The organism is Limnohabitans sp. G3-2, assembly GCF_002778275.1.
Taxonomy (GTDB): Bacteria; Pseudomonadota; Gammaproteobacteria; order Burkholderiales; family Burkholderiaceae_C; genus Limnohabitans_A.
In genome coordinates, this window is the sequence record NZ_NESG01000003.1 from 1 (window position 1) to 54,812 (window position 54,812).

Here is a 54,812-nt window from a genome sequence, read left to right on the forward strand (position 1 = left end):
AAGAGCTACAGGCTCAAGGAGGCGGCTGCTCGCTTGGTCGTCAATCCGGAAACGTCATAATCTGACGGCGCTGCCTGGGGGAATTTGGGGTGGCCACGGGTGGGGGAATTTGGACTGGCCATCAGGGAACTGGCTATTCAACTTGACATGCGCAATCTCGGTTCCGCGGGTGGCATCTACGCTGACCTGTCGATTCCAATCACTCAGCGTGCAACCAGACTACTTGTAGATGTGCTTGCAGTCATTCATAGCAGGCTTTTCGAACAAGCTGTTGAACATGATGGTCTTGTGAATTTGGGTGTAACTGGAAATGCTTTGGACGAGTTGTTTGATGCACACAGTTCTGTAAGGGTGATCGGTACAACGGTCCTTGAGACAGTGAATTCTGCTGAAAACGCAAGCTCCGCGGGGGCAAGTCTTGGTTGCTCTACTTCTTTTAAAAAAACATCACTTTCAGGAGAGATGAAGCATGAGGAATCTGCCCGCGAGGCAGTATCAGCAAAAAAAACTATGTCTGGACCTGAAGTGCATAGAGTTAACTTCGGTAGTGTTGGGAGCGCTTTGAACAAGGTTGTTCAAACGTTGCCCAATCAACGCCTCTGGCTGTTAATAGATGAATGGAGCGAAGTTCCTATTGATCTTCAACCATTACTTGCTGATCTGCTAAGGCGAGCGGTATTCCCAATTAAGGGCGTGACAGTCAAGATCGCTGCCATTGAGCAACGCAGCCGTCTTTTTACCCCGGATAGTTCAGTTGGCAATATTGGGCTTGAGCTTGGTGCCGATCTCTCAACAGCACTGAATCTCGACGACTTCATGGTCTTTGACAACGACGAGGAAAAGGCCGTCTCCTTTTTTAGGACCTTGGTGTTGAAACATGTACAAGTTGCGCTTGAAGCAGAAAGTATGTCTGCGCCAATGAGTGAGATTTCATTTATCTCGCAAGGGTTCACGCAAACGAACGCATTTGATGAAGCTGTAAGAGCATGCGAGGGGGTGCCAAGAGACGTGATTCACATACTGAGCCACGCAGCTCAAAAGGCGAATGATGAATTGATTTCCGTAGGTGATGTGCGCACCGCAGCACAGCAGTGGTACCAAGCGTCGAAAGATACCGCTGTAAGTTCGCATGTGAAAGCAAAATCCTTATTGACTTGGATCGTCGATAAAGTAATTAAAGAACGGCAAACCAAAGCGTTTTTGCTTGAAGTAGGCACAAGAGACGATCTCATAGATTTTTTGTATGACGCAAGGGTGCTTCACGTTCTACGAAAAAGTATGTCCGCTCAAGATGAACCAGGTAAGAGATTTCATGTGTATGGAATTGACTATGGTTGCTACGTCGATTTGATTAAAACAAATCGCGCTCCTCGTGGCTTTTTAGATCTCGGAATTAACACACCGTCTATCTCGATCATTGTTCCCAGAACTGATTTCAGATCAATTAGGCGTTGTGTACTGAATCTGCGTGACTTCTATGGTCAAGTTGAAGTCACGTCAGGCTCGGGTACTAACTGATAAAAAGCCGATCTCGCCTTGGGGGTTACTGCGCGTCAAGGTGATGGCAGAGATGCCTCGCTCTTGGGCCTGAAACGAATCGACGGTGCCCACGCTGAGCCTGCGTTGCAGCAGCGGGTCATGCAGTCGTCAAAGGCTCCATGCGCACCACGGCACGCGCACCCACGGCGCTGGCAAAGCGTTGGACGGTTCGCATGGATGGCGTGCCCCGGCCACTTTCGATGCGTGACACCACGCTTGGGGTTGTGCCCATGCGTGCGGCCACATCGCCTTGCGTCAGGCCCGCTTTCATTCGTGCTGCAATCAGTTCACGGGCCAGCTCCAACTCGGGCGTTTGTGCGTCATAGGCTTGGCGAACGGCGGGGTTGGCCAGCAGTTGGGCTTTCACGTCTTTCAAGCTTTTCACGTCGTTCCTCCTTTGTCTGGCGAATCAATCGCATGGTGCTTCCGCTCATAGGCCTCAATCAAGGTCGAGAGCACCTCCAGGCGTTCGCCATCAGGCGTGTCAGGCAATGGGTCTTGCTCTACCAGCGCTGACACCACGCGCAATGCTGTGCGGTGATCTTTTTCTGTGCGGATGGGTGTAATTTCCATGATGGGCCTACCGGTAAATCTCACGCCGATTGCCAACCTGCACCACAAGGACGCGCAAAGCGCCGTCCTGAATGTCACAAATCACCCGGCAATCGCCCACCCGGTAGCGCCAGAAACCTCCGTGCGGCCCGACCAAAGCCTTACCCGTGTTGCGTGGGTTTTCCAGTCCGGCGATGCGCTCGTCCATGAAGTCAACAATACGCCGCGCCAACTGTTTGTCGAGCTTGCGAAGCTGACCTTTGGCCGTGTCGGCGTATTCAATTGTCCAGGCCAAGGTCTCGTCTCACATCGGCAGCGGAATGGACCTGTTCTTTCCCTTGACGGACACGCGCAAGCACATCGGCTGCGAGGTAGTAGTCTTCCATTTCTTGGATGCCGTTTTCGATGATTTCGCGCAGGTAGAAAGCCTTGGTGCGCCCAGTTTGAGATGCGAGGTAGTCAAGCCTTTGCTCGGTCTCTGGGGCAAGACGAATTGAAGTTGCCATATCAAATCCTCCATTGAATACATGTATTCAATGTATCACAGGGGAGCATATCTTCGCTATCTCATGCGCCGTGCGCGGGTCATGCCCACGTTCATTCGGCGGATGTCGGACAGGAAGCCGATCTCGCCTTGGGGGTTGCTGCGCGTCAAGGTAATGGCAGAGATGCCGCGCTCTTGGCCCTGAAACGAATCGTCGGCGAGTGTGAAAAATCTCGCATGACGACGCATATCTCTTACATTCAATGTAAACATGATCAAGTTTGAATGGCACCCAAGCAAGGCAACCAAGCGTGAAAGCGCTTTTTATCGAGGTATCTGACATGAAAGCCGAATACGATCTCTCCAAGCTCAAAGCTCGCAAAAATCCCTATGCATCCAAGCTTAAGAAGCCAGTGACGATGCGTCTGTCAGAAGACGTTGTTGTCTATTTCAAAAGCATGGCAGATGATGCAGGAGTTCCCTATCAAAGCCTCATCAACTTGTATTTACGCGACTGCTTGGCCAACAACCGCAAAGTACAAATCAACTGGCCTAAGCTGGCTTAAACAGCCAAAGCCGTGCGGTAGCCCCCCACCCCCTTCACATAAGCCAGCAACTCCGCAAAAAACGGATGCCGGCACAGCGTGGACGAATCGCCCACCAGCAGCAGCTTGCGCCGTGCGCGGGTCATGCCCACGTTCATGCGGCGGATGTCAGACAAAAAGCCGATCTCGCCTTGGGGGTTGCTGCGCGTCAAGGTGATGGCAATGATGTCGCGCTCTTGGCCCTGAAACGAGTCGACCGTGCCCACGCTGAGCCTGCGTTGCAGCAGCAAACCATTCAGCACTTCGCTGTCTTCGATGGCGTCTTTCAAATAGTTGATTTGAGCGCGGTAAGGTGCAATCACGCCAATGGTCAGGGGGCGCCGGTCTGGGTCGGTGGGTTCACCTAACGCAAGCAACTGCTCCAGGCGCTCCAGCAGCAAGTGGGCTTCTTCGGGGTTGGCGGTGGAACGGCTTTCGGGAATGGCCAGTTCTTGAAAACCGCAACCCGCCGTGTCGATGAATTCCACGGGCAGGTCGGGCGCAAAACGTGGGTCATCAAAGCGCGGGGAATTAAAGCGCGGATCATAAGCGGCCAAGTCGGCATGGCGCACGCTGGGGTGCGCCACCAATTGGCCGCCATAAAACTTCTCAGAGCTGAAGCCCATGATGTGCGCGTGCATGCGGTATTGCACCTTCAGCATGCGGGCCGTGCCCGGTTGGCGCTGGATGCACTTTTCAAACAGGGTTTCGCGCAGGCCTTCGCGGCCGGCTTTTTCGCTTTTCACGGTGGGTGGCAGCTGGTGGTGGTCGCCCGCCAACACCAGGCGCTGGCCCTTGGCAATGGGAATCCAGCAACCCGGCTCCAAGGCCTGGGCGGCTTCGTCAATGAACACGGTCTCAAAGCCCAGGTGGCGAATGGCGCGGTGGCTGGCGCCCACCAGCGTGCAGGTGATGACCTGCACCGATTCGAGCACGTCCTCGGTCATGAAGCGCTCCAAATCGTCGGCGGCTTGGCGCAGCGTGCGGGCTTCTTCGCGCAGCCATTGGCGGCGCTGGCGCTCCTCAAAGCCAAAGTTGCGCACGCGTTCGCTGGCAGCCTCTCGGTGCTGCTGGGCGGTTTGGCGCATGGCGTGCATCTTGGCGTAGCTGGCGTGGGCCATCACCCCGGCGTCCAGCGTGTGCTGGAGCAGCAGCTCCGACACGCGGCTGGGGTTGCCCAGGCGAATCACATTCACACCGCGCTCGGCCAATTTTTCGGTCAGCAGGTCCACGGCGGTGTTCGAGGGGGCGCACACCAGCACGCGCCGCTCGCGCCGAATGGTTTCCAAAATGGCTTGCACCAGCGTGGTGGTTTTGCCTGTGCCGGGCGGGCCGTGGATGATGGCCACGTCTTGCGCCGTGACCACATGGCGCACCGCCGCCAGCTGCGAGTCGTTGAGGGCACTGGGGTAAAACAGGTCATCGGCTTGGGGCGCGCGAAAGCGGGCTGCCTGAGCGCCCAGCAGCACATCGCGCAGTTCGGCCAAGCGGTTGCCGTGGGCGGCCATGACCGCGCTCAGGGCCTGGTTCATCTCGCGGTAGCTGACCTCGTCAAAGGTCAGGTCAACACCTAATGTGCTTCCGTTGAGGCTGCTGCCGTCCAGCACCCAGTCGGGCAGCGCTTCTTTGGTGGTGGACAGCAGCAGTTTGTTGCGCCGCACGCGGGTCACCACGCCGCTCACCACGGGCCGATCTGATGCCGAATGTGTGCCCGAATAGCCGGGCGCACTGCTGAACAGCGCCGCCGCCCCCCCCACTTGGAACAAATGCAGATCTTGCCGGTGCGCTGGGCGCTCCAACTCCAGCACCACCTTGCCGCCAAAACCAATGTCTTCTTGGGTGATGGTGACGGGGTACCAAGTCAAGCCACGCCGACGGCGCTCCTTGATGCTGGCACTGGCGTTTTTGAGCTTGAACTGCGCCTGGTCTTCCTGTTGCTCCAGCTGCATGAGCGCACGCACATGGCGCAACTCGTGTTCAACAGAAAGATGTGCAGTGAAGGTGGGGTCTTGGTCGGCCAAAAGAGATGGGGAAGGGAAAAAGGAGTGGACGCGACTCTAACCCAATGGGATGGGCCTTAACTCTGAACCTTGTGCGTGACGAATTTCACGAGGCCTTCGCTGGCTTCTTCGATCAAATCCAGCACATGCTCAAAGCCCTGGTCTCCACCGTAGTATGGGTCGGGGATGACCGGGGCCTGCGTGGTGAGCAAAAACTCCGCCAAGCCCCGGATCTTGTGTTGGTGCTGCGCGGGGCATCTTTCTTCCAAGAGGGCGCGGTTGTCCCAATCCATGGTCAAGAGCAAATCAAAGGTTTCAAAGTCACTGTCCACCACTGGCCTGGCCCTCAAGTGCGCAAGCTCGTAGCCTCTTTTGAGCGCATGCTTTTGGCTGCGTTCATCGGGCGGCGCATCGGGGTGAAAGTTGTGTGTGCCTGCCGAGTCCACTTGGACTTTGTGCAAGAGCTTTTGCTCCGTCAGCCGTTTGAAGAAAACAGCTTCGGCTGTAGGGCTTCGGCAGATGTTGCCCATGCAGACAAACAGGATTTTGTAAGCGTTTTCGTTCATGTCTTGCGGGGTGCTGGGTGTGTGGGGTCAAAAAACTTGACCCAAGCCATCGCTAAAAACTCGGCTCATCCACTCTGTTTGACATCGCCCGCCTGCGCAGAAGCAGGCAAGCCCAAAACCCGGTCAAAGCACCAGGTGAACGCGATGGCATAAAAGAAAAAGAAGGCCAGCAGGCCCAAGTTGGCCAGCAAGGCAGCAGTGAGCGAAATGTCCAGCCACAGCGACATGACGGGCAAAAGAATGATGACCAAGCCGCCTTCAAAACCGGCCCCGTGGGCCAGCCGCCGGGCAAAGGAGCGGCCACGCACCGTTTGGCGCGACTCCCAGCGCTCAAAGAGCCAGTTGAAGGCGTAGTTCCAAGTCAGCGCAATGCTCGACAACACAAGCGCCAGGCCCAAAGTGGAGGTGGGCGACTTGTCAAAAGCCAGGCTCAACACAGGCCCGACCACGGCAATCGCAATGGCCTCGTACAACAGGGCTTGCACAACGCGGCGGGTGGTAGGGGTCATATGGGGGAACGCGGTGAATGCGTTCACTGCCGCGCCGTGCGCACATTGGGCGGCACAGCGCCCGGTGCGCTGGTTCGCCAGGGGTTGATGTCCAGCCCGCCGCGCCGGGTGTAGCGGGCGTACACCGTGAGCTTGGTGGGCTTGCAGCGTGTCCAGATGTCCATGAAGATGCGCTCGACGCATTGCTCATGGAACTCGTTGTGGTTCCTGAAGCTCACGATGTATTGCAGCAGACCCGCTTGCTCGATCTGCGGGCCGCTGTAGGTGATTTGCACGCTGCCCCAGTCGGGCTGGCCTGTGACCAGGCAATTGCTTTTGAGCAAGTGGCTGACCAGCGTTTCGGTGACCGGCTGCTCATCTAGGTTGGCCGTGAGCAAGTCGGGCGCGGGCTGGTAGCGGCTGCACTCGATGTCCATACGGTCCAGGTTCAGACCGTCAAGCTCGTGCACGGGCTCGGCGTCAAAGTGTTCCTGCAGCAGCAGCTTCACGCCCACGCTGGCTTGCATGTTGCCGCCATGCCAGATGGCTGCGCTGATGTCGCGGCGAATCATGTCGCGAACCACTTCAGGGCTTTCCAGACGCGTGTTGTTGAAGCTGTTCAGGTACAGCTTGAAGGACTTGCTCTCCACAATGTGCGTGCTCTCGGCAGGCACGGTGATGTGGGCCAGTGCCACTTGCGGCTTGCCCTTGGTGTTGAGCCAGGACAGCTCGAACGCGGTCCACAAATCCGCCCCCAAAAACACGGGCTGCCCGGTGACACCGATCTCGGCGCGTTTGGTGGCACGGGGAATGGGGAACAGCAGGCGGGCGTCGTATTGGTCCACATAGGCGCTGGACTTGCCCAGCTGGGATTGTTCAGGGAAGTTCATGCTCATGCTTGCACCTTGCGACGGAACACCCAACGGTCAGGCTCGGACACTTGCGCGTCGTAGGCGTAGCCTTCGAGGTCAAAGCCCAGCAAACCTTCAGGATGGGTGATCTTGTTTTGGATGGCGAACCGCGCCATCAAGCCCCGCGCCCGCTTGGCGTTGAAGCTGATGATCTTGTATTTGCCGCCCTTGAAGTCTTCGAACACGCACTCGATGACGCGGGCCTTGAGGGTTTTGCGGTCCACCGACTTGAAATACTCTTGCGAGGCCAGGTTGACGATGACCGGGGTTTTGTCTTTGGCCAGCTGGGCGTTCAGGTGCTCGGCAATTTGCGGCCCCCAAAACTTGTACAGGTTGCTGCCCTTGTCGGTGTGCAGCGTGGTGCCCATTTCCAGGCGGTAGGGTTGCATCCAGTCCAGCGGGCGCAGCACGCCATACAGGCCGCTCAAAATGCCCACATGCTTTTGCGCCCAGTCCAGCTCTTTGGCGCTCAGGGTCTTGGCGTCCAGGCCTTCGTACACATCGCCATTGAAGGCCAGCACGGCTTGCTTGGCATTCTTGGCGGTGAATTTGGGGCGCCAGGCTTCGTAGCGGGCCACGTTCAGGGCCGACAGCGCGTCCGACAGGTCCATCAATTCGGCGATTTGCTGGGGTGACTTTTGGCGCAGCACCTCAATGAGGGCCTGCGACTGCGGCACGAACTGGGGCAGCGTGTGCGGCAAATCTGCGTGCGTAGCGCCCACCGGAGTTTCGTAATCCAGCGACTTGGCGGGAGACAATAAGAACAACATGCTCGACATCCTTTACCTGGACGATTATCTCGCCATCGTGCACAAGCCCGCTGGCTGGCTGGTGCATCGCACCCCGCTCGACAAGGGTGAAACCCGCTTTGTGCTGCAAACTCTGCGCGACCAGATCGGCCAACACGTCTGGCCCGTGCACCGGCTGGACAAAGGCACCAGCGGCGTGCTGGTGTTTGCCCTGAGCGCCGAGGTGGCCCGCACGCTGGGGCAGGCCTTTGAAACGGGTGAGGGGCTGCACAAGACTTACCGGGCCATTGTGCGGGGTTGGCCCCTGCCAGAGGGTTGGATCGACCACCCCTTGAAACGCATGCCCGACGACATGCGCACCGAGCGCGAAGAGAGTCAAGCCGCCCAGACGCGCTACGCCACCCTGCGCCGGGGCGAGCTGCCCATTGCCCAAGGCGAATTTGCCAGCCTGCGCTGGGCCGAGGTGCAGCTGCAACCCCTGACGGGGCGGCGTCACCAGCTGCGCCGCCACATGAAGCACATGGCCCACCCGATCATGGGCGACGCCACGCACGGAAAAGGACCGCTCAACCGGGCGGTGGCCGCGCATTGGGGGCTGCAGCGGCTGTGGCTGCACGCCCTGCGCCTGGACATGCGCCACCCGGTGAGTGGCCAGGCGCTGAGCATCGACGCCCCCTGCGGGCCAGAATGGCAGCTGTGGGCTGAACCCATTTCTGACTGAAAAACAAGGGTCTTGTCACAGAGCGGATAGCTTGGCGCCGGCTCTTGCCTAAGATCGCGGCATGAGCCTGCTTTTTACCCCCTACACCTTCAACGCCCCCAGTGGGCCCCTCACCTTGCCCAACCGCATCGTGGTCGCGCCCATGTGCCAGTACTCGGCCGACCATGGCCAGGCCACCGACTGGCACCTGACGCACTGGACCAACATGCTCAACAGCGGCGCGGGCCTGTTCACCATCGAGGCCACGGCCGTGTCGGCCGTGGGCCGCATCAGCCCCGGCTGCTTGGGCCTGTGGGACGACGCCACGCAAGCAGCGCTGGGTGACAAACTGCACCGCGCCCGCCGCCTGGCCCCGCACATGCCGGTGTGCATCCAGATCAGCCACGCAGGCCGCAAGGCTTCGAGCGCCGCGCCTTGGCATGGCGGCATGCTGATCGCCCCCGAAGACGGCGGCTGGCCCACCGTGGCGCCCAGCGCCCTGCCCCACTTGCCCCAAGAAGCCGCCCCCACCGAACTGAGCCTGGCCGACATCGCGCAGATCAAGGCCGACTTTGTGAACACCGCTCGGCGCAGCCACGCGCTGGGCATCGAGGCGGTGGAGTTGCACGCCGCGCACGGCTATTTGCTGCACCAGTTTTTGTCACCCATTTCCAACCAGCGCACCGACGCCTATGGCGGCAGTTTTGAAAACCGCATCCGCTTTCCGCTGGAAGTGTTCCAAGCCGTGCGCGAAGCCTTTGGCGGCACCTTGGGCATGCGCATCTCGGGCACCGACTGGGTGGACGGCGGCTGGACCGTCGAAGAAACTGCCGCCTTGTCGGTGCAGCTCAAACAAGCCGGGGCGCAGTTTGTGCACATCTCTTCGGGCGGCGTCTCGCCCCTGCAAAAAATTGCCTTGGGCCCCGAGTACCAAGTGCACCTGGCCAAAGCGGTCAAAGACGCATCGGCCCTGACCACCATTGCCGTGGGCCTGATCACCGAGCCCGCCCAAGCCGAAGCCGTGTTGCAGCGTGGCGACGCCGACCTGGTGGCACTGGCCCGCAGCTTTTTGTACAAGCCGCGCTGGGGCTGGGAAGCGGCCGTGGCTTTGGGCGGCACGGTCGACTCACAACACCAGTACTGGCGCAGCCTGCCGCGCGAAGCCAAAAACATTTTCAACGACGCCAAAATCGGCATGCGCTGATTTCCAACTTCAAAAGAGAGAGATAGACACATGAACACTCGCCGTCAAATTTCTAAACTGCTGGCCCTGGCCAGCCTGTGCACCCCCATGGCCCTGATGGCGCAAGCCTTCCCCAGCAAGCCCATCACCCTGGTGGTGCCCGTGCCACCCGGCGGCTTGGTCGACACTTCGGCCCGCCTGATTTCTGAGCCTTTGGGCCGCCTGATCGGCCAGTCCATCGTGGTGGAAAACAAGGGCGGCGCCAGCGGCAACCTGGCCTACCAGCAAGTGGCGCGCGCACCCAAAGACGGCCACACACTGCTGGTGTCGTACTCGGGTTACCACGTCGCCAACCCGATCTTGATGAGCAAGCTGCCTTGGGAGTTGAAAGACCTGACGCCCGTGGGCCTGATCACCGTGGCCACCAACGTGGTGGCGGTGCACCCCTCGGTGCCGGTGAACAACATGAAGGAGTTCATCACCTACGCCAAGCAAAACCCGGGCAAGCTGAACTACGCCTCGCAGGGCAACGGTTCGGTGTCACACATCGGCACGGAAATCTTCAAACAGCAAACCGGGGTGAGCCTGGTGCATGTGCCCTACAAGGGTTCGGGCCAAGCCATTGCCGACGTGCTGGCAGGCCAGGTGCAGGTGTTCATGACCACACCGCCTTCGGTGATGCAACACATCCAGGGCGGCAAGCTCAAGGCCTTGGCCGTTACGGGTAAAAAACGCCATGCCGGCATGCCCCAGGTGCCCACCATGGCCGAAGCCGGTTACCCCAACTTTGACCTCGAGTCGTGGGTGGCTTTGTACGCCCCAGCAGGCACGCCAGCTGCCGCGGTCACCCAACTGGCCGATGCCGTCAAGCGCAGCCTGGACTTGCCCGAGAGCAAACAACGCGCCGATGCCGCAGGCATTGAAGTGCGCTTTGTCGCCCCCACCGAGATGACCAAAATTTTGGACCGCGACATCGCCGACTGGACGCAGGCCATCAAGGCCGCCAACATCAAGCTGGACTGAGCGCCAGACGTTCAAAAGCCGGAGTGGGCCTTGCGGCCTGCTCCGGCTTTTTGGCGGGCCAGTGGCCGCAGTGATTTACTTGAGATCGCCCGCCAAACTGGCCAAGGTGTCCGCGGCGATGTCGAGGTGCGAGGGGTAGTGGGTGTGGTCGCAACCCATTTTGACGCCAGCGCCCGCCTTGACCGCCGCAGACATGACGGGCGTGAGTTCAAAGCGCACAAAGTGCACCGCTGAGGTTTTTTCTTCGGTCTCGCGGTCCAGGTCTTCGTCCGCAATCGCGTACACGCGGGCATGGCCTTCGACCTCCACAAACATGCGGTCTTCCACGCCGATCAGTTTGGCCAACTCGCGCTTGCGCTCGTGGATGTCGACGTACTCGATCATCATGGTGGCTTTCCAGTTGCTGCCATCCGGCACCAGCGGGGCATAGGCCTCGATCTCTTGCAGGATCCCCTCTTCTTCGAAGACTTTTTCGATGCGCAGCATCTCCTGAATTTGGTAGCGGATGGTGGTTTCGCTCTCGAACTGCACGTTGATGTGCTCACCCAGTTGCACGCTGCGCAGCTTGCGGTGAGCGATCACCTCGGGCTTGTGGACCTTGCGCCACTTGGTGTAAGCCTCGAGAGACATCAGGGTCTCGGGCGTGATTTTTCCGGTCAGTTGCATGGCGGTTTTCCTTATTTGAGACCGTAGGCTTTGCGCACCAAGGTCAAGGGGTGGTTCAGTTCGGGGGCGCCCAAACCGTTGACCTCAAAGCCTTGGGCAATGTGGTGGCCGCCCAGCGGGCAATCGGAGCTGATGAAGTCGGGCTTGGAGCCGTCCTTCATGGTGGCCATGGCCTTGAACACGGGTTTGCCGATTTTCATCGCCATCTCGTGCGACCCTTTTTTGACACCGTAAGTGCCCGCGTGGCCCGAGCAGCGCTCGATGGTGTTGATCTCGGTGTCCGGGATCATCTTGAGCATTTCTTCGGTTTTTTTGCCGATGTTTTGCACCCGGCCGTGGCAAGGAATTTGGTAGCTCACATTGCCCAAGGCTTGAGGAAATTCGGTCTTGAGCAAGCCGTCGCGCTTGCGGGCCATGAAGTACTCAAACGGGTCCCACATGGCTTCTTTGACCAACTGGGTGTCGGTGCAATCGGGGAACATGAGGGGGATTTCCTGCTTGAACATCAGGGCGCAGCTGGGCACGGCCGCCATGATGGCGTAGCCGTCTTTGGCGTACTTCGCCAACACCGGGATGTTGGCTTCTTTGGACGCCTTCACCGAGTCCAAGTCGCCCAGTTCGAGCTTGGGCATGCCGCAGCACTTTTCTTTCTCGACCAGCACGTAGGGAATGGCGTTGTGGTCCAGGATTTTGAGCAAGTCGTGGCCGATGCCGGGCTCGTTGTAATTGATGTAGCAGGTCGAATAAATGGCCACTTTGCCGGGCGTTTTCTCGCCGTCCACCACGTTGACCGACTGGGCATCTGGGGCGCTCGAACGGAACTTTTGGGTGGCCAAGGAAGGCAACCAAGCGTTTTTGTCGACGCCCGCCACGCTTTCCATGATGCTGCGTGCCGCTTCGGTCTTGTTGAGCGCGTTGACCGCCTGCACCACGATCGGGATGCCGGCAAACGAGCCGTGCGTGTCGGTCGAGGCCAAAAACTTTTCGGCCGCGCCCACTTCGCCTTTTTTGAACTTGATGGCTTTGGCCCGCAGCATGGTGTGCGGGAAGTCCAGGTTCCAGGCGTGCGGCGGGGTGTAGGGGCACTTGGTCATGTAGCACAGGTCACACATGAAGCACTGGTCCACCACTTTCCAGTAATCCTTCTTGTCCACCCCATCCACTTCCATGGTGCTGGACTCGTCCACCAGGTCGAACAAGGTGGGGAACGAGTTGCACAGGCTCACGCAGCGGCGGCAGCCGTGGCAGATGTCGAAAATGCGCTCCAACTCGTCAAAGCATTTTTCTTCGTTGTAGAACTCGGGACTCTCCCAACCGAGGGCGTGCCGCGTGGGGGCCTCAAGGTTGCCTTCTTTGGCCATGTTGTGCTCCTGTCTTTTTTGTTTTGGGTTTGCCTGAGAACTCTGCTTGCAAAGCCCTGAGAAAAACCCGCTGCACGGGGCCGTGCAGCAGGCCGGATCACCGGGGATCAGTCCACCAGTTCGTTCAGGGCTTTCTGGTAACGGTTGGCATGTGAACGCTCAGCCTTGGCCAGGGTCTCGAACCAGTCGGCGATTTCGTCAAAACCTTCTTCGCGAGCGGTCTTGGCCATGCCGGGGTACATGTCGGTGTACTCGTGGGTCTCGCCAGCCACAGCCGAAGCCAGGTTGTCGCGGGTCGAGCCGATGGGCATGCCGGTCGCTGGGTCACCGGATTGCTCCAGGAACTCCAGGTGGCCGTGGGCGTGGCCAGTTTCACCTTCGGCGGTGGAACGGAACAGGGCTGCCACGTCGTTCTGACCTTCAACGTCAGCTTTGTTCGCGAAGTACAAATAGCGACGGTTGGCCTGGGATTCGCCTGCGAAGGCGTCTTTCAGGCATTGTTCCGTGCGCGAGCCTTTGAGTGCTGCCATGGGTATCTCCTAGTGAGTTTTACGTTGATTGCCCTGACGACATCGCCAGAGAACCATCAGGTTAGTCTTTTACCGACCGGTCGCCTAATTAATTGATGCAATACCCTCAATTAATTGAAGCTATCAGCCAAGCCCTCGGGCTTGGGCCCAGGAGAGCCAAGGTGGGCTAGGTAAAATCACCTATTTCGGACACCGATCGTCCTGCACGGCCTGCGCAGAGCTGCCGTCATTTATTTTTGAGAAGCCCCCGCCATGAGCAACGCCCCCGCCACTGTGGCCCTCCAGCCCGGCCTTGAGAGCCTGTCCAAATCCTTCGAGCCTGCTGCGCTGGAAGCCCATTGGGGCCCCGAGTGGGAAAAACGCGGATACGGCGTGGCTGGTTTTCGGGGCACGCAAGCGCCCAAAGACGGCGCACCCGCGTTCGCCATCCAGCTGCCCCCGCCCAACGTGACCGGCACGCTGCACATGGGCCACGCGTTCAACCAGACCATCATGGACTCGTTGACCCGCTACCACCGCATGCTGGGCCACAACACCGCCTGGATTCCGGGCACCGACCACGCGGGCATTGCCACCCAAATCGTGGTGGAACGCCAGCTGCAGGCCAAGGGCATCAGCCGCCACGACATGGGCCCCACCCCGGCCGAAGCTCGCAAAAACTTTGTGAGCAAGGTGTGGGAGTGGAAAGAAGAGTCCGGCAGCACCATCACCAGCCAGATGCGCCGCATGGGCGACAGCGTGGACTGGAGCCGCGAATACTTCACGATGGACCCCAAACTGTCCCAAACCGTGACCGAGACTTTTGTGCAGCTGTATGAGCAAGGCCTGATCTACCGCGGCAAACGCCTGGTGAACTGGGACCCGGTGCTGCAAAGCGCGGTGTCCGACCTGGAAGTGGAAAGCGCTGAAGAAGACGGCTCGATGTGGCACATCCGCTATGACTTGGCCGATGGTTCAGGCAGCCTGACCGTGGCGACCACCCGACCCGAAACCCTGCTGGGCGACGTGGCCGTGATGGTGCACCCTGAAGACGAGCGCTACAAACACCTGATCGGCCAGCAGGTCAACCTGCCCTTGTGCGGCCGCACCATCCCCGTGATTGCCGACGACTACGTGGACAAGGACTTCGGCACGGGTGTGGTGAAGGTCACACCCGCGCACGACACCAACGACTACCAAGTCGGCCAGCGCCACAAGCTGGACATGATTTGCGTGCTGAACCTCGACGCCACGATCAACACCAACGCCCCCGAAAAATACCGTGGCCTGGACCGCTTTGTGGCCCGCAAGGCCGTGGTGGCCGACCTCGAAGCCGCAGGCGCTTTGGTGGAAGTCAAGAAGCACAAACTCATGGTGCCCCGCTGCGCCCGCACGGGCCAAGTGATTGAGCCCATGCTGACCGACCAGTGGTTCGTGGCCATGAACCAAGTGGGCCAAGGCGACGCCACCGGCAAGAGCATTGCCCAAAAAGCCATTGACGCGGTGCAGTCGGGCGAAGTGAGCTTTGTGCCCGAGAACTGGGTGAACACCTACAACCAATGGATGAACAACATCACCGACTGGTGCATCTCTCGCCAACTGTGGTGGGGCCACCAGATTCCGGCTTGGTACGACGAAGACGGCCAGGTGTACGTGGCGCGCAACGAGGCCGAGGCCCAAGCCAAAGCCCCTGGCAAAACCCTCAAGCGCGACGAAGACGTGCTGGACACTTGGTACTCGTCGGCCCTCGTGCCGTTCAGCACCATGGGATGGCCCGAGAAGACGCCCGACTACGACCTGTACTTGCCCAGCAGCGTGTTGGTGACCGGCTACGACATCATCTTTTTCTGGGTCGCCCGGATGATCATGATGACCACGCACTTCACCGGCAAAGTGCCTTTCAAACACGTTTACATCCACGGCCTGGTGCTCGATGCCCAAGGCAAGAAGATGAGTAAATCCGAAGGCAACGTGCTCGACCCGGTCGATCTGATCGACGGCATCACCCTCGAGCCCTTGCTTGAAAAACGGACCCAAGGCCTGCGCAAGCCCGAGACCGCGCCCAAGGTGCGCAAGCAAACCGAAAAAGAATTCCCAGAAGGCATCCCGGCCTATGGCGCGGACGCCCTGCGCTTCACCTTTGCGGCGCTCGCGTCACTGGGCCGCAGCATCAACTTTGACTCCAAGCGCTGCGAGGGCTACCGCAACTTCTGCAACAAGCTGTGGAACGCCACCCGCTTTGTGCTGATGAATTGCGAGGGCCAAGACTGCGGCCTGAAAGAGCACACCAAGGACGAATGTGCAGTGGGCGGACCGGCCCATGGCTACATGTCTTTCAGCCAGGCCGACCGCTGGATCAGCTCACAGCTGCAACGCGTCGAGGCCGATGTGGCCAAAGGCTTTGCCGAGTACCGCCTGGACAACGTGGCCAACACGATCTATGACTTTGTCTGGAACGAGTTCTGCGACTGGTACCTCGAAATCGCCAAAGTGCAGATCAACACCGGCACCGACGCGCAAAAACGCGCGACACGCCGCACGCTGATCCGCACACTCGAGACCATCATGCGCTTGGCGCACCCGATCATCCCCTTCATCACCGAAGAGCTCTGGCAAAAAGTGTCGGTGGTCGCAGGCCGTCCGGGCGAGTCGGTCAGCATCGCCGCCTACCCCGTGAGCCAGCCCGAACGCATCGACTTGGATGCCGAAGCCCATGTGGCCAAACTCAAGACCTTGGTGGACGCTTGCCGCAACCTGCGCGGCGAAATGAATGTCTCGCCCGCCACGCGCATGCCCATGTATGTGCTGGGCGACACCTCCTTCATGCAAAGCGTGGCACCGGTTCTGCAGTCATTGGCCAAGCTGAGCGAAGTCAAGGTGTTTGACACCGAAGCCGAATGGATCGCCGCCGCACAAGCGGCCCCCGTGGCCGTGGTGGGCGAAGCGCGTTTGTGCCTGTTCATCGAAGTGGACGCGGCCGCAGAAAAAGTCCGTCTGACCAAAGAAGCCGCTCGCCTGGAAGGTGAAATCACCAAGGCCAACGCCAAACTCGGCAACGAGGCCTTTGTGTCCAAGGCGCCGCCAGCGGTGCTCGACGAAACCAAAAAGCGCGTGGCCGACTTCGGCGCCACACTCGACAAAATTCGCCAGCAACTGCAACGCTTGGGCTGATGCAGCCCTGCAACCGGAGACAGCATGAGCCACAACGTCATTCGCAAAGCCGTATTCCCTGTGGCCGGTTTGGGCACGCGCTTTTTGCCCGCGACCAAAGCGGCGCCCAAAGAGATGCTGCCCGTGGTGGACAAGCCGCTGATCCAGTACGCGGTGGAAGAAGCCTACGCGGCGGGTGTGCGGCACATGATCTTTGTGACGGGCCGCAGCAAACGCGCCATCGAGGACCACTTTGACACCGCCTACGAACTCGAAAACGAGCTCGAGGCGGCGCACAAGGACGAATTGCTCGCGCTGGTGCGCTCGGTGCAGCCCGACGACATGGTGTGCGCCTATGTGCGCCAAAACCGCATGCTGGGCCTGGGCCACGCGGTGCTGTGCGCCGAGCCGCTGGTGGGCAACGAGCCGTTTGCGGTGCTGCTGGCCGATGACCTGATGGTCAATTCGGGCCCCTCCATCTTGACCCAAATGGTCGAGGCCTACACCAAGCAAGGCCGCTCGGTGCTGGCGGTGCAAGAGGTGCCGCTCGACCAGGTCAAGCGCTACGGCATTGTGGCCGGTGAACCTGCCGGCAAACAGCTCATTCGGGTGGAGCAAATCGTGGAAAAACCCAGCCCCGACAAAGCCCCCTCACGCATGGGTGTGGCGGGTCGCTACATCCTCACGCCCGGTATTTTTGACGAGATCCGCAACCAACCCACAGGCGTGGGCGGCGAAATCCAACTCACCGATGCGATTGCCCGCCTGATGCAGCGCGAGGCGGTGTACGCATTCCAGTACCAAGGCAAGCGCTACGATTGCGGCAGCAAGGAAGGCTTCTTGGAGGCCACCGTGGAGCTGGCTTTGCAGCACCCCCAAGTGGGTGCATCGTTCCGCGACTACCTTAAGGGCCTGAGCCTCTGACCAGCCCTCTGTAGGAGCGAGCCTTCCCCTGTGGGAGCGAGCCCCTGCTCGCGAATGGCGCTTAAGCCATGGCAATCATTCGGCCGCAGGGGCGGCCTCCCACAAAAGATGTGAGAGTGTCGGTTCTTCAACGCCGTTTCAGTGCAAACACAAAAGCCGTGTCGGTCTTTTCCTGCATCAGCAGATCGTTGCCGGTTTGCCGGGCAAAGGCTTCGAAATCACGCCAAGCCCCAGGGTCGGTCGCCGTCACTTTGAGCACCTGCCCGCTGCTCATCTCGTTCAAGGCCTTTTTGGCCTTCAAAATGGGCAAGGGGCAGTTCAGCCCGCTGGTGTCTATTTCCTTGTCGATGTGCATCATGTGTCCTGATTCGGTTCTTGGCTTTGCGCTGCGCGTTCTTCCCACGACATGAACTTGGGCTCGATGCCGATGGTGCGCAACCAGTCGCCCAAGGCATAGCCGGTGCCCGCAGGCCAGCAAATCAAGTCTTTGAAATCGAACATCTTGTACTCGGCCAACTCGGGTGACAAACGCACCTCGCCTTCGGCCACAGCGTGATAGGCAATGATCACTTGGTTCATGCGCTGGAAGTCATAGACGCCAATCAACTTGAGAGCAGACACTTTCAGATTGGTTTCTTCGGCAATCTCGCGTGTGATGCCCTCTTCAGGCGTTTCGCCCGCCTCCATGAAGCCGGTGATCAACGCAAAACGCCGGCCCGGCCATGCGGCATTGCGGGCCAGCAAAATTTGATCACCCACCTGCACAATGCCCGCCAGCACCGGCGTGGGGTTGTTCCAATGGGTGAAGTCGCAAGCCGTGCAGCGCAGACGCATGACCTCGCCACCGTCTTCCAACTGGGTCTGCCAAGCCAAGGGCGTGGCGCATTGCGGACAAAAACGAAATTCAGCCATGGGGCATCCTGGGTTCAGGCGGGGAACACGCCTGTGGACAAGTAGCGATCACCGCGATCGCACACAATGAACACGATGGTCGCGTTTTGCACGGTTTTCGCAATCTCCTGCGCGACCCAACAAGCGCCTGCGGCCGAAATGCCCGCAAAAATGCCCTCGCTGCGGGCCATTTGGCGACAGGTTTCCTCGGCATCGCTTTGGCTCACATACACCAGCTCATCAACCCGGCTCGCGTCGTAAATTTTGGGCAGGTACTCTTGCGGCCATTTGCGAATGCCCGGAATCCGCGATCCTTCGCTGGGCTGTGCGCCAATGATGCGGATGGCCGGGTTTTTTTCTTTCAAATAACGCGACACGCCTGTGATGGTGCCCGTGGTGCCCATGGCGCTGACAAAGTGGGTGACCTGCCCTCCCGTCTGCTCCCAGATTTCAGGGCCGGTGGTTTCGTAATGGATGCGCGGGTTGTCGGCGTTGGCAAATTGGTCCAGGATGCGGCCCTTGCCTTGCGCGGCCATGCTGTCGGCCAAATCGCGGGCGTATTCCATGCCGCCGCTCTTGGGCGTGAGGATCAACTCGGCACCAAAAGCCTTCATGGTTTGGGCGCGCTCGATGGACAGGTCCTCGGGCATGATCAGCACCATGCGGTAGCCCTTGATGGCGGCCGCCATGGCCAGCGCAATCCCGGTGTTGCCGGATGTCGCCTCGATCAGGGTGTCGCCGGGCTTGATCTCGCCCCGCTCCTCGGCCCGGCGAATCATCGACAAAGCCGGCCTGTCCTTGACAGAACCCGCAGGGTTGTTGCCCTCGAGCTTGCCCAAAATCACATTGCCACGCGCCGCAGCATCGGCCGCCCCCAAACGTTGCAAAGCCACCAAGGGTGTTTTGCCGATCGCATCTTCAATGGTTGGATAAATCATCCCAATAATGTGCCATAATTCAGGTCTTCACGAATTCCTGCCCGGGTGGTGAAATTGGTAGACTCAGGGGACTCAAAATCCCCCGCCGCAAGGCGTGCCGGTTCGAGTCCGGCCCCGGGCACCAAACAAAAAGCCGCAAGTGTCAGTCACTTGCGGCTTTTTCTTTTGTTTTTCAGATCAATCGATCCCCGCACTCCAGCGGTTATCCCATGTTTTTTCGATTTGCCTGCGGTCGCGTTTGGTGGGGCGGCCTTGCTCAATGCTGAGCGCAGGCTCGCGGGCCAGGCGGTGCTGCTCGGCGGCTTTTTCGCGGGATGCGATGCTTTCCGGGGTTTCTGTGTACAGCAGCTGGGCCACAGGTGCCGGGCCGCGCACACCGCTCAAGCCCTGCACCACCACGGTGCGCTGCACGGCGCCTTGGCGCAGGCACACCGTGTCGCCGGGTTTGACTTCTTTGCTGGGCTTGGCATCTTGCCCGTTGACCTGCACACGGCTCTTGCCGATCTCTTCGCTGGCCAGGCTGCGGGTTTTGTAAAAACGGGCCGCCCACAGCCACTTGTCAATACGCTGGGAGGTCATCGCGCCACCGAAAACAAGGCGCCTTGAGGGCTCAAGCCGTCGCGCACATGCGGGTAATGCAAGCGGATTTTCAATTCTTTTTTCATGCGCGTGTTGTCCAGCCGCCGAGACTCGCTCATGAAGCTCAGCAGCATCAAGGGCAAAGCGGTGTTGGCATCATGGCGGGAAATGCGCGGTGGTTTGGGCAAGCCATACAGACTGGCGGCCAGGTCAAAGTAGTCGCCCATTTTCAAATCGGTGTCGTCGGTCACATTGACCACGCGCTGGGGCTTGCCGCGCCACAGGGCCGCAGCGCAGGCCCTTGCCAGATCATTGGCATGGATGTGGTTGGTGTACACGTCCTCTTTGGCGACCAGCACGGGCGTGCCCTTGAGCAAGCGCTCGCGGGGCGTTCCACCTTCGCGGTCGGGGGCGTAAATGCCGGGGATGCGCAACACGCTCACCCGCACGCCGCTGCGACCCAAAAACCGCATGTGGGCTTCGGCATCGACACGGCGCTGTGCACGGGGGGTGTGCGGCTTGGCGGGCCGGGTTTCATCCACCCGCTGGCCACCACAGTCGCCATAAACACCCGTGGTGGAGCCGTACACCAGCACTTGGGGCAAGGCGCGCAAACGCAAAGCACGCACCAAGGCCAGGCTGCGCGGATCGCGCTCAGAGGCGCCGCGTCGGTCGGTCGGCGGTGGCGCCAGGTGGATCACGCGGTGTGCGATGCCGGCCAAACGCTTCAAACTGGCCGCATCGTCCAAGTTGCCCTGCAAGGGCGTGATGCCGCAAGCCCGCAGCAAACGCACGCGTTCAGGCGATGACGTCAAGGCCATCAAGCGCACGCGCTGGCTTTGTGGGGCGCCCAACTGACCTGCTGTGCGCAAGCCCACATCACCGCAACCCACGATCAAAACACGCTGGCGGCGGAAACGGGCGGGCAGTGCACCCAAGGGGGTTTGGTTTGAAGGCAAAATCAGGGGTTCCGGGTCATATTCACGCCCTCTAGGATACCCAAAAGATGAGCTTTCAAATTTCTGTGCAGCCCAGTGGCCGCAGCTTCACCGCCGACGACAACGAAACCCTGCTGGCCGCGGGCATCCGCCAAGGCATTGGCCTGCCCTACGGCTGCAAAGACGGTGCTTGCGGTTCCTGCAAATGCAAAAAAATCTCGGGCACCGTGGTGCATGGCCCGCACCAGGACAAAGCCCTGTCTGCAGACGAAGAAGCCCAAGGCCTGGTGCTGACCTGCTGCGCCACCGCCCAAAGCGATGTGGTGCTCGAATCCAAACAGGTCACGGCCGAAGGCGGCTTGCCCGTCAAAAAGATGCCGGTGCGCGTGATCAGTCTGGAGAAGAAATCACACGACGTGATCGTGCTCAAACTGCAACTGCCCGCCAACGACGTGATGAAGTTCCACGCGGGCCAGTACATCGAGTTTTTGTTGCGTGACGGCTCACGCCGCAGCTACAGCATGGCCAATGCCCCGCACACCCTCGAGGTCGCGCCACCCACGGTGGAGCTGCACATCCGGCACATGCCCGGCGGCAAGTTCACCGACCCGGTGTTCACCACCATGAAGGAAAAAGACATCCTGCGCGCCGAAGGCCCGTACGGCAGTTTCTACCTGCGCGAAGACAACGACAAGCCCATCGTGCTGCTGGCCTCGGGCACGGGCTTTGCCCCCATCAAGGCGCTGATCGAGCACATGCAGCACCGCGGCATCACCCGCCCAGCGACGCTGTACTGGGGCGGCCGCCGCCCGGCCGATCTGTACATGGCCGATTGGGTGCAAGCCCGCTTGGCCGAGATGCCCAACCTGCACTATGTGCCCGTGATCTCGAACGCCGAGGCCGAAGACCACTGGACAGGCCGCACGGGCTTTGTGCACCAAGCGGTACTGCAAGACTTCCCCGATCTGTCGGGTCACCAGGTCTATGCCTGCGGGGCCCCCATCGTGGTGGACTCGGCCAAGCGCGACTACGTGGCGCTTGGCGGTTTGCCGGAAGAAGAGTTTTATGCCGATTCGTTCACGTCCGAGGCGGACAAGGCGAAGGCTGACTAGACCCGCGTCTGGGTGGGAGGCTGCCCCTGCGGCCGAATGACTGCCACATGCAGAACACGCATTCGCGAGCAGGGGCTCGCTCCCACAAGATGCTCTTGCACTGACTTTGTTTCGGAGACTCCTCATGACTTTGATCACGCGCCGCCTGTTCACCGCTGCCTCCCTTGCCCTCTCGGCACCCGCCTGGGCGCAGGGCAAGCCCATCCGCATCATCGTGCCCTATGCGCCGGGTGGCCCCATTGACGTCACGGCGCGGGCATTGGCCGAGCGGGTGAAGGACAGCCTGGGCACCGTCATCATTGAAAACCGACCCGGGGCAGGCGGCAACTTGGGCGCTGACCTGGTCGCCAAAGCCGCGCCCGATGGTTTGACGATCGGCATCGCGGCCACAGCCACGCACGCCATCAACCCCTGGCTGTTCGCCAAGATGCCGTACGACGCCAGCCGCGACTTTGCCCCCATCACGCAAATGCTGCGCGTGCCCAATGTGTTGGTGATGAACGCCGAGACCGCGCAGCGCCTGAAAATCAACACCCTGGCCGATTTGGTGGCCTACGCCAAAGCCAACCCCGCCAAGCTGAACTTTGGCTCGGGCGGCAACGGCAGTGCGGGCCACCTGGCCGGAGAAATGTTCAAGCGGGCTGCCGGCATTTTTGCGGTGCACATTCCCTACAACGGCGGCAACCCTGCCCAGTTGGCTTTGCTGTCTGGCCAAGTCGACTTCAACTTCGACAACCTGGCCACGGCGTCGGCCAACATCAAGGCGGGCCGGCTCAAGGCCTTGGCCGTCACCACGGCCCAGCGCAGCAACGCACTGCCCGAAATCCCGAGCATGGGCGAGACCTTGAAAGATTTCTCGATCGACACCTGGTGGGGTTTGGTGGCCCCAGCCGCCACCCCGCGCGATGTGGTGGCGCGGCTGAACAAAGCCTTTGCCGCCGCACTGCAAACACCCGAAACGAAAACCCGTTTCGCCCAACTGCTGGCCGAACCCGTGGGCAACACGCCCGAGCAATTTGGCGCCTTCATGAAGCAAGAGCTGACGCGCTACGAAAGCGTGGTCAAGGCCAGTGGGGCAAGGGTGGATTGAGCGCGGCCTGCCCCTGAATGCAAAAAGCCCGGCATGCCGGGCTTTTTGCTGACCAGAGGGCGTCTCATTCGCCCAGGTAGGCTGCACGCACCTTGGGGTCTTGCAGCATGTCCTTGCCCACACCACTCATGGTGATGAGGCCCGAGTCCATGACATAACCCCGGTCGGCAATGGCCAGCGCACGGCTGGCGTTTTGCTCCACCAGCAGCACGGTGACGCCTTGGGCGTACACATCGCGCACCACCTCGAAGATCTTGTCGACCATGATGGGCGACAAACCCATGGACGGCTCGTCCAGCAGCAAGACCTTGGGGCGGCTCATCAAAGCACGGCCCATGGCCAACATTTGCTGCTCCCCCCCGGACATGGTGCCGGCCAGCTGGTCCTTGCGCTCACGCAAACGCGGGAAGATGGTGAACATTTTCTCGATGTCGTCCGCGATGGCCGCAGCATCCGAGCGGATGTAGGCGCCCATTTGCAGGTTCTCGGTGATGGTCATGCGGGTGAACACACCACGGCCTTCCGGCACCATGGCCAGGCCTTGCTTGACCAAATCCCAAGGGCCTTGGCCTTGGATGCTCTTGCCCAGGTACTCGATGTCACCCGATTGCAAAGGCAAGGTGCCGGTGATCGCTTTCATGGTGGTGGTTTTGCCCGCACCGTTGGAGCCGATCAGCGAGACCAACTCGCCCTCGCGCACTTCGAGGCTCACACCCTTGACGGCCTGAATGCCGCCGTAGCCCACTTGCAGGTCTTTGACTTTCAATAGGATGTCGGCCATCTCAGTGTCCTCCCGTGCCCAGATAGGCTTCAATCACTTTTTCATTCTTCTGCACATCGGCAGGCGTGCCTTCGGCAATTTGCTTGCCGTAGTCGAGCACCGTGACGCGGTCACACAAGCCCATGACCAGCTTCACATCGTGTTCGATCAACAAGATGGTGCGGTTGTCCTTGCGGATTTGGTCGATCAGCTCGCGCAGTTGCACTTTTTCAGTGGCGTTCATGCCCGCCGCTGGCTCATCCAGCGCGATGAGCTGCGGGTCGGTCGCCAAAGCACGGGCGATTTCCAGGCGGCGTTGATCGCCATAGGACAAGGTGCGGGCTTTGTAGTCGGCAAACTTGCCAATGCCCACGTAGTCGAGCAGTTCTTGCGCGCGTTGGGCAATGGCCGCTTCTTCGGCTTTGAAACGGGGGGTGCGAAAAATCGCCCCCAGCAAACCCGAGTGGGTGCGCACATGGCGGCCCACCATCACGTTTTCGAGCGCCGTCATCTCGGCAAACAAGCGGATGTTTTGGAATGTGCGGGCAATGCCCGCCTTGGCCACTTCGTGCACGGCGGTGGGCTGGTAGGGCTTGCCTGCCAGCTCAAACGTGCCACTGTCCGGAGTGTACAAACCGGTGATGACGTTGAAAAACGTGGTTTTGCCTGCCCCGTTGGGGCCGATCAGGCCGTAGACCTGTCCACGCTGAATGGTGATGCCCACATCCGAGAGGGCCTGCAGACCGCCAAATCGCTTGGAAATGCCTGAAACGTTGAGAACGGTGTCTTGGTTGGCTGTTGGGTTCATGTTCTGCTCCTTCATTTCGACTTGAGCGATTGGCCATGCTCAGGCGAGGGCCACAGCCCACGAGGGCGCATCAACATGATCACGATCATGGCCAAAGCCACGAGCAATTGGCGCAAGATGGAGGCGTCCAAACGACCGCCTGTCATCTCTTGCAGAGGGCCGGCCACATAGCGCAGCACCTCGGGCAGGGCGGACAACAAAATGGCCCCCAAAATCACACCGGGCAAATAGCCCAGACCGCCCAGCACCACCATGGCGACGATCATCACCGACTCCATCAGGCTGAAGGACTCGGGCGAGATGAAACCCTGAAAGCCTGCGAACATGGCCCCCGACACACCCCCGAAAGTAGCGCCCATGCCAAAGGCCAACAATTTGAGGTTGCGGGTGTTCAAGCCCATGGCCTTGGCTGCGATTTCGTCTTCGCGGATCGCCATCCAAGCGCGGCCGATGCGGGAAACTTCCAAGCGGTGCGAGATCAAAATCGTGACCAGCACCAAGCTCAGGAACAGGTAGTAATAAAGCGAGACCGACGCAATTTCGAAATCACCAATCATCAGCTTCTTGCCGAGGTTCAATCCAAAAATCGAAATCGGATCGATCTGGTCCAAGCCTTTGGGGCCGTTGGTGATGTTGACCGGGTGGTCCAGGTTGTTCATGAACACACGGATGATTTCACCAAAGCCCAAGGTCACGATGGCCAGGTAGTCACCGCGCAGCTTGAGCGTGGGCGCACCCAGCAACATGCCAAACAGGCCCGCCAGCGCTGCCCCCACTGGCACGATCAGCCAAATCGGCATGTGCATGCCGTTGGGATAAGCCGCGGCGATCCATGCAAAGGTGTTGGTCAGGTGTGGCGACGACAGCAAGCCGTACATGTAAGCCCCCACCGCGAAGAAAGCCACGTAGCCCAAATCGAGCAAACCGGCATAACCCACCACGATGTTCAGGCCAATGGCCAACAAGATGTAGAGCAGCGCCATGTCGGCGATGCGCACCCAGGCGTTGCCAAACATTTGCAAAATCAAAGGCAAAGCAATCAGGGCAACGCCGATCAACAGGAATTGAAGTGTTTTGTTGTTTTTCATGCTCACCTCCATCAAGCGCGATCGGCCACACGCTCACCCATGAGGCCCGAGGGACGCAGGGTCAACACGATGATCAACACAATGAACGCAAAAATGTCGGTGTAGTGGCTGCCCAAAACACCGCCGGTCAGGTAACCGATGTAACCCGAACCGATGGCTTCGATCAGGCCCAGCAAAATGCCGCCAATCACCGCCCCGGACAGATTGCCAATGCCGCCGAACACCGCTGCGGTGAAGGCTTTGAGGCCCGGCAAGAACCCCATGGCGTGCTGGGCCGTGCCGTAGTTGGACGCGTACATCACCCCAGCGATGGCCGCCAAGATGGCACCAATCACGAAGGTGGCAGAAATCACCATGTCGGGCTTGACACCCATCAAAGCCGCCACGCGCGGGTTCTCGGAGGTCGCACGCATGGCGCGGCCCAAACGCGTGTAGTTGACCAACCACATCAGCACCGCCAAGGACACTGCGGTGACGCCCAAAATCATGATTTGCGTGGGCGTGATGACCACCCCGCCCATGTTGATGGGCGTGCTGGACAGCAAAGTGGGGTAGGCCTTGTAGTTGGGCTTCCAGATGATCATGGCCAGCGTCTGCAGCAAGATGCTCATGCCGATCGCGGTGATCAGGGGGGCCAACTTGGGGCTGTTGCGCAAAGGTCGGTAGGCAATTTTCTCGATCGAGAAGTTCAAAACGACGGCCACCACGCAAGCGATCAAGGTGGCCAAAATCAAAATGACCCACCCTGGCGCGCCAGGCATGGCGCCCTGCATCATGCCGATGGCCGACCAGCTGGTCAAAGCGCCCACCATCAGCACTTCTCCGTGCGCAAAGTTGATCAGGTTGATGATGCCGTACACCATGGTGTAGCCCAAGGCCACCAAGGCGTACATGCTGCCCATGACGAGGCCATTGATGACCTGCTGGAGGAAGACGTCCATAAATTTCTCCGTGTGTGGCCCGCGCTTAGCAGGCCTTCGCTTCGGTTGTTGTTCTCAAGTCAAGCCTACCTTTTGAGCAGACTCTGACCACTAGCAAAAAACCCGCCAGATCGTTACAACACCGGGCGGGGTGGCGGGATTGTAGTGAAAGAAAGTCTCCCGTCCGCATTCAGTGGCGTGAGGAATTACCCTGTGGCTGCATTTTTCTTTCGCAGTTCTTCCAATTTGTCGGCAATTTTTATTTCCAGACCCCGGCGGACCGGTTTGTAAAAGCCGGGCTCGGGCATGCCCTCTGGCAAATAGCGCTCGCCTGCAGCAAAGCCATCCTCTTCATCGTGGGCGTACCGGTAGCCTTTGCCGTAATCCAATTGCTTCATGAGTTGGGTGGGGGCATTGCGCAAATGCACGGGTACGGGGCGCGTGCCATCTTGCTTGACCCACGCTTTGGCGGCTTTGAACGCCTTGTAGGCCGCATTCGATTTGGGGGCGACGGCCAGATAAATCACGCACTGCGCCAGCGTCAATTCGCCTTCAGGGCTGCCCAGGCGCTCGTACACATCGGCGGCATCGAGCGCCATGCGCAGGGCGCGGGGATCGGCCAAACCAATGTCTTCGCTGGCCATGCGGATCAAGCGCCGCGCCATGTAGCGTGGGTCTGCCCCACCGTCGAGCATGCGCACAAACCAATACAGGGCCGCGTCGGGGTCGGAGCCGCGCACCGACTTGTGCAAGGCGCTGATGGTGTCGTAAAACTGCTCACCCCCTTTGTCGTAGCGCCGCATGCGCTCACCCAACACCCGCATCAGCCAGTGGTCGGTCACCGGGTCGATGGTTTCTTGCTTGGCCGCCATGGCCAAGGTTTCCAGGGTGTTGAGCAAGCGTCGGGCATCGCCGTCGGCATAGGCCAGCAAACGGTTCAGCGCCGCGGGCTCGACCGAAGGAATGGCTTGAATGGCCTGCGCCCGCTCCACAATGTGCGCCAAATCGTCTTCTGCCAACGGTTGCAGCACGTACACAGCGGCGCGTGAGAGCAAAGCCGAATTGACCTCGAAAGACGGGTTCTCGGTGGTGGCACCGATGAAGGTGAACAAGCCACTTTCCACATGCGGCAAAAACGCGTCTTGCTGGCTCTTGTTGAAGCGGTGCACCTCGTCCACAAACATGATGGTGCGCTGTGGATGCAATCCTGCTCGGGCGGCTTCGGCCTTTTCCACCGCTTCGCGGATGTCTTTGATGCCGCCCAGAACAGCGCTGATGCTCAAAAACTGGGCGTCAAACGCGTCGGCCATCAAGCGGGCAATGGTGGTTTTGCCCACGCCGGGCGGCCCCCACAAAATGCAGCTGTGGGGCTGACCCGACTCGAAAGCCAAGCGCAGCGCCATGCCCTCGCCGAGCAAATGCTGCTGTCCAATCACCTCACCCAAGTGGCGTGGGCGCAGGCGTTCGGCCAAAGGTGCATGGGGGGACAAAGGAACGGCGGTCATGGCCAGACGGTTTGCATCAAGGGCGAATGACGTCGGCACCCGCTGGGGCTTTGAAGACAAAGGTGCTGGCAGGCAACACAGGGTTGGTGGCGAAAGCCGAGAAGGTGAGCAAAGACCGCTGCCCCAAACTGTCTTGCACGTCGAGCACCACCAGCTCTGGCCCATTGGCTGCCGCACGCAAACCGACCATCACGGAGCGGACAGGCCCATCGGGCGCTTGAGGGGTGGCCCGCACCCACTGCAAACCATCACGATCGGGCTCGGGTGTGAACTGAAAGTCTTTTTTCAAGGCCTGCAAATCAGACGCAGAGGTCAGCAAAGCGGCGGGGGTGGCACCCAGCACTTGCGACTGAGGGCGGGCAGTGACCTGGTTCAGGTCTTGATCGTGCAACCAAAGCGTCTGGCCATCGGCCACCAAGGTTTGCACAAAAGGCTTGCGGTAATCGAAGCGAAATTTGCCGGGTCGCTGGAACTCGAAACTGCCACTGGAGGTTTTGGCACGCGCCACCTGTCCGGACCGGCTGGGCGATGTCACCACTTGGGTGAACTGGGCTTGGCCACTGCGGGCTTGCTTCATGAACTGGGCCAACAGATCCAGACCATCGGCGCGGGCCCAAGGGCCGCCGAGCAAGGCCAGCACAAGACAAGACGCCTTGAGCGCCACAGCCAGCGCTGCACGGCGAGGCCCCAAATTGTTTTTCATCGCTGTCACTCTGCCCGCGCGGGGACCAAAATTTCACGCTGCCCGCTGCCGCTCATGCTGCTGACCAAGCCGGCCTTTTCCATGTCTTCCACCAAGCGAGCGGCACGGTTGTAGCCAATCTTGAGGTGGCGTTGCACCAAAGAGATGCTGGCCTTGCGGTTTTTCAGGACCACCTCAACAGCCTGGTCGTACATCGGGTCTTTCTCGCCGTTGTCCCCTTCGCCCAGCATGCCGCCGTCGTCATCGGTCGTGCCGCCTTCGAGCACACCCTCGATGTAATCGGGCTCGCCTTGGCTTTTCAGGTAGCTCACCACGCGGTGAACCTCCTCATCGCTCACAAATGCGCCATGCACGCGGATGGGGAAGCCCGTGCCCGAGGGCATGTAAAGCATGTCACCCATGCCCAGCAAGGCTTCGGCGCCCATCTGGTCGAGGATGGTGCGGCTGTCGATCTTGCTGGACACCTGAAATGCAATGCGGGTTGGGATGTTGGCCTTGATCAGACCCGTGATCACGTCCACGCTGGGGCGCTGGGTGGCCAAGATCAAATGGATACCGGCGGCCCGGGCCTTTTGGGCCAAACGGGCGATCAGCTCTTCGATCTTCTTGCCCACCACCATCATCAGGTCGGCCAACTCGTCGATCACCACCACGATGTGCGGCAGGCGCTTGAGCGGCTCGGGATCGTCCGGGGTGAGACTGAAGGGGTTGTAAATGAACTCTTCGCGGGCGGTGGCTTCGTCGATCTTGACGTTGTAACCGGCCAAGTTGCGCACACCCATTTTGCTCATGAGTTTGTAGCGCTTTTCCATCTCGGCCACACACCAGTTCAGGCCATGGGCCGCTTGGCGCATGTCGGTCACCACAGGGGCGAGCAAATGCGGAATGCCTTCGTAGACCGACATCTCCAGCATCTTGGGGTCGATCATCAAGAGGCGCACATCGCGCGCTTCGGCCTTGTAGAGCAAGGACAAGATCATGGCGTTGATCCCCACCGACTTGCCCGAACCGGTGGTACCGGCCACCAGCACGTGCGGCATTTTGGCCAGATCGGCCACCACCGGGTTGCCGATGATGTCTTTGCCCAGGCCCATGGTCAGCATGGACTTGGCTTCGTGGTAGACCTGCGAGCCCAAAATTTCGCTGAGTTTGATCGATTGGCGCTTGGCGTTGGGCAACTCCAAGGCCATGAAGTTTTTGCCGGGAATCGTCTCGATGACCCGGATCGAGACCAGGCTGAGCGAGCGCGCCAAGTCTTTGGCCAGGTTCACCACCTGCGAGCCTTTGACGCCCGTGGCGGGTTCGATTTCGTAACGCGTGATCACCGGGCCGGGCGCTGCAGCCACCACGCGCACCTCCACACCAAAATCCTTGAGTTTTTTCTCGATCAGGCGGCTGGTCATTTCCAGCGTTTCGGGCGACACGGTTTCCTGGCGAACAGACAGGCTGTCGAGCAAGTCCACTTGCGGCAGTTTGCTGTCGGGGAGTTCGGTGAACAGGGGCTTTTGGCGCTCCTTGACGACCCGATCGCTGCGCGGCACATCCACCACGGCGGGTTCAATGACCCGCGGCGCAGGCCCCGGCACAGGCAATGGCACGGGCTCCAGGTCCAATTGGCCCTCCGGTGCGGGGGTCAAATGGTCCATGTCCCACTGCGGCTCGATCGCTTGCGAGGGCATGGCCTGTTCCCGCTCGCGCAAGGCTTGCTGGCCCATGGCCCAATCTTCTTCGATCTCACGCTTGACGTGGCGGGAGCGGATCAGACCATCGATGCGCGAGCCCACAGCCTCGGCCAATTGGCCCCAAGAAAAGCGGAACACCATCGCCACGCCCGCCACCAGGGCGGCCAAAGCGGCCAATGCAGCCCCCGTGAAACCCAGCCAATGAACCGCCACCGAACCCATCAAATACCCCAACACGCCGCCACTGTGCCCCGGCAAATTGGCCTCCAAACGGTACAAACGCGCCCACTCCAGGCTGGTGCTGGCGCACAGCAGCAGGGCCAGCCCCAACCAGAATGTCCATGGACCACTGCGGCCTGGCGTTGGGGCCTCGATCGCGTCATCTTGTCGGGTGCCCCGCAGCCACCGCGCCAAACCCACCAACCAAGCCCGCCCTGCTGCGGCCAAGCACCACCAAGCGGAGTAACCCAAGCCGAAATAAGCCAAATCAGCCAACAGGGCGCCTGCGCGGCCAATCCAGTTGCGCACCGCTGGGCCGCTGCCCGATGTGGACCACGCCGGGTCGCTCGGCTGGTAACTGAGCAAGGCCAACAGGCACAGCAAAAGGGCTGCGCCGCCGACCAGCAGGGCGATTTCTTGGGCAAAACGGGCCCAAAACGACTGAGGTGGCCCCGCCTCCTCGGCCCGGGCCGTGGGATGGGTCAATGTGTGCAATGAATAAGTCATAAATTTAGGGTCAAGCTTACCCGATCAAACCCCTCGTGCGGGCTGAACGGCCCCATCTGTTTCCCCTCTGGGCTCGACGTCATTGCGTGTTTCTTACAATCACCCCGAGCGGTGCTTTGTACCGACTTCGTCTTTTCAACCTTTGCCCTCCCCGATTGCTCACCATGTCCGCCACTTCCAAACATGCCCAAGTCCTGATTCTCGGCTCCGGCCCTGCCGGTTACACCGCTGCGGTGTACGCCGCCCGCGCCAACCTGAAACCGCTGTTGATCACCGGCATGGCTCAAGGCGGTCAGCTCATGACCACCACCGAAGTGGACAACTGGCCCGCTGACGTGCACGGCGTCCAAGGCCCGGACCTGATGCAACGCTTCCAAGAGCATGCCGAGCGCTTCAACACCGAGATCGTCTTTGACCACATCCACACCGTGAAGCTGGAGCAGCGCCCCTTCACCCTGATCGGGGACAGTGGCACCTACACCTGCGACAGCCTGATCATCGCCACGGGTGCATCGGCCAAGTACCTGGGCTTGCCTTCTGAAACCGCCTTCATGGGCCGCGGCGTGAGCGGCTGCGCCACTTGCGACGGCTTCTTTTACCGCGAGCAACTGTGCTGCGTGGTGGGGGGTGGCAACACCGCTGTGGAAGAAGCCCTCTATTTGTCCAACATCGCCAGCAAGGTCTATCTGATCCACCGCCGCGACAAATTCAAGGCCGAACCCATCTTGGTCGACAAACTGATGGACAAGGTCGCGGCGGGCAAAATCGTGCTGAAAACTTTCCAGACTCTGGAAGAAGTGCTGGGTGACGCCTCGGGCGTGACTGGCGTGCGCCTGAAAAGCACCGTGGACGGCAGCTTGCAGGACGTGGAACTCAAGGGCTGCTTCATCGCCATTGGCCACGCGCCCAACACCGAAATTTTCCAAGGTCAGCTTGAACTGGAAAACGGCTACATCGTGACCCAAAGCGGCCTCAAGGGCTTTGCGACCCAGACTTCGGTGCCCGGCGTCTTCGCAGCGGGCGATGTGCAAGACCACGTTTACCGCCAGGCCATCACCAGCGCAGGCACGGGTTGCATGGCGGCCTTGGATGCACAGCGCTTCCTGGAGCAAAACCAGGCCTGATTTCTGGTTATAATCCAAGGCTTTGCTGCTTCTGCCTAGGCTTCTTGCTTGGGGCTACAGGCACAGTGATCTGGGATACCGCCACCCATCTTGGCGAGGTGAGGCTGGAACGCCAGGCCCCATGCAAGTCTGCATGAGACCCATCGGCACCGGCTGTTTTAAAAGTATCGGAGTGTCCACATGGCACGCGTTTGCGACGTAACGGGCAAAGGCCCAATGACGGGAAACAACGTTTCCCACGCCAACAACAAAACCAAGCGCCGGTTCCTGCCGAACCTGCAATACCGTCGTTTCTGGGTTGAAACAGAAAACCGTTGGGTGCGTCTGCGCGTTTCCAGCGCTGCTCTGCGCCTGATCGACAAAAACGGCATTGATGCCGTGCTCGCAGACCTGCGCGCACGCGGTCAAGCCTAAACCCAGAACATTAGGAGTCATACACCATGGCAACCAAAGGCGGACGCGAAAAAATCAAGCTGGAATCCACAGCTGGTACTGGTCACTTCTACACGACCAGCAAGAACAAGAAAACAATGCCCGAGAAAATGTCGATCATGAAGTTCGACCCCAAAGCTCGCAAGCACGTGGAATACAAAGAAATCAAACTGAAGTAATTCAGCCTGATTCTTCTCACCGAAAACCCGCCTCTGGCGGGTTTTTTGTTGCCCGCTGGGTGCACGGGACCTGTGGGGTGCAGCCGGGGTCCAGCGACGGCCAGACAGCCATCCAAGAAAACAGGGCCCGAGGGGCCAAAAAAAACAGGGCCCGAGGGCCCTGATGGCTTAAGCGCTCAAAGTGCTCAGGCCGGTTGGCGCGCAGCACGCAGCTTGACCGAGAAGTCACGCAAGGCTGCGATGCCGCTTTCCTCTGCGCTGCGGCACCAGGCTTGCAGGTCGGCGGCCAACTGCTCGCGTGAGTGCGAGGTGTTGAGCCAGATTTGGCTCAGCTCTTCACGCATCTGCACCATTTTGTCGAGCACCGGGCTGGCCGCTCGGGCCAATTGGAGTTGCGCCTGCGCAGCGGCCGGCACTTTGGCAGCGTCGCGGTGCAACCATCTCTTGGCGGTTTGCACCGCATCGGCGTCGAGTTTGAGTTTGCCGGCTTCTTCTTGCATCACGGTGCGCACATGGCGTGCGTAACCCGCCATCACTTCATAACGGTTGGCGATGAGGGCTTCCAGCGTCTTCTCGTCGGCCACAGGGCGGATGTCGCCATAGGCCAAGCGGGGCGGCGTTTTCTTGACGGTGGCCAGACCCATGGTTTCGAGGACACGGATGTACAGCCAACCGATGTCGAACTCGTAAGGCTTGACCGACAACTTGGCCGATGTGGGGTAGGTGTGGTGGTTGTTGTGCAACTCTTCACCACCGATCAGGATGCCCCAAGGCGAGATGTTGGTGCTGGCGTCGTGCGCCTCAAAGTTGCGGTAACCCCAGTAGTGGGCTGCACCGTTGATGATGCCCGCAGCCGTGATCGGGATCCAGGCCATTTGCACAGCCCAGACGGTCAGACCGATGAAGCCAAACAGCGCCACATCGATGATCAACATCAGGGCCACACCTTGCCAGGAAAAGCGGGTGTACAGGTTGCGCTCGATCCAGTCATCGGGCGTGCCATGGCCATAGCGCTGCAGGGTTTCCTTGTTCTTGGATTCCTTGCGGTAAAGCTCGGCGCCCGTGAACAGCACGGTTTTGATGCCGTGCACATGGGGGCTGTGGGGGTCTTCGGCCTGCTCGCACTTGGCGTGGTGTTTGCGGTGGATGGCCGCCCACTCTTTGGTCACCTGACCGGTGGTCAACCACAGCCAAAAACGGAAAAAGTGCGAAGGAATGGCGTGCAGGTCCAAAGCACGGTGGGCTTGGTGGCGGTGCAGAAAAATCGTGACGCTGGCAATGGTGATGTGGGTCAAGCCCAAGGTGATCAACACCATCTGCCACCAAGAAAAGTCGAACAAGCCGTGGCCCATCCACTGGATGAGCGCATCCAAAAAAGCCCAATCAGGCAAGAACATGAGTTTGTCTTTCTACGAACGCCTTATTTCAGGCCATCGTTCAATTTTAAGTTTTTCAGCCGACAAAGGACAGCTGAGATTCACGTGCGCCCACCCAAAAGCAATCCATAACCATTACTTTTTGACCCACACGGCCGCAAAAAAACCGTCTGTGGCATGTCGGTGGGGCCAGAGCCGGAGGAAAGCGCCTTCCGACGGGGCATCACTTGGGGGCTCACCCACTGGCGCGGGGGAGCACAAACTGGCCGCATTCGGCACTTTCAGGCGGTCCAGCTCTTGTGCCACATTCAGCGGCACAAAGTCCGGGTTGGCGGCGCTGAAGGCTTGCGCGATCCGCTCGTTTTCTTCGGGCAACACGCTGCAGGTGGCATACACCAAACGGCCGCCCGACTTGACCATGCGCGAGGCGCTTTGCAAGATGGCTTGCTGCTTTTCGGTCAACTCTTGCATCGCTTGGGGCTTTTGCCGCCACTTCAAATCCGGGTTGCGCCGCAGGGTGCCCAGGCCCGAGCAAGGCGCGTCGACCAACACACGGTCGATCTTGCCCGACAGGCGTTTCACGCGCTCATCGCGCTCGTGCGCAATGGCCGCCGGGTGCACATTGGACAAGCCGCTGCGGGCCATGCGGGGTTTGAGGGCATCCAGGCGGTGGCCAGAGACGTCGAAAGCGTACAAACGGCCTGTGCTGCGCATGGCCGCGCCCAGCGCCAGCGTTTTACCGCCCGCGCCAGCGCAAAAGTCCACCACCATCTCACCCCGGTGGGCATCCACCAGCAAGGCGAGCAACTGCGAGCCTTCGTCCTGCACCTCGATGGCGCCGCGGGTGAAAGCGTCGGTCTTTTGCAAAGCGGGTTTGCCTTGCAAGCGCAGGCCCCAAGGCGAATAAGGCGTGGGCTCGGAGGCGATGCCCGCTTGGGCCAGCTCTTTTTGGATGTCGTTGCGTTTGGCCTGAAACAGGTTGACGCGCAAATCCAGCGTGCCCGCTTGCTGGAGGTTCTCGGCCAAGGCCCAGAAATCCTCGCCCAGTTGGGCTTGCAGGGCTTGCGCCATCCACTCGGGCAGGTTGTGGCGGTGCGGGGCCATCAGGGCGTCTGCGGGAATGGCATCGCAAGTGGCCAGCCATTTCTTCTCGGTGTCGTTGAGGGCCGAGGTCAGAAAATCGCGCGGGCCGAAAAACCCCAAAATGGCCAGCTTGCGCTCTTTGGGGCCGGAGCCCGAACGGGCCAGCTGCTCAAACAGGAGTTTTTTGCGCAGCACCGCAAAAGCGGTTTCGGCCAGGGTGGCACGCTCGCGGGGGCCCAAGGCGCGGTGTTCGCGGAAGTAGCGCGAGACCACCGCGTCGGCGGGGTGTTCAAATTGGAGGACCAGCCTGACCAGATCGGCGCAGGCGTCTAAAAGGGCTTTTGGATGCATAGGGCTGCATTGTCCCATCCCCAGCCCTGGGTCAGTCACACAGCACAGGAAAGACATGTCAGAACCATTGCCACCGATGATCGAAACGCCCAAAGGCCTTTACCGCCATTACAAAGGCGGCCAATACCGCGTGCTCGGCACCGTTCGCCACAGCGAAGACCTGCAGCCCATGACGCTTTACCAAGCGCTGTATGGCGAACAGGGCCTGTGGGTGAGGCCCGCAGCCATGTTTGCCGATGTGGCCGAGTTCAACGGCAAAGTTCAGCCGCGCTTTGCCCGCATTGGCGACTGACGAGGGTCTGGCAGGTCGCAGGCTTCAGCCCCGACAGGCATCGTTGGCCAAAGCCCAAGTCGGGGCTGAAGCCACCGACCTACAAAGACAGGCTTTGAAGACATTCAGCCACAGCCCGTGGATAGATCAGGTGCTCCTGCGTGAGCACGCGCTCGGCCAAGGTTTCCGCCGTGTCGTCGGCCAAAACAGGCACCACCGCCTGCGCCAAGATGGCGCCATGGTCGAGCTCGGCCGTGACCTGGTGCACCGTGGCCCCGGCAAAACGGCAACCGGCATCGATCGCGCGCTGGTGCGTGTTCAGCCCCGGAAAAGCCGGCAATAGGGACGGGTGGATGTTAAGCAATCGCCCCGCGTAATGGGCCACAAAACCGGGCGTCAGGATGCGCATGAAGCCCGCCAAAACAAGCAAGGCGGGCGCGTGCCGATCGATCTCGGCGATCAGGGCGGCATCAAAATCTTCCCGGCTCGCAAACGACTTGTGGTTCAGCACCGCCGTGGCGATGCCGTTTTCTTGGGCAAAGACCAGGCCTTGGGCATCGCTGCGGTTGCTCAGCACGGCGGCCACCCGAGCGTTCAGGCGATCGGCCCAACGGCCCTGCTCGGCCGCACGCACGATGGCGGCCATGTTGGAGCCCGAGCCGGAAATCAGGATGACGATGTTTTTCATGAAGGGGAGAATTATCCCCTGCGCCAGCTTGCAAGCCGGTGTTTTGTCGCCCCAAGGACAGGGGCTGGCGGCCTGCGCGTGATAAAAAGCACGACCGTTTGATTTTGAGAGAACACCCCATGGATTTGGCATTCACCCCCGACGAACTCGCGTTCCGCGACGAGATCCGCACCTGGGTCAAGGACAACTTGCCCGCTGACATTTCACAAAAAGTGCACAGTGCCATGCGCCTGACACGCGAAGACATGCAGCGCTGGGCCAAGATTTTGGGCAAAAAAGGCTGGTTGGGTTGGGGCTGGCCCACGCAGTTTGGCGGCCCCGGCTGGACTGCCGTGCAAAAGCATTTGTTTGAAGAAGAGTGCGCCCTGGCCGGTGCGCCCCGTGTCGTGCCCTTTGGCCCCGTGATGGTGGCCCCGGTGATCATGGCGTTCGGCAATGCCGAGCAGCAGCAGCGCTTTTTGCCGGGCATCGCCAGCGGCGAAGTCTGGTGGAGCCAGGGCTACAGCGAGCCGGGCTCGGGCTCGGACTTGGCGTCACTCAAAACCCGCGCTGAGCGCGTGGGCGACAAATACATTGTCAATGGCCAAAAAACCTGGACGACCTTGGGCCAATACGGCGAGTGGATCTTCTGCCTGGTGCGCACCAGCACCGAGGGCAAGCCCCAAACCGGCATTTCCTTCCTTTTGATCGACATGAAGTCGCCCGGCATCACCGTGCGCCCCATCAAGCTGCTGGACGGCGAGTGCGAAGTCAACGAAGTCTGGTTTGACAACGTCGAAGTGCCCGCTGAGAACCTGATCGGTGAAGAGAACAAGGGCTGGAACTACGCCAAGCACCTGTTGGCCCACGAGCGCACCAACATCGCCGACGTGAACCGCGCCAAACGTGAGTTGGAGCGTTTGAAGCGCATCGCCAAAGCCGAGGGCGTGTACGACGACATGCGTTTCCGTGACGAAATCGCCAAGCTCGAAGTGGACATCGTGGCGCTGGAGATGCTGGTGCTGCGTGTCCTGTCGGCCGAAAAATCTGGCAAGAATTCGCTCGACATCGCCGGTCTGTTGAAGATCAAGGGCAGCGAAATCCAGCAGCGCTACACCGAACTGATGATGCAAGCCGCAGGCCCCTTTGCCCTGCCCTTCATCTTCGAAGCCATGGACGCGGGCTGGCAAGGCAACTTCCCCGGCGGCGTGGTGGCCAACGCGCCCCTGGCTGCCAACTACTTCAACATGCGCAAGACCACCATTTACGGCGGCAGCAACGAAGTGCAACGCAACATCGTCGCTCAGACAGTTCTGGGTTAAGGAGACACACATGGATTTCGATTTTTCTGACGACCAAGAACAACTGCGTGACGCGGTGCGCAAATGGGTGGACAAGGGCTATGACTTTGACCGCCGCCGCGCCATCGTGGCCGCAGGCGGGTTTGACCGCGCCGCTTATGGCGAAATAGCCGAGTTGGGCCTGACCGGCCTGTACGTGAGCGAAGACCACGGCGGTATGGGCATGGGCCCCACCGAAGCCATGGTGACCATGGAAGAGCTCGGCCGCGGCATCGTGCTCGAACCTCTGACCCAGACCCTGATCTGCAGCGCCACACTGCAAACCCACGCCCCGGCAGCCCTGCAAGCGGCCTGGTTGCCCCGCATGGCTGCAGGCGAAGCCATCGTGGTGCTGGCGCAGCAAGAACGCGGTGCCCGTTACCAACTCAACCGCTGCGCCGCCCAGGCCAGCGAATCCGGTGGCGCATGGACCGTCAGCGGCACCAAGAGCCTGGTCGCCGTGGGCGACCAGGCCGACGCCTTTGTGGTGCCCGCCACCGTGAACGGCCAGATGGCTTTGTTCTTGGTCGAGCGCAGCGCCAGCGGCGTGAGCACGCAGGCCTACATCACGCAAGACGGCTCGAGAGCCGCCGAAGTGGTGCTGAACCAAGCCGCAGCCCAGCTGATCACCCTGAACGGCCTGAGCGCTTTGGAAGAAGCGGTGGACATTGGCATCGCTTGCACGTGCGCCGAAGCCGTTGGCGTGATGGACAAAACCCTGGCCATCACCGTGGACTACATGAACACGCGCAAGCAGTTCGGTGTGAACATCGCCAGCTTCCAGGCCCTGCGCCACCGCGTGGCCGACATGAAGATGCAACTGGAGCTGGGCCGCTCGATGAGCTATTACGCCAGCCTCAAATTGCACGCGCCCGCCGACGAGCGCCGCCGGGCGCTGGCCCGCGCCAAGTACCAGCTGGGCGTGTCCATGCGTTTCATCGGCCAGCAAGCGGTGCAACTGCATGGCGGCATCGCTGTGACCGACGAGTACATCGCCAGCCACTACTTCAAGAAATTGACGCAGCTGGACATGACCTTTGGCGACACCTTGCACCAGCTGGGCGAAGTGTCGGCCCGCATGCAAGAAACAGCGGGTGTGTTCGCCTGAGTTCCACGCCAGGCCTTCGCTTTTTGTGGGCGGCGGCCCCTGCCGCCGAATGCACACGGGATCGCGTGCAAACCTTCGCGAGCAGGGGCTCGCTCCCACAAAAGCATTCCGCTTCAGCCAGGTTTCCAAAAGAGCAATACGCTTTGTCTAGGCTCCCACATGGGCACTGCGCTTTGGCTAGGCTCCCACAAGCGCACTGCGCTTTGTCTCGGCTTTACTCCGCCTCGTGCACGCGCAAAAAAGAGGCAAAACGCGGCAAACCCGAGGGTGTGCGCTCGCGGTAGCGGTAAGTGACCCAGGCCCCCACGGGCGGCGGATGGCGGCGCTGGGCATCCTTCAAGCCAGCGCCCAAGGCGAAGCGCTGACCCGAAGGCATTTGCACCCACAAGGCCCCTGTTTGGCCCTTCAATCGCCCTTTTCCCGCCTGGTGCCCCACCACCAAGCCCTCTTCATCCCAGAAGGGCTTGAGTTTGAACAAGGCATCCGTGCGACCGGGCTGCCACGGGGCATCGGCCCGGTGCAGCATCAGCCCCTCGCCACCTTGGCGCACCGTGTCCTTCAACAAGGCATGCAATGCACGGGCGTCTGCCACCTCGCCTTGTTCGACCGGCACCAGCCAAGGGCGCTGCGCCTGGGCCAAGGTGGACTGCAGGAAAGCCACCCGCTGCGCGAACGGCGCCCCATGCCCTGGGGCGTCAAAAACCAGGTACTTCACCGCTTGCCAGGCCTGCTCATCGGCTTGGGTCTGGCGCACCACGCCCGAAAGCCGGTCAAATGCCCCGCGCCCCATCCACAACTCACCGTCAAGTCCCACCCGAGGCAAAGCCGACAAAAACCAAGCCGGGGCTGCGATCACCCGGCCACTGCGAAAACGCAAGATCTGCCCATCCCAAACGGCCCTGACCCCGTCGAACTTTTCACTCACCCAAAAGCCTTGCGGTGACCGTCCTGAGGACCAGGGCATCGCCAGCTCTACCCCGATGGGGTCCCCTGGTGGAACGGGCCTCAAGGCTTGCGCCCCCACACGGGGCATCAGCCAAGGTGAGGCCATCAGCGCCAACACGCTGGCGCGTCGGCTCGGCCCAGGGGTGGGGATGGATGTCAAAGGCTGGGGCATGGCGGGTCTCCCTGAAGGCGCCATCACCACCCAATTGCCCGGATTGCAATGGGTTATGGGGCCTTTTGTTTTAAGGGTGCCATGATGCGGCGCTTTGTGCATCCGCGCAAGCCACGGTGCCAAAGCACCCACTCAGGCCATCAAACGCGAGCTCTTGGGCACATGGGCCATCAAAAAAGCCATCTGGTCGCTCAGGATGCGGCGGTTGCGCAAGATGAAGTCTTCCCACAAACTGGGGATGTAAGGCGCATACAACAAAGGCATGTTGGCTTGCTCGGGGGTGCGGCTGCTTTTGCGGTGGTTGCAAGAGCGGCAAGCGGTCACCACGTTCATCCAGTGGTCAGGGCCTTTTTGGCATACGGGAACAATGTGCTCCCGCGTCAAAACCGATTCATGGAAAGTGCAACCGCAATAGGCGCAGACACAGCGGTCGCGCGCAAACAGCTTGGGGTTGGTCAAGCCCGAACACAAATCAAAGGGGTTGATGCGGGGCACACCTTGGGTGCCGATGATGCTGTTGACGGCAATCACCGACTGTTGCCCCGTGAGGGCGTTGTGCCCGCCGTGGAACACGGCCACTGGCTGGCCCGCTTCCCAGCGCACCTCGCCAGCAGCGTAGTGGGTCACCGCCTGCTCCAGTGTGATCCACGACTGGGGCAGCCCTTGGGCTGAGAGTTTCAAGACCTTCACACACGACTCCTTGGCACAGATGCACCGCATGGACACGGAAATGGGACTGTCTCGTTCCGGTCAGTCCAGGCGGGGTGCCAAGGCGCTGATGGAGCGGGCTCGGTCACAATATACGCTTGGAATTTCTCAAAACCATGACAAGGGCCCCAAGTCCCAAGTCCAGCACACACATTGGCGCCAGCACATGAAGGTTTTTCGCGGTTTTCACCACCCAGATCTGGCCCCTGCCTGCGCCGTGACCATCGGCAACTTCGATGGCGTGCACCGCGGGCACCAGGCCATGCTGGCCCTCTTGCGCAGCGAAGCGGCCCACCGCGGCGTGCCCAGCTGCGTGATGACCTTCGAGCCCCACCCCCGCGACTACTTTGCCAAGGCGCTGAACAAGCCCGATCTGGCCCCTGCCCGCATCGCCACCCTGCGCGACAAGCTGCTGGAGCTCGAACGCTGCGGCGTCGACCAAGTGGTGGTCTTGCCCTTTGACGCCCGGCTGGCTGGCCAGTCGCCCGAGGACTTCATCCTACAGGTGTTGGTCCAGGGCCTGGGCGTGCGCTATGTGTTGGTGGGCGACGATTTCCGCTTTGGTGCCAAAAGGGCGGGCGACTACGCCATGCTCGACGCCGCAGGCCAGCGCCTGGGCTTTGACGTGGCGCGCATGAACAGCTACGAGGTGCGCGGCCTGCGCGTGTCCAGCTCGGCCGTGCGCGATGCGCTTCACACCGGCGATCTGCCCGCGGTGCAGGCCCTGCTGGGCCGCCCCTACAGCATCAGCGGCCATGTGGTGCATGGGCGCAAGCTCGGGCGCGAGTTGGCCGCCTCGGCCGCGGGCGCGGGTGACGGCTTTCGCACCCTGAATTTGCGCTTCTCGCACTGGAAACCTGCGGCCAGCGGCATCTTTGTGGTGCAGGTGCATGGCCTGGCCGACCAGCCCTTGCGGGGCGTGGCCAATTTGGGCATCCGCCCCTCGCTGGACCCGAGCGATGTGAACGGCGGGCGCGTTCTGCTCGAGACCCATGCCTTCGACTGGCCGGCCCTTCTGGGGGCCGAGGGAGGCTACGGTAAAATCATCCGCGTGGACTTGCTGCATAAATTACACGACGAACTCCAATACGACGGTCTGGATGCCCTGACAAAGGGCATTGCCAAAGACTGCGACAACGCACTGGCGTGGTTTGCGTCGCGCCATGGTGAAACCAGCCGCCAAACCACCCGCGACCGAATTTGACGCACCGGCCCTCGTTTGCTGCCCTTCGACAGGCTCAGGGCGAACGAAAAAACGGCCCAGCCCTTGCCTTTACCTCTCCGAACGGCCCGCCGCTCGGGCTGAGCTTGTCGAAGCCCTCTCGACTTGACGCACCATGACCGACAAAGACCAGAACCCCGACACCCGCATCAACATGATGGACACCCCCTTCCCCATGCGCGGCGATCTGCCCAAGCGCGAGCCGGGTTGGGTGAAGGACTGGAACGACGGCGGCCTCTACAAAAAACTGCGCGCCGCACGCCAAGGTGCCCCCTTGTTCGTGCTGCACGACGGCCCCCCCTACGCCAACGGCAAACTGCACATCGGCCACGCACTCAACAAAGTGCTCAAAGACATGATCGTCAAATCCAAGCAACTCGCTGGCTTTGACGCGCAATACATCCCCGGTTGGGACTGCCACGGCTTGCCGATCGAAAACGCCATCGAAAAACTGCATGGCCGCAACCTGAGCCGTGATGACATGCAGGCCAAGAGCCGCGCTTTTGCCACCGAGCAAATTGGTCAGCAGCGTGAAGACTTCAAGCGCCTGGGCGTGCTGGGCGACTGGGAGCGCCCCTACCGCACCATGGACTTCGCCAACGAAGCCGGTGAAATCCGGGCCTTCAAGCGGGTGATCGAGCGCGGCTTTGTGTACCGAGGCCTCAAGCCCGTGTACTGGTGCTTTGACTGCGGCTCGTCCTTGGCCGAATTCGAGATCGAATACGCCGACAAAAAGAGCGACACGCTCGACGTGGCTTTTGAAGCCGACGACAGCGCCGCGCTGGCCGCCGCCTTTGGCCTGGCCAAGCTGCCCGGCGAGGGCAGCCCCAAAGCTTTTGCCGTCATCTGGACCACCACCGCCTGGACGATTCCCGCCAACCAAGCGCTCAACGCCCACCCCGAGTTGGAATACGCCCTGGTGGACACCCCGCGCGGTGTGCTGCTGCTGGCCGCCAGCTTGGTTGACAAATGCCTGGAGCGCTACCAACTGCAAGGCACCGTGATCGCCACTGCGGTGGGTGAGAAGCTGCGCGGCCTGGTCTTCCGTCACCCGCTGTACGACACGGTGGCGGAAGGCGAAGGTGGCGAATACAGCTACCGCCGCAAGTCCCCGCTGTACCTGGCCGAGTACGTGACCGCCACCGACGGCACGGGCATCGTGCACTCGTCGCCCGCCTACGGCGTGGACGACTTCAACTCCTGCGTGGCCAACGGCCTGAAATACGACGACATCTTGAACCCGGTTCAAGGCAACGGCGTGTATGCGCCCGAACTGCCCTTCTTTGGCGGCCAGCACATCTGGAAAGCCTGTGCCCGCGTGATCGAGGTGCTGGGCCAAAGCGACCGCCTGATGGCCACGGTGGAAATCACCCACAGCTACCCGCACTGCTGGCGTCACAAAACACCCGTCATCTACCGCGCCGCCGCCCAGTGGTTTGTGCGCATGGACGAGGGCGTGGGCGTCTTCACGAAAGACAAAGCGCCCAAAACCCTGCGCCAGCTGGCGCTGGACGCCATCGAGGACACGCAGTTCTACCCCGAGAACGGCAAAACCCGCCTGCGCGACATGATCGCCAACCGCCCCGACTGGTGCATCTCGCGCCAGCGTTCATGGGGCGTGCCCGTGCCGTTTTTCCTGCACAAAGACAGTGGCGAGCTGCACCCGCGCACCATGGACATCATGGACCAAGCCGCTGACATCGTGGAGAAAGGCGGCATCGAAGCCTGGAGCCGCGTGACCGTAGAAGACATCTTGGGCGCACAGGACGCGCCCCACTACACCAAGAGCACCGACATTTTGGAAGTCTGGTTTGACTCCGGCTCCACCTTCCAGCATGTGCTGCGCGGCAGCCACAAAGACGCTTACGGCGTGCCGCCTTTCCACCACGAAGGTCCTGAGGCCGATCTGTACCTCGAAGGCCACGACCAGCACCGTGGCTGGTTCCACAGCTCGCTGCTGCTCGGTTGCGCCCTTTACGACCGCGCCCCTTACAAAGGTTTGCTGACCCACGGCTTTGCCACCGACGGCCAGGGCCGCAAGATGAGCAAGAGCTTGGGCAACACCGTCGAGCCGCAAACCATCACCTCCAAAATGGGGGCCGAAATCGTGCGCCTGTGGGTGGCCAGCACCGACTATTCCGGTGACCTGAACATCGACGACAAGATCCTCGCCCGCGTGGTGGACAGCTACCGCCGCGTTCGCAACACCTTGCGCTTCTTGTTGGCCAACGTGAGCGACTTCAATCCGGCCACTGACACCGTCCCAGACGAGCAACTGCTGGAGATCGACCGCTTTGCCTTGGCCCGTGCCGCACAGCTGCAGGCCGACATCCGCGCCCACTTCGACAAGTACGAGTTCCACCCGGTCGTCTCCAAGTTGCAGATTTATTGCTCGGAAGACCTCGGTGCGTTTTATTTGGACGTGCTGAAAGACCGCCTGTACACCAGCGCACCCCAGTCGCTGGCCCGTCGCAGCGCGCAAACCGCTTTGTGGCGCATCACCCACGGCATGCTGCGCTGGATGGCGCCCTTCCTCTCCTTCACGGCAGAAGAAGCTTGGAGCACCTTTGGCAGCTCCGAATCCATCTTCATGGAAACCTTCAGTGACTTCGGCTCGGCCGATGCAGCGCTGCTGGCCAAGTGGGCCCGCATCCGCGAAATCCGCGACCTGGCGAACAAGGACATTGAAAACCTGCGCACCGCCGGCCAAGTGGGGGCGTCGCTGCAAGCCGAGATCACGCTGACCGCGCCTGCCGCAGACCACGCCCTGCTGGCCAGCTTGGGCGAAGACATCAAGTTCGTGTTCATCACCTCCAAAGTCAGTCTGAGGGTCGGCGAAGAACTGTCCGTGCAAGTCACGCCCAGCCAAGCCACCAAATGTGAACGCTGCTGGCACTACGCCGACGACGTGGGCCAAGACGCTGCACACCCCACCATTTGCGGTCGCTGTGTGAGCAACTTGCATGGCGCTGGCGAGACCCGCCGGGTCGCCTGAGCGCGCGACGGAAAGACAAGGCAAACCATGGCCAGCAGCAAAAAAATCGGCAAAAGCCACGCCAGCAAAAGCCAGGGCATGGCGCTTTGGCTGGGCATCGCCCTTTTGGTGCTGCTGATCGACCAGTTCACCAAAGTGTTGGTGCTGGGGGCTTTCCAGCTGGGTGACAGCACGCCCATCACCTCGTTTTTCAACCTGGTGCGCGTGCACAACCACGGCGCTGCCTTCTCGTTTTTGGCGGGTGCGGGCGGCTGGCAACGCTGGTTTTTCACCGGTATCGGCGTTTTTGCGGCCGTCTTCATGGTCTGGATGCTGCGCTCTCACGCGGGCCAAAAACTCTTCAGCTTGGCCATTGCACTCATTCTGGGCGGGGCCATTGGCAACGTCGTGGACCGCCTGCTGCATGGCTATGTGGTCGACTTTCTGGACTTTTACTGGGGTGCTTGGCACTTTCCGGCTTTCAACGTGGCCGATGCCGGCATCAGCGTGGGCGCGGCCCTGCTGATCTTGGACGAAATTTTGCGGGTCCGGCGCGGGCGCTGAAACCCGCCATCACCACCCCAAGGGCTTGGGCCGCTGCCGCTGCCGCAGCCCCTGACCCACAAAACCGCCAACTCGGTTAAGCTCTGCCCCCCTGATTGAAAAACACGGATGCCCTATGCCCGGACTGCTGCCCCACATTGACCCCGATGGTTTGCTCGAATTTTCGGTGGTCTACACCGACCGCGCCCTGAACCACATGTCCAAGCGCTTTGCTGGCGTGATGACCGACATCTCGCGCATGCTCAAAAGCGTTTACGGTGCCCACTCGGTCGCGCTGGTGCCCGGCAGCGGCACCTTTGGCATGGAATCTGTCGCTCGCCAGTTCGCCACCGGCCAGCACGTCATGGTGATCCGCAACGGCTGGTTCAGCTACCGCTGGACACAAATTTTTGACATGGGCCAGATCCCCAAGAGCCACAGCGTGCTCAAGGCACGCCGCGTGTCTGACAGCTCACAAGCCGCTTGGACACCAGCCCCCATCGCCGAAGTGACCGCCGCCATTGCCGCAGAAAAACCCGCGCTGGTGTTTGCCCCCCACGTCGAAACCTCGGCGGGCATGATCCTGCCCGACGACTACCTCAAAGCGGTGGCCGATGCGGTGCACGCGGTGGGCGGCTTGTTGGTGCTGGACTGCATCGCCTCGGGCGCCATGTGGGTCGACATGAAAGCCACCGGTGTCGATGTGCTGATCAGCGCCCCCCAAAAAGGCTGGAGCAGCTCACCTTGCTGCGCCATGGTCATGCTGAGCGAGCGCGCTCGCCAAGCCATTGACAGCACCACCAGCACCACTTTTGCGATGGACCTCAAGAAATGGCTGCAGGTCATGGAAACCTACGAAAGTGGTGCCCACATGTACCACACCACCTTGCCCACCGACGCGCTGCAGCGCCTGCAAGAGACCATGCTGGAAACCGAGGCCTATGGCTTTGCCAAGGTGCGTGAAGAACAAATGGCCCTGGGCCGCCAAGTGCGCTCACTGCTGTTGGCGCATGGTTTCCCCAGCGTGGCCGCGCCTGGCTTTGAGGCGCCTGGTGTGGTGGTGAGCTACACCACCGACCCGGACATCCAGAGCAGCAAGAAGTTCTTGGCTTTGGGCCTGCAAACCGCCGCGGGCGTGCCTTTGCAGTGCGACGAACCGGCCGACTTCCGCACCTTCCGCATGGGCTTGTTTGGTCTGGACAAATGGCACCAGGTGCCACGCACCTTGCAGCACCTGAGCGATGCGCTCGAGACCCTCGCACCGAAGGCCAAGCTGGCGGCCTGATTCAGGTCTATCGCCCCATCAAAAAACCGCTGCCCTCAGGACAGCGGTTTTTTCATTCTGGGCTGACCCTGGGCAGCGCCAGCACCCCACCCTCACAAAGTGATGACGGTGCAGCCTGTGGTCTTGCGGGCTTCCAGGGCGATGTGCGCGTCCTGGATGTTGGCCAGCGGGAAGGTCTGGTCGATGTGGATCTTGACCTTGCCACCCGTCACGGCTGCGAACAAATCGTCGGCCATCTCTTGCGTGCTCTCGCGCGTGGTGATGTGGCTGAACAAGGTCTGGCGCGTGACATAGATCGAGCCCTTGGGGCCGAGGATGCCCGGCGCGAACGGGGCCACGGCACCCGACGCATTGCCAAAGCTGGCCATCAGGCCAAACGGCGCCAGGCAGTCGAGCGACTTGTCCCAAGTGTCTTTGCCCACCGAGTCGTAAACCACTTTGACGCCCTTGCCACCGGTGATTTCTTTCACTTTGGCCTGAAAGTCTTCGGTCGAATAGTTGATGCAAAACTCGGCGCCGTTGGCCAAAGCCAAGGCGCACTTGGCGTCGCTGCCGGCTGTGCCGATCAGGCGCAGGCCCAGGGCCTTGGCCCACTGGCAGGCGATCAAGCCCACACCGCCTGCTGCAGCGTGGAAGAGCACAAAGTCACCCGCCTTCAAGCCGCCTTGGGGCAGCGTGCGCTTGAGCAAATATTGCGCGGTCAGGCCCTTGAGCATCATGGCCGCACCGGTCTCGAACGAGATCGCGTCGGGCAGTTTGCACACGCACTTGGCGGGCATCACACGCACTTCGCAGTAACTGCCAGGCGGCTGGCTGGCGTAGGCGGCGCGGTCCCCCACCTTCAGGTGCGTGACGCCCTCGCCCACGGCTTCGACCACGCCCGAGGCTTCCATGCCCAGCTTGAGCGGCATGGGCAGCTGGTACAGGCCGCTGCGCTGGTAGACATCGATGAAGTTCAGGCCGATGGCTTTGTGGCGGATGCGGATCTCGCCGGGGCCGGGTTCTCCCACCGTGACATCGACCAGTTTCATGACTTCGGGACCGCCGTGTTGGTCGATCTGGACTGCAAGGCTCATGGAATTCTCCTGACTGTTTGAAAACGAACGATGCGTGACTTTGCCACGAATCTCATGGCGGCGTGCAGGGTGGGGACAGGTCGGCGACAGCGGGAAAACCCGGGGGCCGCTACAGTGCCCCATGTCCCAAAAACTCTCTCCGGTCACCGCCTTGCTGCTCACGGTGCCGCCGCTCATGTGGGCGGGCAATGCCGTAGTGGGCCGCCTGGTCACCGACCTGGTGCCGCCCATCACGCTCAACTTTTTGCGCTGGTTGGTCGCCTTTTTCATTTTGTTGCCTCTGGCCTGGCGGGTTCTGCGCCCAGCCAGTGGCCTGTGGTCGCACTGGCGGCGTTTCGCCTTGCTCAGCCTGCTGGGCGTGGGCTGCTACAACGCGCTGCAGTACCTGGCGCTGCAAACTTCCACACCCTTGAACGTGACCCTGGTCGCGGCCAGCGGACCGTTTTGGATGCTGGTCATCGGCGCCCTGTTCTTCAAAGCCCCTGTGCGGCGCAAGCAAGTGCTGGGCGCGATGCTGTCCGTCACGGGGGTGCTGGTGGTGCTGTCGCGCGGCGATTGGCAACAGCTCTTGGCGGTGCGCTTGGTGATCGGAGACTTTTTCATTTTGCTGGCCACCGCCTGCTGGTCTTGGTACAGCTGGCTGCTCAGCCGCCGCGATGAGCCCGAGGCCATTCGGAACGACTGGGCCGCCTTTTTGCTGGGGCAAGTGGTCTTTGGCCTGGCTTGGTCCGGCCTGTTCACGGGCATGGAGTGGGGCCTGAGCGATGCACACATCAGCTGGGGTTGGCCCTTGATCGCGACCCTGGCCTTTGTGGCCGTGGGCCCGGCCGTGCTGGCTTACCGCTGCTGGGGCCTGGGCATCCAGCAAGCAGGGCCGACGGTGGCGGGCTTCTTTGCCAACCTCACGCCGCTGTTTGCGGCGGTGATGTCGGCGGCGTTTTTGGGCGAGTTGCCGCACCTGTACCACGTGGCGGCGTTTGCGCTCATCATTGGCGGGATTGTGGTGTCGTCGAGGCAGTGAAACCAGGCCAAAGAAGGCCCCCAAAAAATCAATAAGTCCCCGGATACGCCCCACCATCGGCCAGCACGTTCTGGCCTGTCATGTAGGCCGCGTGCTGGCTGCACAAGAAGGCGCAGATGGCGCCGAACTCTTGGGGGTTGCCGTAGCGCCCAGCTGGAATTTGCGCTTGCTGGATGGCGCGCATTTCTTCCACCGTTTTGCCTTGCTTTTGCGCCATCGCAGGCAACGTCGAGCGGATGCGGTCGGTGTCGAACTTGCCGGGCAGCAGGTTGTTGATGGTCACGCCTTGGCCCGCGATCTTGCTGCGCGAGGTACCCGCCACAAAACCGGTCAGGCCACTGCGCGCGCCATTGGACAGGCCCAGCACGTCGATGGGCGACTTCACCGAGCTGGAGGTGATGTTCACAATGCGGCCAAAGCCGCGTGCGGCCATGCCGTCCACCGTGGCTTTGATCAGCTCAATCGGCGTGAGCATGTTGGCGTCGATGGCCTTGATCCAGGCCTCGCGGTCCCAGTCGCGGAAGTCGCCCGGGGGTGGGCCGCCTGCGTTGGTGACCACGATGTCGTAATCTTTGCCTGGGCCGCCCGCCATGCTCCAGATCGCTTCGCGGCCAGCTTCGGTGGTGATGTCTTGCGCCACGGCGATCAATTGCACTTGGCCACCTGTTTCGGCACGCAAGTCCTCCACGGCTTTGTTCAGCACTTCAGCGCCGCGTGCCACCATGACCACGTTCACACCCTCCAGGGCCAAGGCCCGTGCGCAACCCCAGCCCAAGCCTTTGCTTGCGCCACCCACCAAAGCCCATTTGCCTGCAATGCCCAAATCCATGTTGATCTCCTCTTAGTTTCAAACTTTGGGTGCACGCGTCACCCAAAACACCCCGGACAACACCAGCACGGTGCCGCCCATAATCCACACATTGAACGGCTCGCCCAAAATCAGCACGCCCATCAAGAGCGTGGACATGGGGCCAATCATGCCGGTCTGCGCGGTCAAGCCCGAGCCAATGCGCTCAATCGCCATCATCACCAACAGCACGGGCACTGCCGTGCAGGCGGTCGCGTTCAGCAGCGACAACCAAAGCACCGGTTCAGCCACTTGGGCGGCTCCCAGCGGTCGCAGCAGCAAAAATTGACCGATGCACAACACGCAAGCCACCGAAGTGGCCCAGCCGGCCAAGCGCAAGGAGCCCAGTCGCTGCACCAACTGCCCGCTGTAACTCAGGTAAAGCGCGTAGCTGATCGCACTGGCCAACACCAGCCCTGCGCCCAGCAAGGCGTTCTTGCCATCCAAAGCGGCTTCGTGGCCGAACACCAGCAACACGCCGGCATAACTGATGAGCATGCCCACAGCCTGGCGGTGGGAGATTTTGCGGCCATAAAGCAGCCAACCCAGCATCAAAACGAAGGTGGGGTTGAGGTAAAGAATCAGGCGCTCCAAGGAAGCGCTGATGTACTCCAGCCCCCAAAAGTCCAAAAACGACGCGAGGTAATAACCGCAAACACCCAAACCCAAAATGCCCCACCAGTCACGGGCCGCGATCGGGCTTTTGCCACGCCCAGCCCACCAAGCCATGAGCAAAAACATGGGCAATGCAAACAACATGCGCAGCATGAGCAAGGTGACCGCATCCACCCCGTGGCGATAGGCCAATTTGACGATGATGGCCTTGCCACTGAAGGCAATGGAGCCGGCGACGGCCATGAGTAGCCCGGCCGTCATGTGCGGCGTGGGGCTGAGCACCGTCAAAATCCTACGGCCTGGCCGTCGCGGCGCGGATCGCTGGCGGCTTGGTAGCCTTGCACGGCCGGATCGCCCATGCGCCAGATGAACTGACCTGCACCAAAGTCTTGGTAGGAGTCGTTGATGATGTCGAGCTGGTGGCCTCGGGCGATCAAGTCCTGAACCGTGCCGGCGTTCATCGCGGCTTCGACGTTGATGTTCAGGCCTGTGTTGAAGCGCCAGCGCGGTGCATCGCACGCCGCTTGCGGGTTCTGGCCGTAGTCGAGCATGCGCACCAGGGTTTGCATGTGGCCCTGGGGCTGCATGTTGCCGCCCATCACGCCGTAGCTCATGACGGGCTGGCCGTCTTGGGTGACAAAGGCCGGGATGATGGTCTGGAAGGGGCGCTTGCCGGGCAAGACCAGGTTGGCGGGGTTTTGGCCGCGCAGGTCGGTGCTGAAGCCGTGGCCCCGGTTTTGCAAACTGATGCCATACGTCGGTTCGACCACGCCCGAACCAAAGCCCATGAAGTTGCTTTGGATGAAACTGATCATCATGCCGTTTTCATCGGCCGCCGTGAGGTAAATCGTGCCGCCCTTGACCGGGTTGCCCGCCTTGAAGTCTTGCGCCTTGTTCATGTCGATCAGCTTGGCGCGGCTGGCGAGATAAGCCGGGTCCAGCATTTGCTCGGGCGGCAGTTCCATGAAGCGCGGATCGGCCACGTAGCGGTAGGTGTCGGCAAAGGCGAGCTTCATGGCCTCGATCTGCAGGTGCTGCGAGTCGGCGCTGTCCACTTTGTGGCTGGCCAAGTCGAAGTTGGACAGGATGCCCAATGCGATGAGCGCCGCGATGCCCTGCCCATTGGGCGGGATCTCGTGCAAGGTGTAGCCCCGGTAGTCTTGCGCCATGGGCTTGACCCATTCGGGCTGGAAGTCGGCCAGGTCTTTGGCGGTGATGCTGCCGCCGTTGTCCTTGGCAAATTTTTCAATGGCTTCGGCGATCTCGCCGCCATACAGCGCCTGTCCTTTGGTGGCCGCAATGGCCCTCAGGCCCCGCGCCGCGTTCTTGAACTGGAACAGCTCGCCCACCTGCGGCGCACGGCCCCAGGGCAAAAAGCTGTGTGAAAAGCCGGGCTGCGACTGCAACTCGGGCGTGGCAGCGGCCCACTTTTGCTGCACCACCACAGGGATGAGATAGCCACGCTCGGCCACCTCGATGGCAGGCTCCATCAGGTCGGCAAAAGGCAGCTTGCCAAAACGGTCACTCAGGGCCACCCATCCGGCCACGGCACCAGGCACGGTGACCGAGTCAAAACCGCGCTTGGGCGGTGTTTTGACTTCGGCGCCGTATTTGCGGTGAAAGTACTCGGGTGTCCAGGTCGCAGGCGCGGGGCCGGAGGAATTGAGGCCATGCAGTTCTTTGCCGTCCCACAAAATGGCAAACGCGTCCGAACCCAAACCGCAGCTGACCGGCTCGGTCAGGGTGATGACGGCGGCAGCGGCGATGGCGGCATCGACCGCGTTGCCCCCCTTGAGCATCATGCGCAAGCCAGCCTGTGCGGCCAAGGGGTGTGAGGTGGACACCACATTGCGCGCAAACAGGGGCAGGCGGGTGCTGGTGTAGGGGAACTGGTAATCGAAATTCATGTCAATCCAATGTGATCTTGCGCTCGGTGATGATCTTTTTCCACTTCGCCGATTCGCTGGCCAGCATGGTGGTGAACTGGGCGGGCGAGCCGCCCACGGGCTCAATGCCAAAGCGCAACAGCTTGTCCATCACCTCAGGGTCTTGGAGGACTTGGTTGGCGGCCGTGTTGATGCGGGTGACCACCTCGGCGGGCAGGTTTTTGGGGCCAAACACGCCAAACCAGGTGTTGGATTCGTAACCCGGTAAAACATCGGCAATGGGTGGCACGCCCGGTGCCAGCGCTGTGGGCTTGAGCGTGGTCACGCCCAGCGCACGCAAGCGGCCATCGCGCACATGCGGCATGCCCGTGGGCAGGCTGTCAAACAACACGTCCACCTTGCCGGAAATCAGGTCGGGAATGGCCAGCGCCGTGCCTTTGTAGGGAATGTGCACCACAAACACATCGGCCTGCGCCTTGAACAGCTCGGCCGACAACTGCACGATGGTGCCGTTGCCGCTGGATGCGTAGTTCAGGCGACCGGGGTTTTTCTTGGCGTAGTCGACCCATTCCTTGACGGTTTTGGCGGGCGAGTTGTTGGGCACCAGCATGATGCTGGGCGCATTGCCCAAATGCACCACGGGCATGAAGTCGCGCACAGCGTCATAGGACATGCGCGGGTTCAGGTTGGGGCCAATCGAGTGGGTGCTGGACGTCGACAGCAGCAAGGTGTAGCCATCAGGCGTGGCCTTGGCGGCCAAGTCAGCCCCCAAAGTACCACCGGCTCCTGGGCGGTTTTCCACCACCAGGCTTTGTCCCAGTTTTTCACCCATTTTTTGCGACAAGGTTCGGGCGAACAAATCGGTCGCGCCACCTGCGGGAAAGGGCACGATCAAGCGAACGGGCTTGGTGGGATAAGACTGCGCCTGAACCATGCCCACCGCTGCCAGGGCGAGCGTGACCGCACACACACCACGAAGCCAATGTCTCTTTTCCATGTCCGTACTCCTGTCAAAGACAAAATCTCTCTCTATTGATGCCCTATTTTCTCAGAGCGGCCTGTTTTGGGCAGCGCCCAAGTGACAAGACCACACACGCTGAAAAACTGCGGCCAGGAACGACAACGGCCTCCCAAAGGAGGCCGTTGTGGGCTGTCAAAGAAGCGCGATCAATCTTCGACGAAAGCCTCTTCGCGCTTGGACTTGATGGATGGCAAAGCCACGATGACCAAGAGGAGGAGCGCAGCCGCCAGCAAACCCGCCGAGAGGGGGCGCGTGACAAACACGCTCCAGTCACCCCGCGAGAGCAACATGGCGCGGCGCAGGTTTTCTTCCATCATCGGGCCCAAGATGAAGCCCAAGAGCAAAGGCGCTGGCTCCATGCCCAGTTTGATGAAGGTGTAACCCACCACACCGAACATTGCCACCATCCAGATGTCCCAAGTGTTGTTGTTGGTCGAGTACACACCGATCGCGCAGAACAACACAATGGCCGGGAACAACCAGCGGTAAGGCACCGACAGCAACTTGATCCAGATGCCGATCAAAGGCAGGTTCAAGATGATCAGCATGGCGTTGCCAATCCACATCGAGGCGATCAGGCCCCAGAACAACTCGGGGTTGCTGGTCATGACCTGAGGGCCAGGCTGGATGTTGTGGATGGTCATCGCACCCACCATCAAAGCCATCACCGCGTTAGGTGGAATGCCCAGGGTCAGCAAGGGGATGAACGAGGTCTGCGAGGCCGAGTTGTTGGCCGATTCGGGCGCAGCCACACCGCGGATGTTGCCTTGACCGAAAGGCACTTCACCAGGGCGGAGTTTGGTTTTCTTTTCGATGGTGTAGGCCGCAAAAGCCGCCAGCAGTGCACCGCCACCGGGCAAGATGCCCAGAGCCGAGCCCAGGAAAGTGCCGCGCAACACAGCGGGCACCATGTTCTTGAAGTCTTCCGCATTGGGCATCAAACCCGTCACTTTGGCCGTGAAGACTTCGCGGTCTTCTTCGGGCTTGGACAGGTTGGAGATGATTTCGCCGTAACCGAACACACCCATCGCGATCACGATGAAGCCGACGCCGTCGGTCAACTCTGGGATGTCGAAGCTGAAACGTGCCACACCCGAGTTCACGTCGGTGCCGATCAAGCCCATCAGCAGGCCCAACACGATCATGCCGACCGCTTTGATGAGGGAACCCGAAGCCAACACCACCGCACCGATCAAGCCCAAGATCATGAGCGAGAAGTATTCGGCTGGACCGAACTTGAAGGCCACCTCGGTCAAGGGCGCCGCAAATGCGGCCAAGATCAAAGTGCCCACGCAACCGGCGAAGAACGAGCCCAAACCGGCCGCCGCCAAAGCGGGACCTGCGCGGCCTTTGCGGGCCATTTGGTAGCCGTCGATCATGGTCACCACCGACGACGCTTCGCCAGGCAAGTTGACCAAAATCGCGGTGGTCGAGCCA

57 protein-coding genes and 1 tRNA gene (1 of these 58 running past the window's edge) are annotated in these 54,812 nt (G+C 60.8%); 21 read left to right on the forward strand and 37 right to left on the reverse strand.

Going from position 1 to position 54,812, the window contains the following annotated elements; genetic code table 11:
* Positions 1-147: 147 nt before the first annotated feature.
* Positions 148-1,518 (forward strand): hypothetical protein, encoded by a 1,371-nt coding sequence (locus tag B9Z31_RS04390; RefSeq protein WP_143473811.1) that lies wholly within the window; start codon positions 148-150, stop codon positions 1,516-1,518.
* Here the strand turns inward: B9Z31_RS04390 and B9Z31_RS15715 are convergent.
* The 6 genes from B9Z31_RS15715 to B9Z31_RS04415 are packed head-to-tail and all read right to left on the reverse strand — an operon-like array spanning position 1,498 to position 2,824.
* Positions 1,498-1,611 carry a hypothetical protein gene (locus B9Z31_RS15715; RefSeq protein WP_369804633.1) on the reverse strand — a complete coding sequence of 38 codons (114 nt, stop codon included), beginning with the start codon at positions 1,609-1,611 and terminating at the stop codon, positions 1,498-1,500. The genes B9Z31_RS04390 and B9Z31_RS15715 overlap by 21 nt on opposite strands.
* 25 nt (positions 1,612-1,636) lie before the next feature.
* Positions 1,637-1,924: a helix-turn-helix transcriptional regulator gene (locus B9Z31_RS04395; protein ID WP_100118370.1), complete on the reverse strand. Its 288-nt coding sequence runs from the start codon at positions 1,922-1,924 to the stop codon at positions 1,637-1,639.
* Complete coding sequence (locus B9Z31_RS04400) at positions 1,921-2,112, reverse strand: hypothetical protein (RefSeq protein WP_100118371.1); 192 nt, start codon at positions 2,110-2,112, stop codon at positions 1,921-1,923. The genes B9Z31_RS04395 and B9Z31_RS04400 overlap by 4 nt, the downstream gene beginning before the upstream one ends.
* Positions 2,113-2,119: 7 nt before the next feature.
* The gene (locus tag B9Z31_RS04405) at positions 2,120-2,386 is read right to left on the reverse strand and encodes a type II toxin-antitoxin system RelE/ParE family toxin (RefSeq protein WP_100118372.1); all 267 of its coding nucleotides are present in this window, start codon (positions 2,384-2,386) and stop codon (positions 2,120-2,122) included.
* Positions 2,370-2,597: a CopG family transcriptional regulator gene (locus B9Z31_RS04410; RefSeq protein WP_100118373.1), complete on the reverse strand. Its 228-nt coding sequence runs from the start codon at positions 2,595-2,597 to the stop codon at positions 2,370-2,372. Before B9Z31_RS04410 ends, B9Z31_RS04405 begins: the two co-directional genes overlap by 17 nt.
* Before the next feature lie 56 nt (positions 2,598-2,653).
* Positions 2,654-2,824 (reverse strand): AAA domain-containing protein, encoded by a 171-nt coding sequence (locus B9Z31_RS04415; protein WP_199174435.1) that lies wholly within the window; start codon positions 2,822-2,824, stop codon positions 2,654-2,656.
* A gap of 62 nt (positions 2,825-2,886) precedes the next feature.
* Between B9Z31_RS04415 and B9Z31_RS04420 the strand changes: the two genes are divergently transcribed.
* Positions 2,887-3,141, forward strand: coding sequence for a BrnA antitoxin family protein (locus B9Z31_RS04420; RefSeq protein WP_255408638.1), 255 nt, complete (start codon positions 2,887-2,889; stop codon positions 3,139-3,141).
* On the opposite strand, the gene B9Z31_RS04425 is transcribed toward B9Z31_RS04420, so the two are convergent.
* The 5 genes from B9Z31_RS04425 to yaaA form a co-directional block, all read right to left on the reverse strand.
* Positions 3,138-5,180, reverse strand: a complete 2,043-nt coding sequence (locus B9Z31_RS04425) for an AAA domain-containing protein (protein WP_100118374.1) — start codon at positions 5,178-5,180, stop codon at positions 3,138-3,140. The genes B9Z31_RS04420 and B9Z31_RS04425 overlap by 4 nt on opposite strands.
* A 56-nt stretch (positions 5,181-5,236) precedes the next feature.
* Entirely contained in the window at positions 5,237-5,725 is a 489-nt protein-coding gene (locus B9Z31_RS04430) for a low molecular weight protein-tyrosine-phosphatase (protein ID WP_100118375.1), read from the reverse strand.
* Between the two features lie 65 nt (positions 5,726-5,790).
* Positions 5,791-6,234 carry a PACE efflux transporter gene (locus B9Z31_RS04435; protein ID WP_100118376.1) on the reverse strand — a complete coding sequence of 148 codons (444 nt, stop codon included), beginning with the start codon at positions 6,232-6,234 and terminating at the stop codon, positions 5,791-5,793.
* A gap of 23 nt (positions 6,235-6,257) precedes the next feature.
* Positions 6,258-7,103, reverse strand: coding sequence for an NADPH-dependent 7-cyano-7-deazaguanine reductase QueF (gene queF, locus B9Z31_RS04440; RefSeq protein WP_100118729.1), 846 nt, complete (start codon positions 7,101-7,103; stop codon positions 6,258-6,260).
* Positions 7,104-7,105: 2 nt separating this feature from the next.
* Positions 7,106-7,894, reverse strand: a complete 789-nt coding sequence (yaaA, locus tag B9Z31_RS04445; RefSeq protein ID WP_100118730.1) for a peroxide stress protein YaaA — start codon at positions 7,892-7,894, stop codon at positions 7,106-7,108.
* Between yaaA and B9Z31_RS04450 the strand changes: the two genes are divergently transcribed.
* The 3 genes from B9Z31_RS04450 to B9Z31_RS04460 all read left to right on the forward strand — a co-directional run bounded on the left by B9Z31_RS04450 (position 7,893) and on the right by B9Z31_RS04460 (position 10,779).
* The gene (locus B9Z31_RS04450) at positions 7,893-8,594 is read left to right on the forward strand and encodes a pseudouridine synthase (protein ID WP_100118377.1); all 702 of its coding nucleotides are present in this window, start codon (positions 7,893-7,895) and stop codon (positions 8,592-8,594) included. The two genes, yaaA and B9Z31_RS04450, sit on opposite strands and share 2 nt — an antisense overlap.
* 61 nt (positions 8,595-8,655) lie before the next feature.
* Positions 8,656-9,777: an NADH:flavin oxidoreductase/NADH oxidase gene (locus B9Z31_RS04455; RefSeq protein WP_100118378.1), complete on the forward strand. Its 1,122-nt coding sequence runs from the start codon at positions 8,656-8,658 to the stop codon at positions 9,775-9,777.
* A 30-nt stretch (positions 9,778-9,807) separates the two neighbouring features.
* Positions 9,808-10,779, forward strand: a complete 972-nt coding sequence (locus B9Z31_RS04460) for a tripartite tricarboxylate transporter substrate binding protein (protein WP_100118379.1) — start codon at positions 9,808-9,810, stop codon at positions 10,777-10,779.
* A gap of 75 nt (positions 10,780-10,854) precedes the next feature.
* On the opposite strand, the gene B9Z31_RS04465 is transcribed toward B9Z31_RS04460, so the two are convergent.
* The 3 genes from B9Z31_RS04465 to B9Z31_RS04475 all read right to left on the reverse strand — a co-directional run bounded on the left by B9Z31_RS04465 (position 10,855) and on the right by B9Z31_RS04475 (position 13,336).
* A complete protein-coding gene (locus B9Z31_RS04465) occupies positions 10,855-11,445 on the reverse strand; it encodes a DUF3501 family protein (protein WP_100118380.1) in 591 nt (196 codons plus the stop codon).
* Positions 11,446-11,456: 11 nt separating this feature from the next.
* Positions 11,457-12,806: a (Fe-S)-binding protein gene (locus tag B9Z31_RS04470; protein ID WP_100118381.1), complete on the reverse strand. Its 1,350-nt coding sequence runs from the start codon at positions 12,804-12,806 to the stop codon at positions 11,457-11,459.
* Between the two features lie 107 nt (positions 12,807-12,913).
* Entirely contained in the window at positions 12,914-13,336 is a 423-nt protein-coding gene (locus B9Z31_RS04475) for a rubrerythrin family protein (RefSeq protein ID WP_062408037.1), read from the reverse strand.
* Between the two features lie 252 nt (positions 13,337-13,588).
* Here B9Z31_RS04475 and B9Z31_RS04480 point away from each other — a divergent pair, with 252 nt between their 5' ends.
* Complete coding sequence (locus tag B9Z31_RS04480) at positions 13,589-16,486, forward strand: valine--tRNA ligase (protein ID WP_100118382.1); 2,898 nt, start codon at positions 13,589-13,591, stop codon at positions 16,484-16,486.
* 24 nt (positions 16,487-16,510) lie between these two features.
* Positions 16,511-17,389 carry a UTP--glucose-1-phosphate uridylyltransferase GalU gene (gene galU, locus B9Z31_RS04485; protein WP_100118383.1) on the forward strand — a complete coding sequence of 293 codons (879 nt, stop codon included), beginning with the start codon at positions 16,511-16,513 and terminating at the stop codon, positions 17,387-17,389.
* 127 nt (positions 17,390-17,516) lie between these two features.
* Here galU and B9Z31_RS04490 read toward each other — a convergent pair whose 3' ends face one another.
* From B9Z31_RS04490 to cysM, 3 genes are read right to left on the reverse strand one after another with little or no spacing between them, the layout of a single operon-like run.
* Positions 17,517-17,744, reverse strand: coding sequence for a sulfurtransferase TusA family protein (locus tag B9Z31_RS04490; protein ID WP_199174446.1), 228 nt, complete (start codon positions 17,742-17,744; stop codon positions 17,517-17,519).
* Complete coding sequence (locus tag B9Z31_RS04495; RefSeq protein ID WP_100118385.1) at positions 17,744-18,301, reverse strand: NUDIX domain-containing protein; 558 nt, start codon at positions 18,299-18,301, stop codon at positions 17,744-17,746. Before B9Z31_RS04495 ends, B9Z31_RS04490 begins: the two co-directional genes overlap by 1 nt.
* Before the next feature lie 14 nt (positions 18,302-18,315).
* A complete protein-coding gene (gene cysM / locus B9Z31_RS04500; protein WP_100118386.1) occupies positions 18,316-19,218 on the reverse strand; it encodes a cysteine synthase CysM in 903 nt (300 codons plus the stop codon).
* A gap of 39 nt (positions 19,219-19,257) precedes the next feature.
* Here cysM and B9Z31_RS04505 point away from each other — a divergent pair.
* Positions 19,258-19,342, forward strand: a tRNA-Leu gene (locus tag B9Z31_RS04505).
* A gap of 53 nt (positions 19,343-19,395) precedes the next feature.
* On the opposite strand, the gene B9Z31_RS04510 is transcribed toward B9Z31_RS04505, so the two are convergent.
* Both B9Z31_RS04510 and B9Z31_RS04515 read right to left on the reverse strand, forming a co-directional pair.
* Positions 19,396-19,797: an RNA-binding S4 domain-containing protein gene (locus tag B9Z31_RS04510; RefSeq protein WP_100118387.1), complete on the reverse strand. Its 402-nt coding sequence runs from the start codon at positions 19,795-19,797 to the stop codon at positions 19,396-19,398.
* The gene (locus B9Z31_RS04515) at positions 19,794-20,756 is read right to left on the reverse strand and encodes an SDR family oxidoreductase (RefSeq protein WP_100118388.1); all 963 of its coding nucleotides are present in this window, start codon (positions 20,754-20,756) and stop codon (positions 19,794-19,796) included. The genes B9Z31_RS04510 and B9Z31_RS04515 overlap by 4 nt, the downstream gene beginning before the upstream one ends.
* 47 nt (positions 20,757-20,803) lie before the next feature.
* Between B9Z31_RS04515 and B9Z31_RS04520 the strand changes: the two genes are divergently transcribed.
* Positions 20,804-21,847 carry a CDP-6-deoxy-delta-3,4-glucoseen reductase gene (locus B9Z31_RS04520; protein ID WP_100118389.1) on the forward strand — a complete coding sequence of 348 codons (1,044 nt, stop codon included), beginning with the start codon at positions 20,804-20,806 and terminating at the stop codon, positions 21,845-21,847.
* Positions 21,848-21,971: 124 nt separating this feature from the next.
* Positions 21,972-22,937, forward strand: a complete 966-nt coding sequence (locus B9Z31_RS04525) for a tripartite tricarboxylate transporter substrate binding protein (protein ID WP_100118390.1) — start codon at positions 21,972-21,974, stop codon at positions 22,935-22,937.
* Positions 22,938-23,001: 64 nt separating this feature from the next.
* On the opposite strand, the gene B9Z31_RS04530 is transcribed toward B9Z31_RS04525, so the two are convergent.
* From B9Z31_RS04530 to B9Z31_RS04560, 7 genes are all read right to left on the reverse strand, one after another.
* Complete coding sequence (locus B9Z31_RS04530; protein WP_100118391.1) at positions 23,002-23,718, reverse strand: ABC transporter ATP-binding protein; 717 nt, start codon at positions 23,716-23,718, stop codon at positions 23,002-23,004.
* Position 23,719: 1 nt separating this feature from the next.
* Positions 23,720-24,505 (reverse strand): ABC transporter ATP-binding protein, encoded by a 786-nt coding sequence (locus B9Z31_RS04535; protein WP_233200737.1) that lies wholly within the window; start codon positions 24,503-24,505, stop codon positions 23,720-23,722.
* Positions 24,506-24,516: 11 nt separating this feature from the next.
* Positions 24,517-25,593: an ABC transporter ATP-binding protein gene (locus B9Z31_RS04540; protein WP_100118731.1), complete on the reverse strand. Its 1,077-nt coding sequence runs from the start codon at positions 25,591-25,593 to the stop codon at positions 24,517-24,519.
* An 11-nt stretch (positions 25,594-25,604) separates the two neighbouring features.
* Complete coding sequence (locus tag B9Z31_RS04545; protein ID WP_100118393.1) at positions 25,605-26,534, reverse strand: branched-chain amino acid ABC transporter permease; 930 nt, start codon at positions 26,532-26,534, stop codon at positions 25,605-25,607.
* 185 nt (positions 26,535-26,719) lie between these two features.
* Complete coding sequence (locus B9Z31_RS04550) at positions 26,720-28,018, reverse strand: replication-associated recombination protein A (RefSeq protein WP_100118394.1); 1,299 nt, start codon at positions 28,016-28,018, stop codon at positions 26,720-26,722.
* Positions 28,019-28,034: 16 nt separating this feature from the next.
* Positions 28,035-28,721, reverse strand: a complete 687-nt coding sequence (lolA, locus tag B9Z31_RS04555) for an outer membrane lipoprotein chaperone LolA (protein ID WP_100118395.1) — start codon at positions 28,719-28,721, stop codon at positions 28,035-28,037.
* Positions 28,722-28,726: 5 nt separating this feature from the next.
* On the reverse strand, positions 28,727-31,129 hold the full coding sequence (locus tag B9Z31_RS04560) for a DNA translocase FtsK (RefSeq protein WP_100118396.1): 2,403 nt from the start codon (positions 31,127-31,129) through the stop codon (positions 28,727-28,729).
* A gap of 164 nt (positions 31,130-31,293) precedes the next feature.
* Between B9Z31_RS04560 and trxB the strand changes: the two genes are divergently transcribed.
* The 3 genes from trxB (at position 31,294) to rpmG (ending at position 32,864) form a co-directional block, all read left to right on the forward strand.
* Entirely contained in the window at positions 31,294-32,253 is a 960-nt protein-coding gene (trxB, locus tag B9Z31_RS04565; RefSeq protein WP_100118397.1) for a thioredoxin-disulfide reductase, read from the forward strand.
* 180 nt (positions 32,254-32,433) lie between these two features.
* Complete coding sequence (rpmB, locus tag B9Z31_RS04570; RefSeq protein ID WP_026039317.1) at positions 32,434-32,667, forward strand: 50S ribosomal protein L28; 234 nt, start codon at positions 32,434-32,436, stop codon at positions 32,665-32,667.
* 26 nt (positions 32,668-32,693) lie between these two features.
* Positions 32,694-32,864, forward strand: a complete 171-nt coding sequence (gene rpmG, locus B9Z31_RS04575) for a 50S ribosomal protein L33 (protein ID WP_006298735.1) — start codon at positions 32,694-32,696, stop codon at positions 32,862-32,864.
* Positions 32,865-33,049: 185 nt separating this feature from the next.
* On the opposite strand, the gene B9Z31_RS04580 is transcribed toward rpmG, so the two are convergent.
* Positions 33,050-34,261, reverse strand: coding sequence for an acyl-CoA desaturase (locus B9Z31_RS04580; RefSeq protein ID WP_100118398.1), 1,212 nt, complete (start codon positions 34,259-34,261; stop codon positions 33,050-33,052).
* Between the two features lie 114 nt (positions 34,262-34,375).
* On the reverse strand, positions 34,376-35,674 hold the full coding sequence (locus B9Z31_RS04585; protein WP_100118399.1) for an RsmB/NOP family class I SAM-dependent RNA methyltransferase: 1,299 nt from the start codon (positions 35,672-35,674) through the stop codon (positions 34,376-34,378).
* 55 nt (positions 35,675-35,729) lie between these two features.
* On the opposite strand from B9Z31_RS04585, the gene B9Z31_RS04590 reads away from it, so the two are divergent.
* The gene (locus B9Z31_RS04590; RefSeq protein ID WP_100118400.1) at positions 35,730-35,966 is read left to right on the forward strand and encodes a DUF1653 domain-containing protein; all 237 of its coding nucleotides are present in this window, start codon (positions 35,730-35,732) and stop codon (positions 35,964-35,966) included.
* A 79-nt stretch (positions 35,967-36,045) separates the two neighbouring features.
* On the opposite strand, the gene purN is transcribed toward B9Z31_RS04590, so the two are convergent.
* Complete coding sequence (purN, locus tag B9Z31_RS04595) at positions 36,046-36,633, reverse strand: phosphoribosylglycinamide formyltransferase (protein ID WP_100118401.1); 588 nt, start codon at positions 36,631-36,633, stop codon at positions 36,046-36,048.
* A 119-nt stretch (positions 36,634-36,752) separates the two neighbouring features.
* On the opposite strand from purN, the gene B9Z31_RS04600 reads away from it, so the two are divergent.
* Both B9Z31_RS04600 and B9Z31_RS04605 read left to right on the forward strand, forming a co-directional pair.
* Entirely contained in the window at positions 36,753-37,934 is a 1,182-nt protein-coding gene (locus tag B9Z31_RS04600; RefSeq protein WP_100118402.1) for an acyl-CoA dehydrogenase family protein, read from the forward strand.
* Positions 37,935-37,944: 10 nt separating this feature from the next.
* Entirely contained in the window at positions 37,945-39,060 is a 1,116-nt protein-coding gene (locus B9Z31_RS04605; RefSeq protein WP_100118403.1) for an acyl-CoA dehydrogenase family protein, read from the forward strand.
* Between the two features lie 214 nt (positions 39,061-39,274).
* On the opposite strand, the gene B9Z31_RS04610 is transcribed toward B9Z31_RS04605, so the two are convergent.
* Positions 39,275-40,177 (reverse strand): DNA ligase, encoded by a 903-nt coding sequence (locus B9Z31_RS04610; RefSeq protein ID WP_233200740.1) that lies wholly within the window; start codon positions 40,175-40,177, stop codon positions 39,275-39,277.
* 132 nt (positions 40,178-40,309) lie between these two features.
* Positions 40,310-40,867, reverse strand: coding sequence for an HNH endonuclease (locus B9Z31_RS04615; RefSeq protein WP_100118404.1), 558 nt, complete (start codon positions 40,865-40,867; stop codon positions 40,310-40,312).
* A 184-nt stretch (positions 40,868-41,051) separates the two neighbouring features.
* Here B9Z31_RS04615 and B9Z31_RS04620 point away from each other — a divergent pair, with 184 nt between their 5' ends.
* The 4 genes from B9Z31_RS04620 (at position 41,052) to B9Z31_RS04635 (ending at position 46,909) form a co-directional block, all read left to right on the forward strand.
* Positions 41,052-42,089, forward strand: a complete 1,038-nt coding sequence (locus B9Z31_RS04620) for a bifunctional riboflavin kinase/FAD synthetase (protein ID WP_100118405.1) — start codon at positions 41,052-41,054, stop codon at positions 42,087-42,089.
* A 133-nt stretch (positions 42,090-42,222) separates the two neighbouring features.
* Positions 42,223-45,102: an isoleucine--tRNA ligase gene (ileS, locus tag B9Z31_RS04625; RefSeq protein ID WP_100118406.1), complete on the forward strand. Its 2,880-nt coding sequence runs from the start codon at positions 42,223-42,225 to the stop codon at positions 45,100-45,102.
* Positions 45,103-45,129: 27 nt separating this feature from the next.
* Positions 45,130-45,645, forward strand: coding sequence for a signal peptidase II (lspA, locus tag B9Z31_RS04630; protein WP_100118407.1), 516 nt, complete (start codon positions 45,130-45,132; stop codon positions 45,643-45,645).
* Between the two features lie 115 nt (positions 45,646-45,760).
* On the forward strand, positions 45,761-46,909 hold the full coding sequence (locus tag B9Z31_RS04635; protein ID WP_100118408.1) for an aminotransferase class V-fold PLP-dependent enzyme: 1,149 nt from the start codon (positions 45,761-45,763) through the stop codon (positions 46,907-46,909).
* A 92-nt stretch (positions 46,910-47,001) separates the two neighbouring features.
* On the opposite strand, the gene B9Z31_RS04640 is transcribed toward B9Z31_RS04635, so the two are convergent.
* Entirely contained in the window at positions 47,002-47,985 is a 984-nt protein-coding gene (locus tag B9Z31_RS04640; protein WP_100118409.1) for a quinone oxidoreductase, read from the reverse strand.
* Between the two features lie 121 nt (positions 47,986-48,106).
* On the opposite strand from B9Z31_RS04640, the gene B9Z31_RS04645 reads away from it, so the two are divergent.
* A complete protein-coding gene (locus B9Z31_RS04645; RefSeq protein ID WP_100118410.1) occupies positions 48,107-49,006 on the forward strand; it encodes a DMT family transporter in 900 nt (299 codons plus the stop codon).
* Between the two features lie 28 nt (positions 49,007-49,034).
* On the opposite strand, the gene B9Z31_RS04650 is transcribed toward B9Z31_RS04645, so the two are convergent.
* From B9Z31_RS04650 to B9Z31_RS04670, 5 genes are all read right to left on the reverse strand, one after another.
* The gene (locus B9Z31_RS04650) at positions 49,035-49,835 is read right to left on the reverse strand and encodes an SDR family oxidoreductase (RefSeq protein WP_100118411.1); all 801 of its coding nucleotides are present in this window, start codon (positions 49,833-49,835) and stop codon (positions 49,035-49,037) included.
* An 18-nt stretch (positions 49,836-49,853) separates the two neighbouring features.
* The gene (locus tag B9Z31_RS04655; protein WP_100118412.1) at positions 49,854-50,729 is read right to left on the reverse strand and encodes a DMT family transporter; all 876 of its coding nucleotides are present in this window, start codon (positions 50,727-50,729) and stop codon (positions 49,854-49,856) included.
* Between the two features lie 23 nt (positions 50,730-50,752).
* The gene (locus B9Z31_RS04660) at positions 50,753-52,375 is read right to left on the reverse strand and encodes a gamma-glutamyltransferase family protein (protein WP_100118413.1); all 1,623 of its coding nucleotides are present in this window, start codon (positions 52,373-52,375) and stop codon (positions 50,753-50,755) included.
* Between the two features lies 1 nt (position 52,376).
* Complete coding sequence (locus B9Z31_RS04665; protein WP_100118414.1) at positions 52,377-53,351, reverse strand: tripartite tricarboxylate transporter substrate binding protein; 975 nt, start codon at positions 53,349-53,351, stop codon at positions 52,377-52,379.
* Positions 53,352-53,521: 170 nt separating this feature from the next.
* Positions 53,522-54,812 carry the 3' portion of a tripartite tricarboxylate transporter permease gene (locus B9Z31_RS04670; RefSeq protein ID WP_100118415.1) on the reverse strand. 221 nt of this gene lie beyond the right edge of the window, so 1,291 of the gene's 1,512 nt are visible here — the last part of the coding sequence; the start codon falls outside the window, past its right edge; it ends in the stop codon at positions 53,522-53,524.

What these genes read in the sequence shown, in the direction of transcription:
- B9Z31_RS04455 (WP_100118378.1), top strand. Translation starts at nt 8,656, where the DNA reads ATGAGCCTGCTTTTTACCCCCTACACCTTCAACGCCCCCAGTGGGCCC.
- B9Z31_RS04585 (WP_100118399.1), bottom strand. Translation starts at nt 35,674, where the DNA reads ATGCATCCAAAAGCCCTTTTAGACGCCTGCGCCGATCTGGTCAGGCTG.
- trxB (WP_100118397.1), top strand. Translation starts at nt 31,294, where the DNA reads ATGTCCGCCACTTCCAAACATGCCCAAGTCCTGATTCTCGGCTCCGGC.
- B9Z31_RS04530 (WP_100118391.1), bottom strand. Translation starts at nt 23,718, where the DNA reads ATGGCCGACATCCTATTGAAAGTCAAAGACCTGCAAGTGGGCTACGGC.
- B9Z31_RS04460 (WP_100118379.1), top strand. Translation starts at nt 9,808, where the DNA reads ATGAACACTCGCCGTCAAATTTCTAAACTGCTGGCCCTGGCCAGCCTG.
- B9Z31_RS04540 (WP_100118731.1), bottom strand. Translation starts at nt 25,593, where the DNA reads ATGAAAAACAACAAAACACTTCAATTCCTGTTGATCGGCGTTGCCCTG.
- lolA (WP_100118395.1), bottom strand. Translation starts at nt 28,721, where the DNA reads ATGAAAAACAATTTGGGGCCTCGCCGTGCAGCGCTGGCTGTGGCGCTC.
- B9Z31_RS04620 (WP_100118405.1), top strand. Translation starts at nt 41,052, where the DNA reads ATGAAGGTTTTTCGCGGTTTTCACCACCCAGATCTGGCCCCTGCCTGC.
- B9Z31_RS04645 (WP_100118410.1), top strand. Translation starts at nt 48,107, where the DNA reads ATGTCCCAAAAACTCTCTCCGGTCACCGCCTTGCTGCTCACGGTGCCG.
- B9Z31_RS04550 (WP_100118394.1), bottom strand. Translation starts at nt 28,018, where the DNA reads ATGACCGCCGTTCCTTTGTCCCCCCATGCACCTTTGGCCGAACGCCTG.
- queF (WP_100118729.1), bottom strand. Translation starts at nt 7,103, where the DNA reads ATGAACTTCCCTGAACAATCCCAGCTGGGCAAGTCCAGCGCCTATGTG.
- B9Z31_RS04655 (WP_100118412.1), bottom strand. Translation starts at nt 50,729, where the DNA reads ATGACGGCCGGGCTACTCATGGCCGTCGCCGGCTCCATTGCCTTCAGT.
- B9Z31_RS04545 (WP_100118393.1), bottom strand. Translation starts at nt 26,534, where the DNA reads ATGGACGTCTTCCTCCAGCAGGTCATCAATGGCCTCGTCATGGGCAGC.
- ileS (WP_100118406.1), top strand. Translation starts at nt 42,223, where the DNA reads ATGACCGACAAAGACCAGAACCCCGACACCCGCATCAACATGATGGAC.
- B9Z31_RS04535 (WP_233200737.1), bottom strand. Translation starts at nt 24,505, where the DNA reads ATGAACCCAACAGCCAACCAAGACACCGTTCTCAACGTTTCAGGCATT.
- rpmB (WP_026039317.1), top strand. Translation starts at nt 32,434, where the DNA reads ATGGCACGCGTTTGCGACGTAACGGGCAAAGGCCCAATGACGGGAAAC.
- B9Z31_RS04475 (WP_062408037.1), bottom strand. Translation starts at nt 13,336, where the DNA reads ATGGCAGCACTCAAAGGCTCGCGCACGGAACAATGCCTGAAAGACGCC.
- B9Z31_RS04480 (WP_100118382.1), top strand. Translation starts at nt 13,589, where the DNA reads ATGAGCAACGCCCCCGCCACTGTGGCCCTCCAGCCCGGCCTTGAGAGC.
- B9Z31_RS04600 (WP_100118402.1), top strand. Translation starts at nt 36,753, where the DNA reads ATGGATTTGGCATTCACCCCCGACGAACTCGCGTTCCGCGACGAGATC.
- B9Z31_RS04510 (WP_100118387.1), bottom strand. Translation starts at nt 19,797, where the DNA reads ATGACCTCCCAGCGTATTGACAAGTGGCTGTGGGCGGCCCGTTTTTAC.
- B9Z31_RS04660 (WP_100118413.1), bottom strand. Translation starts at nt 52,375, where the DNA reads ATGAATTTCGATTACCAGTTCCCCTACACCAGCACCCGCCTGCCCCTG.
- B9Z31_RS04610 (WP_233200740.1), bottom strand. Translation starts at nt 40,177, where the DNA reads ATGCCCCAGCCTTTGACATCCATCCCCACCCCTGGGCCGAGCCGACGC.
- B9Z31_RS04635 (WP_100118408.1), top strand. Translation starts at nt 45,761, where the DNA reads ATGCCCGGACTGCTGCCCCACATTGACCCCGATGGTTTGCTCGAATTT.
- B9Z31_RS04490 (WP_199174446.1), bottom strand. Translation starts at nt 17,744, where the DNA reads ATGCACATCGACAAGGAAATAGACACCAGCGGGCTGAACTGCCCCTTG.
- galU (WP_100118383.1), top strand. Translation starts at nt 16,511, where the DNA reads ATGAGCCACAACGTCATTCGCAAAGCCGTATTCCCTGTGGCCGGTTTG.
- rpmG (WP_006298735.1), top strand. Translation starts at nt 32,694, where the DNA reads ATGGCAACCAAAGGCGGACGCGAAAAAATCAAGCTGGAATCCACAGCT.
- B9Z31_RS04400 (WP_100118371.1), bottom strand. Translation starts at nt 2,112, where the DNA reads ATGGAAATTACACCCATCCGCACAGAAAAAGATCACCGCACAGCATTG.
- B9Z31_RS04465 (WP_100118380.1), bottom strand. Translation starts at nt 11,445, where the DNA reads ATGCAACTGACCGGAAAAATCACGCCCGAGACCCTGATGTCTCTCGAG.
- B9Z31_RS04430 (WP_100118375.1), bottom strand. Translation starts at nt 5,725, where the DNA reads ATGAACGAAAACGCTTACAAAATCCTGTTTGTCTGCATGGGCAACATC.
- B9Z31_RS04470 (WP_100118381.1), bottom strand. Translation starts at nt 12,806, where the DNA reads ATGGCCAAAGAAGGCAACCTTGAGGCCCCCACGCGGCACGCCCTCGGT.
- B9Z31_RS04605 (WP_100118403.1), top strand. Translation starts at nt 37,945, where the DNA reads ATGGATTTCGATTTTTCTGACGACCAAGAACAACTGCGTGACGCGGTG.
- cysM (WP_100118386.1), bottom strand. Translation starts at nt 19,218, where the DNA reads ATGATTTATCCAACCATTGAAGATGCGATCGGCAAAACACCCTTGGTG.
- B9Z31_RS04450 (WP_100118377.1), top strand. Translation starts at nt 7,893, where the DNA reads ATGCTCGACATCCTTTACCTGGACGATTATCTCGCCATCGTGCACAAG.
- B9Z31_RS04665 (WP_100118414.1), bottom strand. Translation starts at nt 53,351, where the DNA reads ATGGAAAAGAGACATTGGCTTCGTGGTGTGTGTGCGGTCACGCTCGCC.
- B9Z31_RS04495 (WP_100118385.1), bottom strand. Translation starts at nt 18,301, where the DNA reads ATGGCTGAATTTCGTTTTTGTCCGCAATGCGCCACGCCCTTGGCTTGG.
- B9Z31_RS04410 (WP_100118373.1), bottom strand. Translation starts at nt 2,597, where the DNA reads ATGGCAACTTCAATTCGTCTTGCCCCAGAGACCGAGCAAAGGCTTGAC.
- B9Z31_RS04650 (WP_100118411.1), bottom strand. Translation starts at nt 49,835, where the DNA reads ATGGATTTGGGCATTGCAGGCAAATGGGCTTTGGTGGGTGGCGCAAGC.
- B9Z31_RS04520 (WP_100118389.1), top strand. Translation starts at nt 20,804, where the DNA reads ATGAGCTTTCAAATTTCTGTGCAGCCCAGTGGCCGCAGCTTCACCGCC.
- B9Z31_RS04415 (WP_199174435.1), bottom strand. Translation starts at nt 2,824, where the DNA reads ATGCGTCGTCATGCGAGATTTTTCACACTCGCCGACGATTCGTTTCAG.
- yaaA (WP_100118730.1), bottom strand. Translation starts at nt 7,894, where the DNA reads ATGTTGTTCTTATTGTCTCCCGCCAAGTCGCTGGATTACGAAACTCCG.
- purN (WP_100118401.1), bottom strand. Translation starts at nt 36,633, where the DNA reads ATGAAAAACATCGTCATCCTGATTTCCGGCTCGGGCTCCAACATGGCC.
- B9Z31_RS04640 (WP_100118409.1), bottom strand. Translation starts at nt 47,985, where the DNA reads ATGAGCCTTGCAGTCCAGATCGACCAACACGGCGGTCCCGAAGTCATG.
- lspA (WP_100118407.1), top strand. Translation starts at nt 45,130, where the DNA reads ATGGCCAGCAGCAAAAAAATCGGCAAAAGCCACGCCAGCAAAAGCCAG.
- B9Z31_RS04525 (WP_100118390.1), top strand. Translation starts at nt 21,972, where the DNA reads ATGACTTTGATCACGCGCCGCCTGTTCACCGCTGCCTCCCTTGCCCTC.
- B9Z31_RS04435 (WP_100118376.1), bottom strand. Translation starts at nt 6,234, where the DNA reads ATGACCCCTACCACCCGCCGCGTTGTGCAAGCCCTGTTGTACGAGGCC.
- B9Z31_RS04580 (WP_100118398.1), bottom strand. Translation starts at nt 34,261, where the DNA reads ATGTTCTTGCCTGATTGGGCTTTTTTGGATGCGCTCATCCAGTGGATG.
- B9Z31_RS04590 (WP_100118400.1), top strand. Translation starts at nt 35,730, where the DNA reads ATGTCAGAACCATTGCCACCGATGATCGAAACGCCCAAAGGCCTTTAC.
- B9Z31_RS04390 (WP_143473811.1), top strand. Translation starts at nt 148, where the DNA reads ATGCGCAATCTCGGTTCCGCGGGTGGCATCTACGCTGACCTGTCGATT.
- B9Z31_RS04560 (WP_100118396.1), bottom strand. Translation starts at nt 31,129, where the DNA reads ATGACTTATTCATTGCACACATTGACCCATCCCACGGCCCGGGCCGAG.